The 57,671-nt window shown below is 52.1% G+C and carries 54 protein-coding genes (1 of these 54 running past the window's edge); 23 read left to right on the top strand and 31 right to left on the bottom strand.

Features of this window, described 5'->3' with window-relative positions; translation table 11 throughout:
• The 4 genes from ACVXHP_RS17950 to fimA all read right to left on the bottom strand — a co-directional run.
• Window positions 1-696, bottom strand: the beginning of a protein-coding gene (locus tag ACVXHP_RS17950; protein WP_447571952.1) for a fimbrial biogenesis usher protein. It extends 1,926 nt beyond the left edge of the window; the window shows 696 of its 2,622 coding nt (coding positions 1-696); it begins with the start codon at window positions 694-696; its stop codon lies beyond the left edge, outside the window.
• Window positions 697-703: 7 nt separating this feature from the next.
• Window positions 704-1,396, bottom strand: coding sequence for a type 1 fimbria chaperone FimC (gene fimC / locus ACVXHP_RS17945; protein WP_304696833.1), 693 nt, complete (start codon window positions 1,394-1,396; stop codon window positions 704-706).
• 41 nt (window positions 1,397-1,437) lie between these two features.
• A complete protein-coding gene (fimI, locus tag ACVXHP_RS17940; RefSeq protein WP_087857085.1) occupies window positions 1,438-1,971 on the bottom strand; it encodes a type 1 fimbrial protein subunit FimI in 534 nt (177 codons plus the stop codon).
• A 77-nt stretch (window positions 1,972-2,048) separates the two neighbouring features.
• Window positions 2,049-2,603 (bottom strand): type 1 fimbrial major subunit FimA, encoded by a 555-nt coding sequence (gene fimA, locus ACVXHP_RS17935; protein ID WP_316129005.1) that lies wholly within the window; start codon window positions 2,601-2,603, stop codon window positions 2,049-2,051.
• A gap of 574 nt (window positions 2,604-3,177) precedes the next feature.
• Here fimA and folD point away from each other — a divergent pair.
• The 3 genes from folD (at window position 3,178) to ACVXHP_RS17920 (ending at window position 4,907) form a co-directional block, all read left to right on the top strand.
• The gene (folD, locus tag ACVXHP_RS17930; RefSeq protein WP_003021887.1) at window positions 3,178-4,044 is read left to right on the top strand and encodes a bifunctional methylenetetrahydrofolate dehydrogenase/methenyltetrahydrofolate cyclohydrolase FolD; all 867 of its coding nucleotides are present in this window, start codon (window positions 3,178-3,180) and stop codon (window positions 4,042-4,044) included.
• A gap of 1 nt (window position 4,045) precedes the next feature.
• Window positions 4,046-4,258 (top strand): ribosome-associated protein YbcJ, encoded by a 213-nt coding sequence (gene ybcJ / locus ACVXHP_RS17925; RefSeq protein WP_016152124.1) that lies wholly within the window; start codon window positions 4,046-4,048, stop codon window positions 4,256-4,258.
• A 124-nt stretch (window positions 4,259-4,382) separates the two neighbouring features.
• Complete coding sequence (locus ACVXHP_RS17920; protein ID WP_447571951.1) at window positions 4,383-4,907, top strand: metal-dependent hydrolase; 525 nt, start codon at window positions 4,383-4,385, stop codon at window positions 4,905-4,907.
• Window positions 4,908-4,997: 90 nt separating this feature from the next.
• On the opposite strand, the gene cysS is transcribed toward ACVXHP_RS17920, so the two are convergent.
• Window positions 4,998-6,383 carry a cysteine--tRNA ligase gene (gene cysS, locus ACVXHP_RS17915; protein WP_447571950.1) on the bottom strand — a complete coding sequence of 462 codons (1,386 nt, stop codon included), beginning with the start codon at window positions 6,381-6,383 and terminating at the stop codon, window positions 4,998-5,000.
• A gap of 173 nt (window positions 6,384-6,556) precedes the next feature.
• On the opposite strand from cysS, the gene ppiB reads away from it, so the two are divergent.
• From ppiB to purK, 4 genes are all read left to right on the top strand, one after another.
• On the top strand, window positions 6,557-7,051 hold the full coding sequence (gene ppiB / locus ACVXHP_RS17910; RefSeq protein WP_003021875.1) for a peptidylprolyl isomerase B: 495 nt from the start codon (window positions 6,557-6,559) through the stop codon (window positions 7,049-7,051).
• 2 nt (window positions 7,052-7,053) lie between these two features.
• A complete protein-coding gene (lpxH, locus tag ACVXHP_RS17905) occupies window positions 7,054-7,776 on the top strand; it encodes a UDP-2,3-diacylglucosamine diphosphatase (RefSeq protein WP_447571949.1) in 723 nt (240 codons plus the stop codon).
• A gap of 238 nt (window positions 7,777-8,014) precedes the next feature.
• Window positions 8,015-8,524: a 5-(carboxyamino)imidazole ribonucleotide mutase gene (gene purE / locus ACVXHP_RS17900; protein ID WP_079225137.1), complete on the top strand. Its 510-nt coding sequence runs from the start codon at window positions 8,015-8,017 to the stop codon at window positions 8,522-8,524.
• A complete protein-coding gene (gene purK, locus ACVXHP_RS17895) occupies window positions 8,521-9,588 on the top strand; it encodes a 5-(carboxyamino)imidazole ribonucleotide synthase (protein ID WP_304696829.1) in 1,068 nt (355 codons plus the stop codon). The genes purE and purK overlap by 4 nt, the downstream gene beginning before the upstream one ends.
• A gap of 41 nt (window positions 9,589-9,629) precedes the next feature.
• On the opposite strand, the gene ACVXHP_RS17890 is transcribed toward purK, so the two are convergent.
• The 4 genes from ACVXHP_RS17890 to ACVXHP_RS17875 are packed head-to-tail and all read right to left on the bottom strand — an operon-like array spanning window position 9,630 to window position 14,284.
• Window positions 9,630-10,523 (bottom strand): carbamate kinase, encoded by an 894-nt coding sequence (locus tag ACVXHP_RS17890; protein WP_200007579.1) that lies wholly within the window; start codon window positions 10,521-10,523, stop codon window positions 9,630-9,632.
• A 3-nt stretch (window positions 10,524-10,526) separates the two neighbouring features.
• On the bottom strand, window positions 10,527-11,336 hold the full coding sequence (locus ACVXHP_RS17885; RefSeq protein WP_447571948.1) for a DUF2877 domain-containing protein: 810 nt from the start codon (window positions 11,334-11,336) through the stop codon (window positions 10,527-10,529).
• An 11-nt stretch (window positions 11,337-11,347) separates the two neighbouring features.
• Complete coding sequence (locus ACVXHP_RS17880; protein ID WP_447571947.1) at window positions 11,348-12,607, bottom strand: DUF1116 domain-containing protein; 1,260 nt, start codon at window positions 12,605-12,607, stop codon at window positions 11,348-11,350.
• Window positions 12,608-12,616: 9 nt separating this feature from the next.
• Window positions 12,617-14,284: an acyl-CoA synthetase FdrA gene (locus ACVXHP_RS17875; protein WP_200007588.1), complete on the bottom strand. Its 1,668-nt coding sequence runs from the start codon at window positions 14,282-14,284 to the stop codon at window positions 12,617-12,619.
• Between the two features lie 316 nt (window positions 14,285-14,600).
• On the opposite strand from ACVXHP_RS17875, the gene allD reads away from it, so the two are divergent.
• Genes allD through allE form a run of 3 tightly spaced genes read left to right on the top strand, consistent with a single transcriptional unit; the run spans window position 14,601 to window position 17,703 of the window.
• Window positions 14,601-15,650 (top strand): ureidoglycolate dehydrogenase, encoded by a 1,050-nt coding sequence (gene allD / locus ACVXHP_RS17870; protein ID WP_200007590.1) that lies wholly within the window; start codon window positions 14,601-14,603, stop codon window positions 15,648-15,650.
• A gap of 21 nt (window positions 15,651-15,671) precedes the next feature.
• Complete coding sequence (gene allC / locus ACVXHP_RS17865; RefSeq protein WP_200007592.1) at window positions 15,672-16,907, top strand: allantoate deiminase; 1,236 nt, start codon at window positions 15,672-15,674, stop codon at window positions 16,905-16,907.
• Between the two features lie 10 nt (window positions 16,908-16,917).
• Entirely contained in the window at window positions 16,918-17,703 is a 786-nt protein-coding gene (gene allE / locus ACVXHP_RS17860; protein ID WP_200007594.1) for a (S)-ureidoglycine aminohydrolase, read from the top strand.
• A 79-nt stretch (window positions 17,704-17,782) separates the two neighbouring features.
• On the opposite strand, the gene glxK is transcribed toward allE, so the two are convergent.
• The 10 genes from glxK to allA all read right to left on the bottom strand — a co-directional run bounded on the left by glxK (window position 17,783) and on the right by allA (window position 29,633).
• Window positions 17,783-18,931 (bottom strand): glycerate 3-kinase, encoded by a 1,149-nt coding sequence (glxK, locus tag ACVXHP_RS17855; protein WP_447571992.1) that lies wholly within the window; start codon window positions 18,929-18,931, stop codon window positions 17,783-17,785.
• A 20-nt stretch (window positions 18,932-18,951) separates the two neighbouring features.
• On the bottom strand, window positions 18,952-20,250 hold the full coding sequence (locus tag ACVXHP_RS17850) for a uracil/xanthine transporter (protein ID WP_447571946.1): 1,299 nt from the start codon (window positions 20,248-20,250) through the stop codon (window positions 18,952-18,954).
• 58 nt (window positions 20,251-20,308) lie between these two features.
• Window positions 20,309-21,670, bottom strand: coding sequence for an allantoinase AllB (allB, locus tag ACVXHP_RS17845; RefSeq protein WP_447571945.1), 1,362 nt, complete (start codon window positions 21,668-21,670; stop codon window positions 20,309-20,311).
• 72 nt (window positions 21,671-21,742) lie between these two features.
• Complete coding sequence (locus ACVXHP_RS17840; protein WP_447571944.1) at window positions 21,743-23,203, bottom strand: allantoin transporter; 1,461 nt, start codon at window positions 23,201-23,203, stop codon at window positions 21,743-21,745.
• 98 nt (window positions 23,204-23,301) lie between these two features.
• A complete protein-coding gene (locus ACVXHP_RS17835; RefSeq protein WP_447571943.1) occupies window positions 23,302-24,552 on the bottom strand; it encodes an MFS transporter in 1,251 nt (416 codons plus the stop codon).
• Window positions 24,553-24,619: 67 nt separating this feature from the next.
• Window positions 24,620-25,498: a 2-hydroxy-3-oxopropionate reductase gene (gene glxR, locus ACVXHP_RS17830; RefSeq protein WP_200007606.1), complete on the bottom strand. Its 879-nt coding sequence runs from the start codon at window positions 25,496-25,498 to the stop codon at window positions 24,620-24,622.
• Window positions 25,499-25,598: 100 nt separating this feature from the next.
• Window positions 25,599-26,375 carry a hydroxypyruvate isomerase gene (gene hyi, locus ACVXHP_RS17825; RefSeq protein ID WP_447571942.1) on the bottom strand — a complete coding sequence of 259 codons (777 nt, stop codon included), beginning with the start codon at window positions 26,373-26,375 and terminating at the stop codon, window positions 25,599-25,601.
• A 12-nt stretch (window positions 26,376-26,387) separates the two neighbouring features.
• The gene (gcl, locus tag ACVXHP_RS17820) at window positions 26,388-28,169 is read right to left on the bottom strand and encodes a glyoxylate carboligase (RefSeq protein WP_200007610.1); all 1,782 of its coding nucleotides are present in this window, start codon (window positions 28,167-28,169) and stop codon (window positions 26,388-26,390) included.
• An 84-nt stretch (window positions 28,170-28,253) separates the two neighbouring features.
• Window positions 28,254-29,105 carry an HTH-type transcriptional repressor AllR gene (gene allR / locus ACVXHP_RS17815; protein ID WP_200007612.1) on the bottom strand — a complete coding sequence of 284 codons (852 nt, stop codon included), beginning with the start codon at window positions 29,103-29,105 and terminating at the stop codon, window positions 28,254-28,256.
• Between the two features lie 45 nt (window positions 29,106-29,150).
• The gene (gene allA, locus ACVXHP_RS17810; RefSeq protein WP_200008112.1) at window positions 29,151-29,633 is read right to left on the bottom strand and encodes an ureidoglycolate lyase; all 483 of its coding nucleotides are present in this window, start codon (window positions 29,631-29,633) and stop codon (window positions 29,151-29,153) included.
• A 227-nt stretch (window positions 29,634-29,860) separates the two neighbouring features.
• Between allA and allS the strand changes: the two genes are divergently transcribed.
• Together allS and mnmH are read left to right on the top strand one after the other, a co-directional pair.
• Window positions 29,861-30,787 (top strand): HTH-type transcriptional activator AllS, encoded by a 927-nt coding sequence (gene allS / locus ACVXHP_RS17805; RefSeq protein WP_447571941.1) that lies wholly within the window; start codon window positions 29,861-29,863, stop codon window positions 30,785-30,787.
• 69 nt (window positions 30,788-30,856) lie between these two features.
• On the top strand, window positions 30,857-31,948 hold the full coding sequence (mnmH, locus tag ACVXHP_RS17800; protein ID WP_447571940.1) for a tRNA 2-selenouridine(34) synthase MnmH: 1,092 nt from the start codon (window positions 30,857-30,859) through the stop codon (window positions 31,946-31,948).
• A 3-nt stretch (window positions 31,949-31,951) separates the two neighbouring features.
• Here the strand turns inward: mnmH and ACVXHP_RS17795 are convergent, their stop codons facing one another.
• The 6 genes from ACVXHP_RS17795 to ybbA all read right to left on the bottom strand — a co-directional run bounded on the left by ACVXHP_RS17795 (window position 31,952) and on the right by ybbA (window position 39,216).
• A complete protein-coding gene (locus tag ACVXHP_RS17795) occupies window positions 31,952-32,611 on the bottom strand; it encodes a methionine ABC transporter permease (protein ID WP_003831085.1) in 660 nt (219 codons plus the stop codon).
• Complete coding sequence (gene sfbB, locus ACVXHP_RS17790) at window positions 32,604-33,620, bottom strand: virulence-associated ABC transporter ATP-binding protein SfbB (RefSeq protein ID WP_200007618.1); 1,017 nt, start codon at window positions 33,618-33,620, stop codon at window positions 32,604-32,606. The genes ACVXHP_RS17795 and sfbB overlap by 8 nt, the downstream gene beginning before the upstream one ends.
• A 62-nt stretch (window positions 33,621-33,682) precedes the next feature.
• Complete coding sequence (locus ACVXHP_RS17785; RefSeq protein WP_038638419.1) at window positions 33,683-34,513, bottom strand: MetQ/NlpA family ABC transporter substrate-binding protein; 831 nt, start codon at window positions 34,511-34,513, stop codon at window positions 33,683-33,685.
• A 284-nt stretch (window positions 34,514-34,797) separates the two neighbouring features.
• On the bottom strand, window positions 34,798-35,931 hold the full coding sequence (locus ACVXHP_RS17780) for a porin (RefSeq protein WP_042310002.1): 1,134 nt from the start codon (window positions 35,929-35,931) through the stop codon (window positions 34,798-34,800).
• Window positions 35,932-36,118: 187 nt separating this feature from the next.
• Window positions 36,119-38,533, bottom strand: coding sequence for a putative ABC transporter permease subunit YbbP (gene ybbP, locus ACVXHP_RS17775; protein ID WP_447571939.1), 2,415 nt, complete (start codon window positions 38,531-38,533; stop codon window positions 36,119-36,121).
• Window positions 38,530-39,216, bottom strand: coding sequence for a putative ABC transporter ATP-binding protein YbbA (ybbA, locus tag ACVXHP_RS17770; protein ID WP_200007622.1), 687 nt, complete (start codon window positions 39,214-39,216; stop codon window positions 38,530-38,532). The genes ybbP and ybbA overlap by 4 nt, the downstream gene beginning before the upstream one ends.
• Here ybbA and tesA point away from each other — a divergent pair.
• From tesA to ACVXHP_RS17755, 3 genes are read left to right on the top strand one after another with little or no spacing between them, the layout of a single operon-like run.
• Window positions 39,187-39,810 carry a multifunctional acyl-CoA thioesterase I/protease I/lysophospholipase L1 gene (gene tesA / locus ACVXHP_RS17765; protein ID WP_032932667.1) on the top strand — a complete coding sequence of 208 codons (624 nt, stop codon included), beginning with the start codon at window positions 39,187-39,189 and terminating at the stop codon, window positions 39,808-39,810. The genes ybbA and tesA overlap by 30 nt on opposite strands.
• Window positions 39,811-39,838: 28 nt before the next feature.
• Entirely contained in the window at window positions 39,839-40,609 is a 771-nt protein-coding gene (locus ACVXHP_RS17760; protein WP_003835790.1) for an SDR family oxidoreductase, read from the top strand.
• Window positions 40,610-40,667: 58 nt separating this feature from the next.
• Window positions 40,668-41,522, top strand: a complete 855-nt coding sequence (locus tag ACVXHP_RS17755; protein ID WP_233612639.1) for a co-chaperone YbbN — start codon at window positions 40,668-40,670, stop codon at window positions 41,520-41,522.
• A 77-nt stretch (window positions 41,523-41,599) separates the two neighbouring features.
• Here ACVXHP_RS17755 and fetB read toward each other — a convergent pair whose 3' ends face one another.
• Window positions 41,600-42,379, bottom strand: coding sequence for an iron efflux ABC transporter permease subunit FetB (gene fetB / locus ACVXHP_RS17750; protein ID WP_038638405.1), 780 nt, complete (start codon window positions 42,377-42,379; stop codon window positions 41,600-41,602).
• Window positions 42,366-43,043, bottom strand: a complete 678-nt coding sequence (fetA, locus tag ACVXHP_RS17745; protein WP_200007626.1) for an iron efflux ABC transporter ATP-binding subunit FetA — start codon at window positions 43,041-43,043, stop codon at window positions 42,366-42,368. The genes fetB and fetA overlap by 14 nt, the downstream gene beginning before the upstream one ends.
• A 257-nt stretch (window positions 43,044-43,300) precedes the next feature.
• Here fetA and ACVXHP_RS17740 point away from each other — a divergent pair, with 257 nt between their 5' ends.
• From ACVXHP_RS17740 to ACVXHP_RS17725, 4 genes are read left to right on the top strand one after another with little or no spacing between them, the layout of a single operon-like run.
• Window positions 43,301-44,218, top strand: a complete 918-nt coding sequence (locus ACVXHP_RS17740; protein WP_003831073.1) for an SPFH domain-containing protein — start codon at window positions 43,301-43,303, stop codon at window positions 44,216-44,218.
• The gene (locus ACVXHP_RS17735) at window positions 44,215-44,673 is read left to right on the top strand and encodes an NfeD family protein (protein WP_200007628.1); all 459 of its coding nucleotides are present in this window, start codon (window positions 44,215-44,217) and stop codon (window positions 44,671-44,673) included. The genes ACVXHP_RS17740 and ACVXHP_RS17735 overlap by 4 nt, the downstream gene beginning before the upstream one ends.
• 20 nt (window positions 44,674-44,693) lie before the next feature.
• A complete protein-coding gene (locus ACVXHP_RS17730) occupies window positions 44,694-46,838 on the top strand; it encodes a hypothetical protein (RefSeq protein WP_447571938.1) in 2,145 nt (714 codons plus the stop codon).
• The gene (locus ACVXHP_RS17725) at window positions 46,808-47,524 is read left to right on the top strand and encodes a DUF3142 domain-containing protein (protein WP_447571937.1); all 717 of its coding nucleotides are present in this window, start codon (window positions 46,808-46,810) and stop codon (window positions 47,522-47,524) included. Before ACVXHP_RS17730 ends, ACVXHP_RS17725 begins: the two co-directional genes overlap by 31 nt.
• Here ACVXHP_RS17725 and cueR read toward each other — a convergent pair.
• Together cueR and ACVXHP_RS17715 are read right to left on the bottom strand one after the other, a co-directional pair.
• Window positions 47,521-47,931, bottom strand: coding sequence for a Cu(I)-responsive transcriptional regulator (gene cueR / locus ACVXHP_RS17720; protein ID WP_006685661.1), 411 nt, complete (start codon window positions 47,929-47,931; stop codon window positions 47,521-47,523). The two genes, ACVXHP_RS17725 and cueR, sit on opposite strands and share 4 nt — an antisense overlap.
• 170 nt (window positions 47,932-48,101) lie before the next feature.
• Window positions 48,102-48,758, bottom strand: a complete 657-nt coding sequence (locus ACVXHP_RS17715) for a FadR/GntR family transcriptional regulator (RefSeq protein ID WP_200007634.1) — start codon at window positions 48,756-48,758, stop codon at window positions 48,102-48,104.
• 144 nt (window positions 48,759-48,902) lie between these two features.
• Here ACVXHP_RS17715 and ACVXHP_RS17710 point away from each other — a divergent pair, with 144 nt between their 5' ends.
• Window positions 48,903-50,216, top strand: coding sequence for an anaerobic C4-dicarboxylate transporter family protein (locus ACVXHP_RS17710; RefSeq protein ID WP_447571936.1), 1,314 nt, complete (start codon window positions 48,903-48,905; stop codon window positions 50,214-50,216).
• Between the two features lie 101 nt (window positions 50,217-50,317).
• On the opposite strand, the gene ACVXHP_RS17705 is transcribed toward ACVXHP_RS17710, so the two are convergent.
• Together ACVXHP_RS17705 and argH are read right to left on the bottom strand one after the other, a co-directional pair.
• Window positions 50,318-51,634 (bottom strand): anaerobic C4-dicarboxylate transporter family protein, encoded by a 1,317-nt coding sequence (locus tag ACVXHP_RS17705; protein WP_447571935.1) that lies wholly within the window; start codon window positions 51,632-51,634, stop codon window positions 50,318-50,320.
• Window positions 51,635-51,698: 64 nt separating this feature from the next.
• Window positions 51,699-53,075: an argininosuccinate lyase gene (argH, locus tag ACVXHP_RS17700; protein WP_304696815.1), complete on the bottom strand. Its 1,377-nt coding sequence runs from the start codon at window positions 53,073-53,075 to the stop codon at window positions 51,699-51,701.
• 429 nt (window positions 53,076-53,504) lie between these two features.
• Here argH and copA point away from each other — a divergent pair, with 429 nt between their 5' ends.
• The 3 genes from copA (at window position 53,505) to ybaK (ending at window position 57,581) form a co-directional block, all read left to right on the top strand.
• A complete protein-coding gene (gene copA / locus ACVXHP_RS17695; protein ID WP_447571934.1) occupies window positions 53,505-56,006 on the top strand; it encodes a copper-exporting P-type ATPase CopA in 2,502 nt (833 codons plus the stop codon).
• A 100-nt stretch (window positions 56,007-56,106) separates the two neighbouring features.
• Window positions 56,107-56,901 (top strand): TraB/GumN family protein, encoded by a 795-nt coding sequence (locus ACVXHP_RS17690; RefSeq protein WP_447571933.1) that lies wholly within the window; start codon window positions 56,107-56,109, stop codon window positions 56,899-56,901.
• A 200-nt stretch (window positions 56,902-57,101) separates the two neighbouring features.
• Window positions 57,102-57,581, top strand: coding sequence for a Cys-tRNA(Pro)/Cys-tRNA(Cys) deacylase YbaK (gene ybaK, locus ACVXHP_RS17685; protein ID WP_038638386.1), 480 nt, complete (start codon window positions 57,102-57,104; stop codon window positions 57,579-57,581).
• The last annotated feature ends 90 nt before the right edge of the window (window positions 57,582-57,671 follow it).

Below are 57,671 nucleotides of genomic sequence, written 5' to 3'. Positions count from 1 at the left end.
CCAGCTTTGCGAATGGTATCCGTCACCTTTGGAATAGCTCCACGCGCCGTTGTTCCTCAGCCGCCAGGGACCATAGTTCAGGCCACTCAGCATGCTCAAGAAATAGCTGTCCGTATCGCTCCCGCGGCTGCCGGTAAAGTTATAGTTAACCAGTGCGGCCGGGATCCCTTCATCCCATTCATCCGGTGGGATGTAGCCGCGCGCGCTGTTTAACATCGACGCCTGCGGCAGACTGATGTTTAAGCGCAAAGTAGAAAAATCAAAGGCAATTTCACTGCCGGGAATCGCCTCAGGCAAATTGATACAGGTAGCGCTCGGATCCTTACTGAGTGCCGGAAACGCGGCAATATTAACGCCCAGGCGTTTCACCCAGTCGAGTCCAAAGCATGGAATCAGCCCACCAGACTTCTCCCCAGCTTTTCCCGCACTGCTGGCAAAACGTATGTCCTGGGTAGCAACGAATTCATCATTGCGCCAGATATCCACACGATAAACGCCTTCAGGCTGATGATTACCTTTTTCGAAACGTGATAAATCCGCCACGGTTGCCGTATCGGCAGATAAAAATGCCGGATTAAAATAGCTTTCCCCATGGCTTAAAGAGGGAAAGAGCGCCGCCAGCGTGGACAACGCCACCCCCGCCAGCGGTGGCGTAACCCCCGGTAACAGGCCAGGAAAATACGTTGTCTTATTCATCGTTATCTCAACGCACGCTAACCGTTTTGGCGGTGGTCACCGCGCCATAATCATTGACCGTCTGGAACGTAACGTTGCCCTGTGCGCCCGTTGGCAGCAGGACCTGCGTATCGCTTTTCGGCGCAACCATGACGTTATCGATTTTCGTTTTCCCCACATTGAGGTTGACCAACGTGACGTAGTACGCAGACGGATTGTTGATTTTCAGGTGGTTGCCGGAACGGGAAAACTGCAGCATTCCGGGGGCATCTTCCGGGATTTGCGGCAGATTATTTGGGCGGACAAAAAGTTTAATGCGCGACAAAATCGCCAGTTGCAGAACGTTTTTACCCTCAAGGCTGTTCTTATTGACTGACGGAATGGCTTTCACGTTCATCCAGAACAGCGATTCACGGTCCTTTGGCAGCGGTGCGCCTGCGTAGATGATACGCAACGTGTTTTCGCTTTTGGCCTCACTGACAAACAGCGGAGGCGTCACGACAAATGATTTTTCTTTAACCCCTGCGCTATTCTCGATCCATGAATTTACCAGGTAACGTTCTTTGGTATCGCTATTGCTAATAGACAGAGAAGTTTGCTTGGCCTCGGCTGGATAAATAACACGGGTAGCGCCTAATGCAATGCCTCCGGCAGCCTGCACACTGGCAGCAGAAAATAAGGCCAATAAAAGGATAAAACCTGATTTTAGATTATTAAACATAGCTACAAATACCTTTGATGCGATTATCGTTGGGAAATAAATCAGGGATAAACCAACGTAAACCACACGTCTGAACGAAGTATTCCCGGTGTGATATTTTCCGAGACGGCCCGATAGCGAGCGGTGAAATGGAACGTCATCTCTTGGGTGATAATCGGCGCGTAATGAAGCGGTAGCGCATTCGGAATAATTTGCCGTTGTCGCTCGTCAAATAACGCCAGACCAACTCCCGAAGATGCAGACGCATCGCCGCTGGCCAGAAAAACCTGCGGATCTTCCGCTGGCGTCACACCGGCAAACGCAATCCCGACGTGGTCATAAACATCAGAACTGCACGACGTTAATCGCAGTGAAAACGGTACGCTGGTGGAGGCAAAGCTTCCCGTTCCGGAGAAAGCATTGGTACGATATTGCCCCATTTGCACCCGCAAATTCTGGCTGTCGGTGGCGACCGTACAGGCGCCGTTAACGAGCTGCCCTCGTAAGTGGAGGCGTCCGCTTTCCAGTATTACCGTATGAGCAAGCGCAGGCATTACGCACAGCATTCCCGCCAGCGCCACGCCTTTCCCTATCATCTGCCGCATCCTTTTTCATCCCCGGATATTGCCTCATCCAATGAGGCGAACATCATCCTTGCGCGAATCTAAACGGCTTATTCGTACTTCATGATAAACGTCGCGTCGGCATTCGCCTGACCCGGCGTAGCGCTGGTCGCGGTCGCTTTATAACGGGCAGAGAAACGCAGGGTGTTAGTCCCTTCTACCAGCGCCTGAGCGGTAGAGAAGGTTGCCCCATCAGGCTTCAGCGCGGTGGACGTATTGTCCAGAATTTCAATCCCTACACCGCCTGCGGTAGTGCTGTTATCCGAGGAGGAAACGGCCAGCAGGTTATTGTTAGTGATGTCGGTCTGACCGGAGAAAGCAACCGCGGCGGTCGCAGCCACTTTCGGGTCACAGTCGTTCAGTACGATAGTGAACGGAATTTGTGCCGTCGTATCGCCTACTGCAGCAAAACTGGCGGTACGATATTGGCCTAAGGTAACAACCTGATCGGATGACTGAGTGCTGACTGCACAGGCTGCATTGACCAGTTCACCTTCAAAATGAACAGTACCACCGCTAACGCTTACCGGATCGGCCGCAACCGCTGCGCCCGCAACTAACATCAGGCTGGCAATAACAGAAGAGGTCATTAATTTACGTTTCATGGATTTCCCTTGAATTACACACATCCGGCTCCGGCGTCCTGCGGGATCCGTTTGAATCATTATCGACATTAAATGTCAGTCTAATTATCTCTGCATCCTGTAAAGATATATATCGCAAGAGAATTAGTTAACCTTTTACCCCTACTCTCCTGAGTATTTGATTCACTAATTAATCTTCGCGAATATGACTATTCGTCACAGCGTTAAATTAAACATTTCAATTAATGAAAAATACCTGCAAATCCTTTTAATGCTCCTGGCTAATTCTTATTGGGATCTAGGAAAAGTCTGGGTAAAAATGAGGTAAAAGACACCATAATCATACGTAACAGACTGGTTTATGGTGCATTAACCTTGAAAACACCAGGGTGATGAGTTGTTTCATTGACGTTAAATTTAATTAGCATGATCATGAGTTATGCGCAGGTCTACAGCGTCTGAACTGACCCTGCGCGCTAACTGGCTCCCCGCGATCGCACGTAAAAGCGCAAACGAAAACTGACAGCACGTTCTGCTTCTGACAAAATAGTGACATCCCCTTCGATTTAACGTAACAGACGGAATCCTCTCTCTGATGGCAGCAAAGATTATTGACGGTAAAACGATTGCGCAGCAGGTGCGCTCTGAGGTTGCTCAAAAAGTTCAGGCGCGTTTAGCGGCTGGATTACGCGCCCCAGGCCTGGCTGTTGTGCTAGTAGGTAGCAACCCGGCTTCGCAGATTTATGTCGCGAGTAAACGCAAAGCCTGTGACGAAGTGGGGTTTGTCTCCCGCTCTTATGACCTGCCTGAAACCACCAGCGAGGCGGAGCTTCTTGAGCTGATCGATACGCTCAATGCAGATACCACCATCGACGGTATCCTGGTACAACTGCCATTACCGGCAGGTATCGACAACGTTAAAGTGCTGGAGCGTATAGCACCGGATAAAGACGTAGACGGTTTCCACCCGTATAACGTTGGCCGTCTGTGTCAACGCGCGCCGCGTCTGCGTCCATGTACCCCGCGCGGGATTGTCACCCTGCTTGAGCGTTACAACATCGATACCTATGGTCTGAACGCCGTAGTGATTGGCGCCTCAAATATTGTCGGTCGCCCGATGAGCATGGAGTTGCTGCTGGCTGGCTGCACCACCACGGTCACCCACCGATTCACCAAAGATCTGCGTCGCCACGTAGAACATGCGGACCTGCTGATTGTTGCTGTCGGCAAACCTGGCTTTATTCCCGGCGAGTGGATTAAAGAAGGTGCGATTGTGATTGATGTCGGCATCAACCGTCTGGAGAATGGTAAGGTTGTTGGCGATGTGGTCTTTGAAGATGCAGCCGCTCGTGCGTCATATATCACGCCGGTTCCGGGCGGCGTAGGCCCAATGACTGTCGCCACACTTATCGAAAACACGCTACAGGCGTGTGTTGAATACCATGATGTAAAGGACGTTTAAGATGGCCACATTTTCACTGGGTAAACACCCTCACGTTGAACTCTGCGATTTGCTGAAGCTGGAAGGTTGGAGCGAAAGCGGCGCCCAGGCCAAGATTGCTATTGGCGAAGGCTTAGTGAAGGTCGATGGCGCTGTTGAAACGCGTAAACGCTGTAAAATCGTTGCCGGACAGACCGTCAGCTTTGAAGGCCACAGCATTAACGTCGTGGCGTGACCCGAGTGCCGGATGAGGTTAACGCCCTGTCCGGCCACTTCCCCGTCTCATTTTCAGATAATAACTTCATCCCCACTTCACAGTGAACAGTTAGCATGTTGTTTTTCCACTCGAAGCGAACATCATGCCAACCATCGTTACTCACGCGGCCGTTCCACTCTGTTTAGGATTAGGTCTAGGACTTAAAGTCATCCCCCCGCGATTACTGTTTACTGGCGTCATTCTGGCGATGCTGCCGGATGCCGACGTACTGTCGTTTAAGCTTGGCGTCGCCTACGGCAACGTGTTTGGCCACCGTGGATTTACGCACTCACTGCTGTTCGCCTTTGTCGTGCCGCTACTTTGCGTATTGATTGGCCGACAATGGTTTAAAGCAGGATTGATTCGCTGCTGGCTATTCCTGACGGTTTCACTGCTGTCGCACAGTGTGCTGGATTCAGTCACCACCGGTGGCAAAGGCGTCGGCTGGCTATGGCCGTGGTCGGATGAACGCTTTTTCGCGCCGTGGCAGGTGATTAAAGTCGCGCCGTTCGCGCTGTCACGCTACGCGACCCCTTACGGGCATCAGGTGATTATTTCGGAATTATTATGGGTGTGGCTACCGGGAATGATGATGATGGGTGTGCTGTGGTGGTATCGAAAATATTAATCTGCCGGATGCGACGCGCTGCGTCTTATCCGGCCTACACTCGCTCTTTTGTAGGCCCGGTAAGCGTAGGCGCCACCGGGCATTACAGAGTTACTTACGACGCCAGGTGGTGCCCTGCGGACCATCTTCCAGCACGATGCCCATCTCGTTGAGACGGTCACGCGCGGCGTCGGCTGCCGCCCAGTCTTTGGCTTTACGCGCGTCCAGACGCTGCTGGATTAACGCTTCAATTTCAGCCACTTCACCGTCATCCGCCTGCGCGCCGCTTTGCAGAAACGCTTCCGGATCCTGTTCCAGCAAGCCCAGCACTCTGGAGAGCTTGCGCAGATGCGCAGCCATACCGTTAGCCGCCGCCATATCTTCCCCCTTCAGGCGGTTAACTTCACGCGCCATATCAAACAGCACGGAGTAAGCTTCCGGCGTGTTGAAGTCATCGTCCATCGCTTCAATGAAACGCGCTTCAAAGGCCTCGCCACCCGCAGGAGCAACGGATTTGTCGGTACCGCGCAGCGCGGTGTACAGACGTTCCAGCGCGGAACGCGCCTGTTTCAGGTTCTCTTCACTGTAGTTCAACTGGCTGCGGTAATGACCCGACATCAGGAAGTAGCGAATGGTTTCGGCGTCGTAGTATTTCAGCACGTCGCGCACGGTAAAGAAGTTGCCCAGCGATTTGGACATTTTCTCGCGGTCAACCATCACCATCCCGGAGTGCATCCAGTAGTTCACGTATTCGCCATCGTGCGCACAGGTGGACTGGGCGATTTCATTTTCATGGTGCGGGAACATCAGGTCGGAGCCACCACCGTGAATATCGAAATGGTTGCCCAACTGTTTGCAGTTCATCGCCGAACACTCGATGTGCCAGCCCGGACGACCAGCGCCCCATGGAGACGGCCAGCTCGGTTCACCCTCTTTGGACATTTTCCATAATACGAAGTCCATCGGGTTGCGCTTCACGTCAACCACGTCAACGCGAGCGCCTGCCTGCAGCTGATCCAGATCCTGGCGTGACAGCTGACCGTAGTTCGGGTCAGTCGGGACGTCGAACATAACGTCGCCGTTATCGGCAACATAAGCGTGACCTTTGGCGATCAGCTGTTCGGTGATCTCAATAATCTCGGCGATATGGTGCGTAGCGCGAGGTTCCAGGTCCGGGCGCAGAATATTCAGCGCATCGAAATCGCTATGCATTTCCGCAATCATACGATCGACCAGCGCGACAAAGCTCTCGCCGTTTTCATTTGCGCGCTTGATGATTTTGTCGTCAATATCGGTAATGTTGCGCACATACTTCAGCTTATAGCCGAGGAAGCGCAGATAACGCGCAACGACGTCGAAAGAAACGAAAGTACGTCCGTGGCCAATATGACAGAGATCGTAAACGGTAATACCACACACGTACATGCCGACTTCCCCGGCATGAATAGGTTTGAATTCCTCTTTTTGGCGCGTCAGTGTATTAAAGATTTTTAACATCGAAGATTCCGTGTAGACGTGTGTGGATAGTAAAGTCTGTATAATACCCATAATTTAGACCGGAAGCAGCACACTTTGCGAGGTGATCGCAGCTTGCGGTTATGCTATAACACACCCCTAACTCTGACCCTTGACAGGGTCGAAGCACCAATCTATCGGAACAGGATGCAAAAATGGTTACTTTCCACACTAATCACGGCGATATCGTAATCAAAACGTTTGATGATAAAGCGCCTGAAACAGTTAAAAACTTCCTGGACTACTGCCGCGAAGGTTTTTATAACAACACCATTTTCCACCGTGTTATTAACGGTTTCATGATCCAGGGCGGTGGTTTCGAGCCAGGCATGAAGCAAAAAGCCACGAAAGAAGCGATCAAAAACGAAGCGAACAACGGTCTGAAAAACACCCGTGGTACGCTGGCAATGGCGCGTACTCAGGCTCCGCACTCCGCAACCGCACAGTTCTTCATCAACGTTGCTGACAATGACTTCCTGAACTTCTCTGGCGAAAGCATGCAGGGTTGGGGTTACTGCGTGTTTGCTGAAGTTGTTGAAGGCATGGACGTGGTTGATAAAATCAAAGGCGTTTCCACTGGTCGCAGCGGTATGCATCAGGATGTGCCTAAAGAAGACGTCATCATCGAAAACGTGACCGTCAGCGAGTAAGCGTGGCGACACTGTTTATTGCAGATCTTCACCTCTGCACAGAAGAACCGGCGATCACCGCCGGTTTTCTGCGTTTTTTGGCCGGTGATGCGCGACAGGCCGATGCGCTGTACATTCTCGGCGATCTGTTCGAAGCCTGGATTGGCGACGACGACCCTAATCCGCTGCATCATCAAATGGCCGCAGCGATAAAATCACTGGCTGATTCCGGCGTTCCCTGCTTTTTTATTCACGGCAACCGTGATTTTCTGATCGGCAAACGTTTTGCCCGTGAGAGCGGCATGACCTTACTGCCTGAAGAAAAAGTGCTCGACCTGTATGGTCGCAAGGTGCTGATCATGCATGGCGACACGTTATGCACCGATGACGCTGGCTATCAGGCGTTTCGCGCCAAAGTGCATCAACCCTGGCTACAGAAACTATTCCTCGCTCTGCCATTGTTCATTCGCCAACGTATTGCCGCGAAAATGCGCGCCAACAGCAAAGCAGCAAACAGCAGTAAGTCGCTGGAGATCATGGATGTGAATCAGCAGGCCGTTATTAGCGAGCTGGAAAAGCATCAGGTCCAGTGGTTAATTCACGGTCATACGCACCGTCCGGCAGTCCACGAACTTACGGCCAATGACCAACCCGCTTTCCGCGTGGTATTAGGCGCATGGCACAGTGAAGGTTCGATGATCAAAGTCACACCAGACGACGTTGAACTGATCGCATTTCCGTTTTAATTCTGCAGATACCCAGTTCCTCTTTACACAAAACTATTCGAGTTGCATCGAGGCGGCAAATCTGTGAATCCCCTGGAGCTTACAAAAGTAAGTGACTGGGGTGAGCTGATGCAGCCAACAAAGAGGCAGCTTGAAGAGTGAAGTGTAAAGCGCGCAATCGTTTTCCTTGACGATGAATTATGCTATTCTCTGTGCCCTCAAAAGTCGAGTGTAGTGCACCACAGGAGTTTTCAGACGCATGTCTTCCCGCAATAATCCGGCGCGTGTCGCCATCGTGATGGGGTCCAAAAGCGACTGGGCTACCATGCAGTTCGCCGCCGAAATCTTCGAAATGCTGGACGTTCCACACCATGTTGAGGTCGTCTCCGCCCACCGAACCCCAGACAAACTGTTCAGTTTCGCCGAAGGCGCTGAAGAGAACGGTTATCAGGTGATTATTGCCGGTGCCGGTGGTGCTGCACATTTGCCTGGTATGATTGCGGCGAAAACGCTGGTGCCTGTTTTAGGCGTTCCGGTACAAAGCGCAGCGTTGAGCGGCGTAGACAGTCTCTACTCCATCGTACAGATGCCTCGCGGTATTCCGGTGGGCACGCTGGCGATCGGCAAAGCGGGCGCGGCCAATGCGGCCCTGCTGGCCGCGCAAATTCTGGCAACACACGACAAAGAATTGCATCAGCGTCTGGCTGAGTGGCGTAAAGCGCAAACCGACGAGGTGCTGGACAACCCGGACCCGCGAGGTGTCGCATGAAGCAGGTCTGCGTACTCGGCAATGGTCAGCTAGGGCGCATGTTGCGTCAGGCCGGTGAGCCGCTGGGTATTGCGGTCTGGCCCGTTGGGCTGGATGCCGAACCCGCTGCCGTTCCTTTTCAGCAAAGCGTGATCACCGCAGAGATTGAGCGCTGGCCGGAAACGGCGCTCACCCGCGAACTGGCGCGTCATCCGGCGTTTGTTAACCGCGACGTCTTCCCGATTATTGCTGACCGTCTGACGCAAAAACAGCTTTTTGACAAACTCAACCTGGCGACTGCGCCATGGCAACTGCTGGCGGATAAAAGCGAATGGTCCGCGGTGTTCGATAAACTCGGCGAGTTGGCGATTGTGAAGCGTCGCGTCGGCGGCTACGACGGTCGTGGACAGTGGCGTTTACGCGCAAATGAAACCGCACAACTGCCAGACGACTGCTACGGCGAGTGCATTGTCGAGCGAGGCATCAACTTCTCCGGTGAAGTCTCGCTGGTTGGCGCGCGTGCACACGACGGCAGCACCGTCTTCTATCCGCTGACCCATAACCTGCATCAGGACGGCATTCTGCGTACCAGCGTGGTATTTCCGCAGGCTAACGCCAAACAACAGGCGCAGGCCGAAGCGATGCTCTCTGCCATCATGCAGGAACTGGGCTATGTCGGTGTGATGGCGATGGAGTGTTTCATCACCCCGGAAGGTTTGCTGATTAATGAACTGGCTCCGCGGGTACACAACAGCGGGCACTGGACGCAAAACGGCGCCAGCATCAGCCAGTTTGAACTGCACCTGCGCGCCATTACCGGCCTGCCGCTGCCGACGCCGGTGGTGAACAATCCTTCGGTGATGGTAAATCTGATCGGCAGCGACCTGAACTACGACTGGCTGAAGCTGCCGCTGGTGCATCTGCACTGGTATGACAAAGAGGTACGCGACGGGCGTAAGGTGGGGCACCTGAACCTGAGCGACAGCGATACCGCACGCCTTAGCGCCACGCTGGAAGCGCTCATTCCCCTGCTGCCGCCGGAATATGCCAGCGGCATCATCTGGGCACAGTCAAAACTGAAATAAACCGATACGGGAGGTGTGCCTGCGCACGCCTCCCATTACTTTTACAGACTAATGCAGGTTCCGGCTTTCCCCGCCAACGTGTCTTCAATGCGAGACAGCGCACCAATCCACGCGGGTTTTCCACGTCGCTTCACGTATCCGCTTACGGCGGTCACCTTTGGCCCCATCGAACCATCGGCTTTAGCAAACGGTGCCAGTTCATCAGGAGAGGCTTGGCGAATCGCACGTTGCTCTGGTGTGCCCCAGTTCTCATAGACCGCATCAGCATCCGTGAGGATAACCAGACCGTCGGCATCGATCTGTTCAGCCAGCAATGCAGCCGCCAGATCCTTATCAATGACCGCTTCAGACCCTAACCCCTCCCCAGTAACAGGCACGCCGCCGCCACCGCTACAAATCACCACATGCCCTTCTTTAAGCAAGAGCTTAATGGCGTCACTTTCTACGATCTGGCGAGGCTCAGGCGAGGCGACAACACGACGCAGGTATTTCCCGTCACGTTTCATATGCCAGCCGTAGGTGGCTTCCAGTTGCGTTTGTTCTTCGGGCGAATACACCGGGCCGATAAATTTTTCCGGCGCCATAAACGCGGGATCGTCTTCAGACACCACAATCCGTGTTAACACTGTGGTCACCGGCGGCATTGCCGGTTCAGCGGCCAGACTTTGCGCCAACATATAACCAATCATGCCCTGAGTCTCTGCCACCAGCACATCCAGCGGGTAAGGTTCAACCTCCTTCCAGGCTAGATTCTGTAGCGACAACAGACCAACCTGCGGCCCATTGCCATGTACAATGGCCAGGCGGTACGAGCGTGCCAGACGCGCCAGTGCAGGTACGGCGCTGGCAATATTACGATATTGATTTTCTGCCGTCAGCGCCTCGCCGCGCTGCAATAATGCGTTGCCACCAAGAGCAACAACCAGCGTTTTCATTCCCTATCCTTCTATGATTTGTTGCCCAAGCCAGAACCCCAGCAGGGTGTCTGCGCCGGAGGTATGCCCGAGCGCCAGCAGCGAATTTATCGCCGCGTCCATCCTTTGGTGTCGGCCCAAAGCATGAGTGAAGTGGAGCAAAGGTGAAGCGAAGTAACCTAATGCCGCGTAGCGTAAGTAGCTCACGCTAACCACGGTCGTCGCCAGTTCAAGATTGCCGGAATATTCAAAGAAACGATGGCCGGAATCCTTATTCAACGCGCCGAAATACCAGGCGGCCAGCAGCATTCCGGTCAGCGTATCATCATGGCTGGGCGTTAAACCTGGCCCCTTGCCTAACCACTGCCGCCAGTCTGTCGACAAGCCAGCCAGCGCCGAGAAAAAGCAATGGCGGAACTGGCGTAATTCGGGGCACAAAGGCAAATTGGCAGCCAGCATTAACGGCCCGAATAATCCCGTTTCCTCGCCGCGCGCCATCCAGGCGGATGCGAGGCGTGGGGCATGTGGGCGGGACGTTATTTTCAACGAACAATAACGCTGCGGTTGGCACACCAGAAACGGTCCCAACACAATCCCCTCGGGGACAGCCTGAGGGGTTTCACTACCGCTTAACGCCATACGCAGCGCATCAAAATCAGGCGCACGGATCACCCATCCTCCCGGGCTAAAACCACTGCCCTGGCGGTGCAGCGTTAACAGTGCGCCTCCTTCGGCCACAAGGTTAATCGAGCGCCGCCAGATCCCGGATAGCTGCCATGACTGGCGAAAATCCGGAGACTGCTGACTGCCCATCAGAGGACGGATGATCATCATGCGCGGCTCTCTTAGCTAATGCCCATACTTTCAGCCAGCGCTTCCAGAGCCAGCTCAAAGCAGGCCAACGGCGCACGAACGGTACCCGCGCCGATCTGACCAATACCGGCTTCTTTATGGGCAATCCCCGTGTTGATTAGCGGCGTAATACCTGTTTCCACGACGCGACGGATATCAAGACCAAGGCAAGCCCCCTGGAAATCCCAGCCAGGGATCTGCAACTGCATATTGCGTTCCAGATAGATTTCAGCCATCTCCTCGGAAACGGACTTCGCGGCCTCCATCCCTCCGGCACCGACAAAACGCGTTACGCCAGGGGCAGCGATCATCGCGGCGCCGCCAATCCCAAAGGTTTCGGTGATGGCGCTATCGCCCATATCCGGGTTAGCTTGTTCCTGCGAGAAGCCGGTAAAGAACAGCCCCTGCGGTGTGTTAACCGGCGCAGTAAACCAGCGATCGCCAAGTCCGCTCACCCGGATACCGAACATGTCGCCATTACGAGTCATTGCGGTCACAATACTGCCGGAACGCACCATTGCTCCGGCATCCATTGCCGCTTTGCAGTAAGCCATCGCCAGGTTCAAGAAGAACTGGTCGGTCACGCTGAGGAAATCCATCACCTCAGCAATCTGCTGCTTATCATGTTCCAGACGGGCAATTTGCGGTGCCAGTGTTCGCATCAGCAGAGCTGAAGAGGCAATGTTGCGCTGATGGAACTCATCGCCCATCGTAATGCCCTGCGCCATCATGGCGGTCAGATCAATACCCTGTTCCAGATTGGCCAGCGCCGCGCTTAAAACAGGCATCAGGACATCGCGCATCCAACGTAGACGCTGCTGGACATCTTCGCCATACGCGCCGAAGCGCATCACTTTGCCAATCCCTTCGTTGAGATTGCAGTAAGCCCGGTTACCGTCGGTGATATTTTCCACCACCAGCATCGGCATGCTGGCAGAGGTGATTCCCCCCATTGGCCCCACAGCATTAACATGGTGGCAAGGTTCGAACCGGACTTTGCCCTGCTCCAGTAAAGCCAGCGCGCTCATTTCATCATTAGCCCATCCTTCAAACAGACATGCACCAATGCAGGCCCCTTTCATCGGACCGGTCATCTCTTGCCAACGCATTGGCGGTCCCGCATGCAGCAACGTTTTCCCTTCATTGAGCTCGCGAATTAATGAGGAGGCTGGTTGCACATCCAGCCAGTGCGGACGCGCACGACGAATTTGTTCGATTACTGCGGCATTGGCTTGCGCCACTGATGTAAACATTGGAACCCCTTATTGCAAACGTTCTAATAAACGAGCCAGTTTCTTATTACCGCCAGCGACAGGCGCCCACTGGTAATGCACCACAGGCATTTCTGCCGCCTGTAAATCCAGTGCAAAACTGCGTAACCCGGCATTGATGACCGCCACGTTTTCCAGTAGCGAAGGTGCGGATTTGTCAGATAACGGTTGAGATGGACGAATCAGTTCGGCGGCAAGCAGCGTTGCCTCAGGCAGTGAACTCACTACGGCAATTCCGGCATCTTCCAGTGTGGCAATCTGCAATGAACGGCACTGCGGATCGCGTTCTGTACCTGTCACTGTCGCAATCGCATACAGCGGTTGCTCGCTGTCTCGGGCAGCGCACGCCTTCTGCCAGGCCTGAACCAACGATGCGGCCGGATCGGCCGTCGCGCCGTAACCAATCACGACATCAACTAACAGTACGCGTACCTGCGGCTGCGTCCCCAGATCCGTAATCAGTTGATTACGTAAGGCAGGGTCAATCATCGGATGCGGCCGCCCGACGGTGTAAAAATCATCTCCCAGATCGATAATCTGGTGCCCGGCGGCATCCAGCATCATGCCATGGTGATGTTGTTCATCCGCAGTGACATTCAGGTGTGCGGCTAGCAGCCCAGCGGCTTCGGCAGCCAGCGTACCTCCGGTGTATAACCCTCGAATCACACCGTCTCCTGTGGTGGAAAGCGAGCTGCGTCGCGCCGCGACTCTCGCCAGTAAACAGGCCAGACGGGCCGCATCGTCCAGCGTCGCGGCAAACCAGACGTTTTCGTCACGGGCGACCGCGGAGGTGTAACCTAAAAATAGGGCAACCACGGGTTTGCCGGTGGCCTTCATCGCCGTCACGATATGCTGGCGAACAGCCTCCGCCGGTGGTTTCGACACAAAAGCCAACACCTGGCTTTTGTCGTCTGCGCCAAGCATCTCCAGCGCGGTAAGCGCGCTAATCCCCCCTACCTCGGCGCTCAGGTCCCGTCCGCCCAGACCGATGGCGTGAGTGATACCTTCCCCGGCCAGCGCTATCTGTGAACAGAGCTCCTGAATCCCTGTGCCGGAGGCGCCCAGCACACCGATATTGCCTTCCGGCATCACGTTGGCAAAAGCCAGCGGCGTGCCCGCAATCATGGCGGTTCCGCAGTCCGGTCCCATCACCAGCAGACCTTTATCCTGCGCACGGCGCTTCAGGGTGATTTCATCTTCCAGGGTCACGTTATCGGAGAACATCATGACGTTCAGGTTGCGATCCAACGCCTGGTTCGCCAGCTCCGCCGCGTATTCACCGGCGACGGAAATGAGCGTCATATTCGCCTCAGGCAGTTTCTGGCACGCGCTTTCCCAGCGTCTGACCTGCAGGAGCGTTTGGCTACCGCCGGTGGCCTGCGCCAGCTGTTGCAACGATTCATCCAGTTGTTGCAGAATGGCCTGCGTAATACTTTCATCAGCCGTTTCGGTGCGAATCGCCACGCAAATATCATTTGGCGTCGCATTATTAAAATCGTCATGCCAAAACCCGGTCGTTTCCAACAATGATTTATTTGCTGGCGTTCCCATCATGACCGATACATCGTCTACATTTTCGGACTCACTCAGCTTGCGTGAAATAATCATTAAACTGACAGAGTCCTGAAAACACCCTTTTTTAATAAAGGCGTGGATCATAACAACCCCTTAATAATTGCACCCATGGCAATTGCACGAGTAGTGTTAATGTGTAGCTCACGGTATATATCTGGAATCACAAATAGAGTGACTGACATCACACTGGAATTATTAACAAAATAAATTTAACAACCACCAGAGGATTAAACATTATTTTTTAACGGCATTATTTATTTAAAAAGAAAGGGCAAATCCATACTGATTATCAAATAAATTCTAACTATATTTTTTTGTGTGTCTGGATCACATAATCAATTTTAATTCCCGGTATGTTAACGGCAGTCATGCTTCACACCGTCGTTAAAAAGGAAGACAGATGAAAATCAGTCGGGAAACACTCCACCAGCTTATCGAGAATAAGCTTTGCAAGGCCGGACTAAAACGTGAGCACGCCGCAACGGTTGCCGAGGTGTTGGTTTACGCCGATGCCAGAGGCATACACTCTCATGGCGCCGTACGCGTTGAATACTATGCTGAGCGCATTTCAAAAGGCGGCACCAACCGCGAACCCACATTTCGTTTTGAAGATACCGGTCCCTGTACAGCGATTTTGCATGCCGATAATGCCGCCGGGCAAGTCGCTGCAAAGATGGGTATGGAGCATGCAATTGAAATTGCCAAAAAAAATGGTGTCGCCGTCGTTGGCATTAGCCGAATGGGGCACAGCGGGGCCATTTCTTACTTTGTGCAGCAAGCCGCTCGCGCTGGTCTGATCGGCCTCTCCGTGTGCCAGTCCGACCCGATGGTGGTACCGTTCGGCGGCGCAGATATTTACTACGGTACCAATCCGTTAGCCTTCGCTGCGCCAGGAGAAGGCGACGATATCATGACGTTTGATATGGCGACGACAGTGCAAGCATGGGGAAAAGTTCTGGATGCCCGCTCCCGCAACGAGCCGATTCCGAATACCTGGGCCGTTGATAAAAACGGCGCGCCGACTTCCGATCCATTTGCTGTCAATGCGTTGCTACCTGCGGCTGGGCCAAAAGGCTATGGCCTGATGATGATGATCGATGTGTTATCCGGCATTTTATTAGGATTACCGTTTGGCCGTCAGGTCAGTTCAATGTATGAAGATTTACATGCCGGTCGGAATTTAGGCCAACTGCATTTGGTTATTAATCCCGACTTTTTCTCCTCCAGCCAATTATTCCGACAGCACCTCAGCCAGACTATGCAAGAGTTAAATAACGTTACTCCTGCACCCGGCTTTAAACAGGTTTATTACCCCGGACAGGATCAAGATATTAATCAACGCAATGCTGCGGTCCATGGTATCGACATTGTTGATGATATTTATCAATACCTGATTTCCGATGCCCTCTATCTCAAGTCATACGAAACAAAGAATCCCTTTGCACAATAATTATTGAAACAGGAATTTCATATGATCGACCATTTTCGTCATGCAATAGAAGAAACCCTTCCCTGGCTCTCTTCCTTCGGCGCAGATCCGACCGGTGGGATGACGCGTTTGCTATATTCGCCAGAATGGCTTGAAACACAACAGCAATTCAAAAAGCGCATGGACGCCAGCGGCCTGGAAACGCGCTTTGATGAAGTGGGCAACTTATACGGTCGTCTGCTCGGGAGCGAATCGCCTGAACAGGTCATTTTAAGCGGCTCGCATATTGATACCGTCGTCAACGGCGGCAATCTTGACGGTCAGTTTGGCGCGTTAGCGGCGTGGCTCGCGGTTGACTGGCTCAAGAGCACCTACGGCGCACCGCTGAAAACGGTAGAAGTGGTTTCCATGGCGGAAGAGGAAGGCAGCCGTTTCCCGTATGTATTCTGGGGCAGCAAAAACATTTTTGGGCTGGCCAATCCCGATGACGTCCGTAACATTCAGGACGCGAAAGGCACCCGTTTTGTTGACGCAATGAACGCCTGCGGTTTTACTCTCCCCGCAGAGCCGCTTCATGCCCGTAATGACATCAAAGCCTTCGTTGAATTACACATCGAACAAGGTTGCGTGCTTGAAAGCAATGGCCAGTCGATAGGCGTCGTCAGCGCGATTGTCGGACAACGTCGCTACACGGTAACGCTGAACGGCGAATCCAACCATGCGGGGACAACGCCGCTGAGCTACCGTCGCGATACCGTTTACGCTTTCAGTCGCATCTGCAGCCAGTCTATCGAGAAAGCCAAAAAGCATGGCGATCCTCTGGTACTGACCTTTGGTAAGGTCGAGCCGCAGCCGAACACCGTTAACGTGGTGCCAGGAAAAACGACCTTCACGATCGATTGCCGTCATACCGATGCCGACGTATTGCGTGATTTTACTCAACAACTGGAAAACGACATGCGCGCCATCTGCGATGAAATGGATATCGGCATTGATATCGATTTGTGGATGGATGAAACGCCGGTCCCGATGGACAGTAAACTGGTATCTACCCTTACCGAACTGTGTGAAAAAGAACAGCTGAACTACCGTGTAATGCACAGTGGCGCGGGTCATGATGCGCAAATTTTCGCGCCTCGCGTACCGACGTGCATGATTTTCATTCCCAGCATTAACGGTATCAGCCACAACCCCGCTGAACGCACAAACATTAACGACCTTGCCGAAGGGGTCAAAACTCTGGCATTAATGCTTCATCAACTTGCCTGGCAGAAATAAGGAGTCACCCATGGGATATCTGAATAACGTCACGGGTTATCGCGATGATTTACTGGCTAATCGCGCAATTGTAAAACACGGTAACTTTGCCCTGCTAACCCCGGACGGACTGGTTAAAAACATCATTCCGGGTTTTGAAAACTGTGACGTCACCATCCTCTCAACGCCAAAACTGGGCGCGTCATTTGTTGACTATCTGGTGACCCTACACCAGAACGGCGGCCACCACAGTGGTTTTGGCGGTGAAGGTATTGAAACGTTCGTGTATGTTATTTCCGGCAAAATTGAGGCGAAAGCGGAAGGTAAAACATTTGCTTTGACTCAGGGCGGATATCTGTATTGCCCGCCAGGTGAACTGCTCACCTTTAATAATGCCCAGGCAGAAGACAGCCAACTGTTTTTATACAAACGCCGTTATACGCCGGTGGCAGGCCATTCACCGTGGCTGGTCTCCGGTAATGCCAACCAGTTAGAACGTATTCATTATGAAGGCATGGATGACGTGATCCTGCTGGATTTCCTGCCTAAAGAATTAGGCTTCGATATGAATATGCATATTCTGTCATTCGAACCCGGCGCCAGCCATGGTTATATCGAAACGCATGTACAGGAACATGGGGCTTATATTCTCTCAGGCCAGGGCGTTTATAACCTCGATAATCAGTGGATCCCGGTGAAAAAAGGCGACTACATCTTTATGGGCGCGTACTCCCTGCAGGCGGGTTACGGTGTGGGGCGTGGTGAAGCGTTCAGCTACATCTACTCCAAAGATTGCAACCGGGATGTTGAGATTTAACGGCGAACAGCCCGCCTGATAATTTTTTATTTAGCTATGTTGGGTTTTGCCACGGTTAACACCGTGGCTTTTTTTATGCTTAACGCAGATTCATCGCCTGACCAAGCTTCATCGCGCAAGCAATATTACGCGCGCAGTGATAAAGGTTGGTTTCACCGCTCGCCAGAACTTCCGTTAACGGCGCGAGTCGCGGCAAAATACTGAATACGGCATCAATACCATGATCGTGAACCACCTCCACGCCGTCCCCCAGCACCCCGGCTATACCAATAACCGGAACATGATGCTGCATAGCAACAGAAGCAACACCGATTGGCGCTTTCCCTCCGACCGTTTGCGAATCAATACGTCCCTCGCCGGTGATGACCAGCGATGCATCTTTAATGGACTGCTCCAGTTGAACGGCCTGCAGCACAATCTCAATCCCTGGTTTCATGATGGCCTGCAAAAAGATAGCCGCGGCGATGCCCATTCCGCCCGCCGCCCCACCGCCCGCAACCTGAGAGACATCCTCACCGGTCAGCGCTCGCAGCACATGCGCGTAGTTGAGTAACCCTTCTTCCAGTTTCTCAACCATTTCCGGCGTCGCCCCCTTCTGCGGACCGAATACCCTTGCCGCGCCGCGCGGGCCAACCAATGGGTTGTCCACATCACAGGCGACTTCGATCCGACATGCTGTCAGCCGCGGATCGCACTGTTGCAGGTCAATGCTTGCGAGGCGAGACAAGCTACCGCCTCCCGCCCTCAATGATGCCCCTTGCGCGTCAAGAAACCGCACGCCTAGCGCCTGAGCCATCCCCATGCCGCCATCAACTGTCGCACTCCCGCCAATGCCGAGGATAATATGACGAATACCAGCATCCAGCGCATGCCGAATCAGCTCACCAGTACCGTAACTTGACGCCAGCAGTGGATTACGCGCCTGCGGTTCAACCAACATCAGTCCACTCGCCGCAGCCATTTCAATAATGGCGGTCTTTCCATCACCGGTCAGGCCATAAAATCCCATGACCTTTTCCCCCATCGGCCCACAGACCTCCAGAGAGACCACTTTCCCACCTGTCGCTGCCACCATGGCATCCACGGTCCCCTCTCCGCCATCCGCAATTGGCAAACAAATATATTCTGCATCCGGGAATATGGCTGAAAATCCAGCTTTAATTGCCTGGCAGCATTGGTCGGCGCTTAAGCTCTCTTTAAACGAATCAGGCGCAATTACAATTTTCATCATCAATCCTTTTCATCATGTTATTTAATGCGTTCCCATGGAATGAGGTTTTCCATAAGCACTGCCAGTAAAATCCCCACCAGCAAGCCATTACTCAGTAATGGCCGAATAGTCAGTGGAAGATCTTGTAAATAAACCGGAGGCAGCCCCATCAAAAAAATACCCACAAACAGCGGGAGTGCCAGCCGATAAATATTTCGTGCGGTAAAGGTGATTTGCTGGCTGAAAACCAGACCGGAATAGAGCAACGGCAGATAAGAGACCAGCATAACGGCACTGCTAATTGCCAGTGGAATGGCGCAGAATAATCGGGTTAGCGGCGTCACTATCGCTACCAATAAACATAATACGCTGCCGTAAATAAATGATTTTCGCGAACTGTCGCCAGTTTGTGTTAACAGCCCGATTGAGGAGACAAAAGGTGAAAATGGAATAACAGCAAAAGGTACCGTCACCAGCGTCATAAAACCGGAAATGATAAAGCTACGACGATAACGCGAACTGCTGTTACCTTGATGCGCATAAAAGACGTCCGTGCCGCGCACCGCGCCATAGGTGTTACTGATATTCACCAGACCAGTGATAACCGCAGTCAGGATAATACCGGGTAACAGCCTGCCATGGCTGCCTAATGGGAACCACTGCCAACTTAATTCACCAGACGGCAAAGACGTTGATGGAAAGCACAGTCGCCAAAGTCCCCATCCCACCACAGCCCCCACCAGCAGGGCATAACGGGAGATCCGCTGCGGTAAAAAAATGATCATCGCAAGGATGAAGCACATCACGCCAACCGCCAGGCTAAAAGGCGCCAGTTGAATTTTGACACTGGTGTCAGCAATACCAAAAGGCAATCCCAACATGCCCTTAAAAAAGATAGTGGTGAGCTGAGCGCCCAACAGCAGCATAAAAAAGACCATCACCGTTGGGGTAAATAATCGGGCCAACCGGTGTCCTAAGCCGCTAAAGCCGATAATCATCGTCAGCACAGCGGAAATGGCAATCCCGACGGTCAGACTGGTGGCGATATCATTGAGCGGCGTCCCGCGTGACGCTTCCGCCAGAGTAATTGTCAGAATGGTGCCCCACCATAAACCGGTCGGCCCTTCCATAATGGCGCGGCGATGGCCACAAATGACCTGCGCAAGACAGGCCAGCGATGTCGTGAAAAAAGCGTACTGCGTGAGCATTAACAGATTGCTCGCAGGGAGATGAAAAGCAGAAACCAGCGTTGGGGGGACCACGACCGTATTGCAAAAAATAAAGAAAAACCACTGAAAGCCAGACAGCAAACTTTCGCGGTTAATAACAGGAAGCATATTCATACCTTAAAATAGAGAATGCCCGCCAGCATGACGGGCATTAATTCACATCACATTATTGTTGATGTTTAAGGATAAATTGACCTTTTGGCGCTACCGGGAATCCCTGCTCGATGTCATAGATAACATCCCCGCGAAGAATAGTTTTCGTAATGCGCGCGCCAATCGTCCGGCCAACATACGGGCTGACTTTGTGGCGATATTCCAGGTCTTCGTTTTTAAGAACGTATTTGCTGTCCGGTTGAATAAAGACGAAGTCAGCATCTTTACCCGGGGCAATACGTCCTTTCTGCTTCAGGCCGAAAATATCTGCGGCGTTGGTTGCCATCAATTTAGCGAATAGCGGCAGCGACATACCGCGTTTTTGCACGGCCTCATCAAACATAACATCCATGCAGCTCTGCAGTCCGGCAATGCCGCCCCACGCCTGCATGATATTGCCAGCCTTCATTTCTGGTGGGCATGGCGAGTGGTCGGAAACCAGGCAGTCAATCTCACCATTGAACAGTTTTTCCCACATGCCTTGTTGGTTCTGCCGATCGCGGATCGGCGGAGAACATTTTGCCAGGGTGCCAATTTCTTCAAACTGATCGGTATCCAGCACAAAATAATGCGGGCAGGATTCGCAGGTCACATCCTGGCCTTCCTGGCGGGCACGGGTCACTTCTTCCACGCCTTCCGGACTGCTGATATGGCAAACGTGCAGGCGGCAACCGGCGACTTTCGCCAGATACAGCACGCGGCGAATAGCTTCCACTTCGGTGAAAACCGGACGTGAAGCCACATAATCATGTGCCGTCACACGGCCTTCGCGTTTAGCTTCCTCGCCAAGCTCGTCGCAAATGAGCGCATTTTCGCAATGCACCAGGACCGTCTGGTTCATCTCTGCCAACTTCTGCGCGCCTTTGTAGAACTGCCAGTCGTTAACGTCACGGAAGTCATTGTCGATTCCGCGGTCGCCACAAGTGGCAACGAAGCATTTAAAACCGACGACACCAACCTCATCCAGCTCGTGCAGACGATCAAGGTTGTAAGAAACCAAACCGCCAAGCTGTGCGGCGTCAATGGTCAATTTGCCTTTTGCCGCATCAAATTTCAGTTCGATGGTTTCACGATCCACCGTCGCGGGCAGTTGGTTGAGGGGCATTTCGATCATTGTGGTGATACCGCCTTTTGCCGCGGCACGCGTTCCGGTCTCATAGCCTTCCCAATGTGTACGCCCCGGCTCAGAGATATGGGTATGCGCATCGACCATGCCTGGTGAAACCACCAGACCCGTCGCATCCATTACCTGCTTTGCCTGACCCAGATTCTCGCCAATGGCGGCGATTTTTCCTGCCTGGACGGCTATATCAACAATGCGAGCTTCATTTTCTAAAATAACAGTACCGTTCTTAATAATTAAATCAAAAGACATAACGAACTCCTTGTATGGATACAGATAGTTTTTATAAATAATGCACTCTTAAACTTACTTTTACTGATTTCATTACAACTGGCCTGTCGCTTTTTGTACTCCGGCTGGTTGTCCAACCGTTCTTTTTTTCAGTAAGGCATATGCCACAAATGCGACAATAACCCCAACAAACCACGACACTCGCGATAACGGCTCAAGGAATGGAATAAACTTCCCACCCAGTGAAAGAATTACAGCTACTAACGTTACGGAGAATGCAGTCAGGTTAAATCCATTATCATAATATTGGTAATCTCCGCTGGCGGTATATAATTCATCAAGATTAATCTTGCCACGCATAACGACAAAATAATGCGCTAACATAACACCAATAACAGGACCGAGCATACCGCCAATGATATCCAGAAACAGATAAATACTGCTCTGGTTTTCCATGAGTTTCCATGGACAAATCAGTAGACTAATAATACTGGCAATCAATACACCATTTTTATATGTTAGTTTTGTTGGCGCAATTGCGGCAATCTGATAACCAGCCGGGATAACATTACCCGTAGCGTTTGTTGAGATTGTTGTCATCAGAATAACCAAAACTGCGAAGAAGGAGGCAAACAGACTGTCCCAGCGCTGTACGATATCCAGCACATTCCAGGTATCCATTCCATAATGAATACTGGCCCCGGCAATAATACACACGCTGGCTATCGCAAATAACACGTATGCGACAATAAGACCCAGCGTCTGACCTAACGCCTGTTCACGGAATGAGTGGGCATTTTGTGTAAAGTCAGATGCGCTCACCGCCGGAGCGGCCCATACCGCAACCACGGCGTTAATCACGACCAGGAACAGGAATCCGCTATTGCCCGCTTTTTGCACACCACCCGGAATGTAGTCCAGAATGGGGCCAATTCCTACCAGGGATATCGCCCAGATAGCCATTCCGCCAAAAACGATATAAATGCAAGGGTTCAGGATCGCAGTGAATTTATTTAATACTTTACCGCCGCCAAAACCGATACCGACGTTAATCAGCCAAAAAATAAGAAATGTGATCAACCCCGGCAGAGACAACCCCAGTAATGTAAAATCACCGCCCAACGTTAAAAAACCAGGCCATATCTTGCCAATCAGAATAAGAAAAGCCAGCGATCCGGCATAACATTGCAGACCGAACCACATAATTGCAGCAATCCCGCCTCTTAATAAACCTGGGAAAAGTGCGCCACGTACGCCATACGAGCCACGCAGAATCATTGCAAAAGGTACCCCGTATTTACTGCCGGCGGCACCGTTCATAACCATGACTAATGCAATAAACAATGCACTAATAATAATAGCCAGCATAATACTGAATGTGGACAGCCCGAGAATGAAGAATCCGCCGACCATAACGTAATTAGGTACGTTATGTACTGACCCCATCCATAAAGTAAAATAGTTAAATGTTTTCCAGTTTCGTTGTGCTGCCGTTTTTGGTAATAAGTCGTCACTATAACCACGTTGTTGGTATAGTTCTCTTTGATGTTCCATAAATCCCTCTTGTCACGTATCGGATAACGTTGTAATGGGCTTAGCTATGCGGAACAAAAACAATATATAAAGTAATGCAAATGGTTTTAATTATATTTTTATGCTGAAGCAATAACTGGCGTTGCTTTCTTTTTATATAACGTCACACTGGCAAAAATAAGCGTTCCGGTAACAACCAGACAAGCTGAGATGACAAAGCTTATCTCTTTTGAGCCAGTCAAATCGGAAATAAATCCGGTTAACGTTGGCGCAATAACGGCTGAACTCATACCAAAGAAGTTAAACAGGCTAAACGCTCTGCCCAGCGTTTTCGCCGACGCCTGCTCAGACACGAAGGAGATCAGGATCGGGTCTACCGCCATTTTTCCCAGTAAACCGTACAGGGTCAGGCTGACCATCAACATCGTGGTATTCGGCGATAACACCGTAAACACCAGCATTGCGGCGGCCATAATTTCCAGCCCAAGAATGACTTTGACTTTGCTGTTACGGAATTTATCGGACAGATGGCTGAAGAACAACGCACCGGGAACCCCCACTACGGCGACCAAAGCCGAGGCAACGCCAATGGCACCACCATCAAATCCCCTTTCAGTCTGCAGATAAGACGGAAGCCAGGTCACAATCAGGTAATAGCCATAGCAGGTACAGAAATAGAGGAAGTAGACGCTGCATAATAATCCCGAAAACAGCGGCGGACTTTTCTCTTCTGTCATCGTTGCTGTCTGCGTTTTTTGGTCTGACGCCGCCGTTTCGCTTTTTGCCTTACCGCGGATAACCAAAGTAAACACGCACAGCATCACCACCAGCACAGCCGCAACCAAGAACAACACGTTTTGCCAGGCCATGCTCATGCTTTTAACCAACACGCTGGAGCCGATTAAACCGATCCCCATCCCAATCGCAGAACCGCTATTAATGATGGCGTTTGCCAGTGCGCGGCGAGCCTGCGGGACATTTGCCGAAGAGAGTGAATACGCTGAACTAAAGAAAGAGGCGCAGCCCGCTCCCGCCATCAGCGAACCGGCATAGATCATCACCAGTCCAGTGGCTTTTGCGATACTGAGCGTACCAATAATAAAGAGCGTAAACCCACACATCAGCATAATTTTCTGGCCAAGCTTATCGACCAAAATTCCGCAGGGAATTTGCATGCTGCAATAGGCGAAAAAATAGAAACTGGCAATGGCGCCAATTTCAGCATTGCTGACATTACCCAATGAAGCCTGAATCTCAGGATAAATAGGGGTTAATACGGTGCGATAAATCCATATCGCAACCCAACCCAGACTCATTACGACGACGATCTTCTTCCAGTATTCAATACCGGATTTATTTTTTTCACTCATGACATGCACCTTTCCAAAGTGTGTCTGATTAGAATGTATCGCTGCAGGATCGCAGCGATACCAACGATCATGACAATTTATGATTAGCCATTAATTCCAGAGCCTGAACCATTGCCGAGTGATCCAACTGGCTTCCACCATTCGCGGCACAGGTATTAAATAACTCCTGACAGGTTGCCGTATTAGGCAAATTCAACGAGAGCGCCTTTGCACTTTGTAATGCAAGGTTGAGATCTTTTTGATGCAATGCAATTTTGAAACCGGGATCAAAAGTGCGCTTAATCATGCGCTCACCATGTACTTCCAGAATACGAGATGAGGCAAATCCGCCCATTAATGCCTGACGCACGCGAACCGGATCCGCGCCCGCTTTAGAGGCAAATACCAGCGCTTCAGAAACGGCTTCAATATTTAAGGCCACGATAATTTGGTTAGCCACTTTACAGGTTTGGCCATCACCATTCCCACCCACCAGGGTGATATTTTTTCCCAGAATATCAAAGAGCGGTTTAACCCGTTCAAATACATCGGGTTCACCGCCAACCATAATGGACAGCGTCCCTTCGCGAGCGCCAATTTCCCCACCAGACACGGGCGCATCCAGGTAGTCCCCGCCGAGTTCATTAACCTGCTGAGCAAAACGCTTAGTTTCGATAGGAGAAATAGAACTCATATCGACAATGGTTTTTCCCTGCAATGCGCTTTTAGCGCACCCGTGTTCACCAAAAAGCACTTCTTCAACCTGGGGCGTATCCGGCACCATTATGAATATAATATCTGCAAAATCAGTTACCTGACTCGCAGTTTCAACATGAACAGCCCCCAGTGAAAGCAACTCGTCAGCCACCGGACCAATGGTCGTGACATGTAATTGATGTCCGGCACGCGCCAGATTAATCGCCATTGGCGATCCCATAATACCCAGGCCAATAAATCCCAGTTTCATTTGCAACCTCTTTTATATCTGTCGGTATTCCTGAATTCAGGCAAAACGATTCCCTTCCAACAGAGTGGAAAAAATAGTGTTGCCTGAAATTACTTACAAATTATCGATACTGATTAATCCACGATAATCCCGCTTCGGTGGTAGTCAGCGGCTTATATTCGCAACCGACCCAGCCGTCATAACCTGATTTATCAATAAACTTAAAAATAAAGTCATAATTGATTTCCCCAGTCCCTGGCTCTCCGCGACGAGGGTTATCTGCAATTTGCAAATGACCTATTTTATTTGCCCACGTAGTCATGGTTTGGGTTAACTCCCCTTCCATGCGCTGCATATGATAAATGTCATACTGAATTTTGATATTATCGCAACCGACGCTATCAATTAACACTAACGCCTGATGCGTACCGGTGAGATAGAAGCCAGGAATATCAAAATGGTTGATCGGCTCAATCAGCAATAAAATATCTTCTTGCGCTAACATGTTGGCCGCATAGCGCAGATTTTCCACCAGCGTTTGCTGGATCTGTTCAGCCGAAAAACCCGCCGGTGTTTTACCTACCAGGCAATTGATTTTTCTATTACCTAGCCCCTTTGCATAGCGAATAGCCGCCGCTACACCATCACGAAATTCTTCTTCGCGACCCGGAATACAGGCGATACCACGTTCACCCGCCGCCCAATCTCCGGCGGGGAGATTATGCAACGTATGCTCCAGCTTATTGGTCTGCAGTTTTTCTTTTAATACGTTAATGTCGTAATCGTAGGGAAACATAAACTCTACGCCACGAAACCCCGCTTGCGCCGCTTTGTCGAAACGCTCAAGGAAACTGTATTCCAGAAACAGCATGGAAAGATTGGCTGAGAACCGTAACATCTGTCACCTCCTCTATTCATATTTCATAAAACAGGTTTCGGTTGGCGCATCAACTGCACCGTCTGCAACCTCTTCAAACTCGGTCACATTATCCAACTCGCTACCCATCGAGATGTTGGTCACTCGCTCAAGGATCACTTCGACAACAACCGGAACGCGATACTGCGCCATCAGGGCTTTGGCTTGTTCAAACGCCGGAGCGAGATCTTCAGGTTTGAAGACACGAATGGCCTTACAACCTAATCCTTCTGCCACTTTGACGTGATCGACGCCATAGCCGTTCACTTCGCTGGAGTTGATATTTTCAAACGCCAGTTGGACGCAGTAATCCATATCAAAAGCACGCTGCGATTGACGAATCAGGCCCAGATAGGCGTTGTTGACCAGCACATGGATGTAAGGAATGTTGAATTGCGCGCCTACCGCCAGTTCTTCAATCAGGAACTGGAAGTCAAAATCCCCCGAAATCCCGACAACATTGCGTGTTGGATCGGCAACACAAACCCCTAATGCCGCAGGCAGCGTCCAGCCGAGAGGGCCAGCCTGACCGCAGTTGATCCAATGACGCTCTTTAAACACGTGCAGCATTTGCGCGGCGGCAATTTGTGATAATCCGATGGTGGTGACGTAGCAAACGTCGCGACCAAAGGCTTTATTCATCTCTTCGTAGACACGCTGTGGTTTCACCGGGACGTTGTCGAAGTGGGTTTTACGCAGTAACGTCCGCTTACGCTGTTGGCATTCATCAACCCAGCTATTCCGGCAAGGTAAACGCCCGGCTTTCTGCATTTCCTGAGCGACGTCAATCAACAAGGTCAGCGCGGCTTTGGCATCAGAAACAATACCTAAATCCGGGCACAGAACACGACCAATTTGCGTCGGTTCAATGTCGATATGAATGATTTTGCGCCCTTCTGTGTACTTCGAGACGGAACCGGTATGACGGTTAGCAAAACGGTTACCAATACCGAACACCATATCAGAAGCAAGCAGCGTGGCATTTCCGTAGCGGTGCGCGGTTTGTAGCCCTACCATGCCGGCCATTAACTCATGATCGTCAGGGATACATCCCCAGCCCATCAACGTCGGGATAACCGGTACATGAGTCAGCTCCGCAAAACGTTGCAGCAGTGCGGAAGCATCAGCATTAATCACCCCGCCCCCCGCTACGATGACCGGACGTTCCGCCTGGATCAGCATTTCCAGCGCTCTCTCAATTTGCTTGCGGCTGGCGGCAGGTTTGTACACCGGCAGCGGCTCATACATGTCGGGATCGAATTCGATTTCTTCAACCTGGACATCAAAAGGCAAATCGATCAGCACCGGCCCAGGGCGACCTGAGCGCATGACGTGGAATGCCTGCTGTAAAACCCGAGGTAGCAGTGCCGCTTCACGTACCGTTACCGCCATTTTGCTGACCGGCTTAGCAATAGATTCAATATCGACAGCCTGAAAATCTTCCTTATGCAGGCGGGCACGAGGCGCCTGGCCGGTAATGCATAAAATAGGAATAGAGTCGGCAGAGGCGGAATACAGCGCAGTGATCATGTCAGTTCCTGCTGGGCCAGAAGTGCCAAGGCAGACGCCAATGTTGCCTGCAGCGGCACGCGTATAACCTTCCGCCATATGGGAGGCGCCTTCAACGTGGCGAGCCAGAATGTGACGGATGCCTCCGTGCTTGCGCATTGCGGAATAGAACGGGTTGATTGCCGCTCCAGGCACGCCAAATGCGGTGGTGATACCTTCTTTTTCCAGCACATACATTGCCGCGTCAACGGCTCTCATTTTTGCCATTTTCTTTCTACCTCTTTTTATTGGAAAGTTTTTCCAACTTTAAAAAAATCCAAAAAAGTCCCGCTCCTCTGAGCGGGTTACGACTTAAGCTACGGGTGCTTTTAAGCCAAGCGCCGTACTGATATCTCGTGCGGTATCCCGTACCAGCTCACCCTGACTGATAAAACGCTCTTCCGTCAGTCTGGATGCGGGCCCCGAAATAGAGATGGCAGCCACTACACTGCCTGCATCGTCATAGATAGCCGAAGCGATGCAATTCAATCCAACAACATGTTCTTCGTGATCGACGATATAGCCATTCTCGCGCGCCTGTTCCAGATTACGCAGCAGAGTAGGAAAATCCACCAACGTGTTCGGCGTAAACTGCTGCAAACCCGTTTTCACGACAATGTCCATTAACTCTTCTTCCATCAGCGGATAAAGCAGTGCTTTCCCTGCGCCGGAAGCATGCAACGGCATACGGCTGCCCAATGGTGCGCACATCCTGACCATCGATTTGCACTCCTTCTGGCCAATCAGCACCGCTTCAGTGCCATTACGAATCGCGACATTAACCGTTTCGCCTGACAGCAGCATTAATCGGTGCATAAACGGTCCGGCTACCGACAGGACGTCGCGATTATGAATATACGCGGAGCCCACATTGAAGACGCCTAAACCGATGTGCCACCAGCCTAACTGGCTGTCCTGATAGACAAAATCAGCACCCTGTAAAACCTTTAACAGGCGAAAAGTAGTGGAGAGCGGTAAATCCAGACTGCCGGAAATATCGCTGACTGACGAACTCCCCCCACTTCTTTCGAGATACTGCAAAATCGCAATGCCTCTTTCGAGCGCCTGAGCGCCTTTCTGCGCAACCGGCTCCGCCTGTCCAGGCCTGCCGCGCCGTCTTACTTCCGTCTCCACTACATTTACTCCGGCCCAAAATATGAGCATAAACAATGAACAATATGCTCATATTAAGCAAGAAGGCCAATAGCGTCACGCAAAACAGAGTTCATGTGCCGGGATACGTTCAACATCGCAATTATCGCTACCACCGCGATCGACCGTCAGAAAATCGGTCACGGTTTGCCAGGCAAACAGCGGGTGATGCCAGACGTTGCGGTGGTAATTCACGCCCTGTTGACCATTGGTGATAAAGGCTTTTAAGGTGGAAAGATCGGGTTTGTCCTCACCAAGCGCGACAATCACCACAAACGCTTCGCCCTTCATGGGCATAAATGCCTGGGTGCCCAGCGGGTGGCGCTCCAGCTCATGCACAACGATGGGCATCGCTGCCGGTTGCGCACGGTTAATGCTGATGAGCGTCCGGTCCTGCTCAAGGATCTCGACATTGGCCAGGTCGTGATAACGCTCAACCAACCCATCATTGATATGAAAAAAATCACGTTTATGGGTTTCTATGACATCGCCATAGGCGCTGAACGTGTGCTGATTTAACGGTAATACCTCAAGTTTCATCATCTTTTCCTTGTAACTAAATTCCTCTGAACCGCAGCCAGAACCCTTAGCGGCTTCAATATCATGCAATCTAAAACCTTCAGGATTTAACATCAACACAAAAGTTGGAATATTTTTCCAAAATTCGATTTAGACCACAATTTAAACAAGGCCATTATGTAAAAATACTTATAAATCAGAGAACAAGAAATCAGGCTTGCGGAAGAGCATTCAGGGAGTAGCTGACGATGTTTGATCCAGAAACACTGCGTACTTTTATTGGCGTAGCCGAAACAGGGAGCTTCTCCAGGGCGGCAGATCGCTTGTGTAAAACCACGGCCACCATCAGCTACCGCATTAAGCTGCTGGAAGAAAATACCGGGGTTGCTCTGTTCTTTCGCACCACCCGCAGCGTCACGTTAACCGCCGCGGGCTCGCATCTTCTTTCTCAGGCAAAAGACTGGCTCGCCTGGCTGGACAGCATGCCCAGCGAATTACAGCAAGTGAACGACGGCGTAGAGCGTCAGGTGAACATCGTGGTCAACAACCTGCTGTATAGCCCGCAAGCCGTTGCTCGCCTGTTGTCCTGGCTAAATGCCCGCTATCCCTTTACTCAGTTTCACTTTTCCCGGCAAATTTATATGGGCGTCTGGGATTCATTGCTATATGAAGGATTCTCTCTGGCCATCGGCGTCACGGGCACTGAACCGATGGCAAACACCTTTACCCTCGATCCTTTGGGGTCTGTTCAGTGGCGGTTTGTTATGTCGGCGAATCATCCATTGGCTGAAGTCAGCGGTCCATTAACGGAAGCGCAACTGCGCCGTTTTCCGGCGATCAACATTGAAGACAGTGCGCGCACCCTGACCAAACGTGTCGCGTGGCGGCTTCCCGGTCAAAAAGAGATTATTGTCCCGGACATGGAAACCAAAATTGCGGCGCATCTTGCTGGAGTGGGTATCGGCTTTGTTCCGCAACCGCTGTGCCAGCCATTGCTTGATAACGGGCAACTGGTCAGTAGCATTATTCCCACCATGCGCCCCCCTTCGCCCTTAAGTCTCGCCTGGCATAAGTTTGGCGCAGGTAAGGCTGTGGAAGATATTGTGACGTTATTTACGCAGCGAAAACCAGAAATCGCCGAATTTTTAGCAATTTTCAACAATGCACGCGATTGAAAATCAAGTCATCCTGCTATTTGGCGCGTAAAATGATACGCAAGATGATTTGAGGTTTCGTTTTTTACTATGCAAGACACACAAACAGCACAGGACTATCGCGCGATTCTGCTCGCCGGTACGCCCATAATCGATGTACGCGCCCCCGTCGAATTTCAACAAGGCGCGATGCCGGGCGCAGTCAACCTCCCCTTAATGAACGATGACGAACGTGCCGCCGTCGGTACCTGCTATAAACGTCAGGGGCCTGAGGCTGCCCTCGAGTTGGGCCATCAACTGGTCTCGGGCGAAACCCGCCAACAGCGCATGAACGCCTGGCAGGATGCCTGTCGTCAGCACCCACAAGGATATTTATGCTGCGCGCGCGGCGGTCAGCGTTCGCATATCGTGCAGCAATGGCTGCGCGAGTCCGGCATTGACTACCCGCTGATACAAGGCGGCTACAAAGCTCTGCGCCAGGCAGTCATACGGCTAACGGAAGAATTGGTGCAAAAACCGATCGTCTTAATTGGCGGCTGTACCGGGAACGGTAAAACGCAACTGGTGCAACAGCAGCCGAACGGTGTGGATCTCGAAGGACTGGCGCACCATCGCGGTTCTTCGTTTGGACGTACCGTGGAGCCGCAGCTGAGCCAGGCGAGTTTTGAAAACCTGCTGGCGGTCGAAATGCTCAAAACGGACAGCCGACAGGATTTGCGCCAGTGGGTGCTGGAAGATGAAGGCCGGATGATCGGCGCTAACCATCTGCCCGAATGCCTGCGCGAGCGCATGACCGAGGCATCCATTGCGGTGGTGGACGATCCTTTTGAGCTGCGTCTGGAGCGTCTGCGCGAGGAGTATTTCGTGCGCATGCACCACGATTTTACCCAGGCTTATGGTGAGCGCCAGGGCTGGGAGGAATACAGTGAGTATCTGCACCACGGCCTGTTCGCTATCCGCCGTCGTCTGGGGTTACAGCGTTTTGCCGAGCTGACCGCCCTGCTGGACGTGGCTCTGCGCGAACAGCAGTCGACGGGCAGTACCGACGCCCACATGGGCTGGCTGGTGCCGTTGCTCAACGAGTATTACGATCCGATGTATCGCTATCAGCTGGAAAAGAAAGCCGCGAAAATCGTCTTTCGCGGCACATGGCAGGACGTGGCCGGATGGCTTAACGCGTAGTGATCAGTGTCTGTCGCGCTTATCCGCGCGTTTTGCCAGCCAGTCGCCCAGCACCTGGACGACCTGCACCAAAATAATCAGCGCGACGACGGTGACGATCATGACCTGGGTTTCATAGCGGTAATAACCAAAGCGAATCGCCAGGTCACCTACCCCGCCGCCGCCAACGATTCCGGCCATCGCCGAGTAACCGATCAGGCTCACCAAGGTTATCGTCAGCCCACGCAACAGCCCCGCGCTCGCCTCAGGTAACAGAACGGTGCAGATGATGCGCATCGGGCTGGCGCCAAAAGCTTCCGCCGCCTCAATAATGCCTTTATCCACTTCTCGTAGCGCGCTATCAACCAGCCGGGCATAGAAGGCGATAGCCGCCACCGACAGCGGGACCGATGCCGCAATTGGCCCGATGGTATTGCCGAGCAAAAACTGGGTGAGCGGTAGCAGCAGCACCAGCAGGATCACAAACGGTACCGAGCGGATAATATTCACCAGCACGGAGCTGAGCAGATATACAAAACGGTTCTGCCAGAATAAATGCCGGTCGGTGACGAAAATAAGAAAACCGAGCGGCAAACCGCCAATAATCGCCAGCACTGTTGAGATGCTCAGCATCTGGAAGGTTTCATTAAACGCCAGCGTCAAATCAGGCAATAAATCATCCACGAATCACCTCCACTTGTGCAGTACGTTGACGGATATGTTCTACGGCCACATCCACCGCAGAAGGGTTATGCGGCGCGGTGAGTTGCACCACCAGAATCCCCAGCGCGCGTTCGCCGATATATTCAATTTTGCCGTGCAGAATGTTCACCGCCACGCCAAATTTAACGGCAACTTCTGACAGCACAGGCTGTTCCGCCGAATCGCCGATAAAAAGAATTTTCAGCAACTGGCCGGGAAGATGCTGGCGCAGACGTTCAGGTAACGTCAGATTGAGGGTATGCGACACCAGTTGCTGGGTGAAGGCGTGCTGCGGGTGAGCAAAAACGTCAAACACCTCACCGGACTCCACCACCTTGCCGCCGGACATTACCGCCACGCGATCGCAAATCGATTTGATCACGTTCATCTCGTGAGTGATCAGCACGATCGTGATCCCCAACTGCTGGTTGATCTGCTTAAGCAGCGCCAGAATCGTGGCCGAGGTTTCGAGATCTAACGCGGAAGTGGGTTCATCACACAGCAACACATCCGGGTGATTGGCAATCGCACGAGCAATGCCAACGCGTTGCTTCTGACCCCCGCTGAGCTGAACCGGAAAACGGTTCGCCTTATCAGACAGTCCGACCAGCGCCAGAATCTCGGTGACGCGTGGACCAATCTTGCTGCGTTCCCATCCGGCAGCCTTCAGGCTAAAGGCAACGTTTTGCGCCACGGTGCGGGTATGCATCAGATTAAAGTGCTGAAAAATCATGCCAATGCGCTGACGCGCTTTACGTAACTGCGTTCCTTCCAGCGCAGAAATTTCTACGCCGTTTACCTTCACGCTTCCCTGGCTCGGACGCGTTAAGGCGTTCAAGGTGCGCAGTAGCGTACTTTTCCCCGCGCCGCTGGTCCCGACAATACCAAATATCTCGCCCGCGCCAATGTGCAAGCTGACGTCATCAACCGCCCGGGTTGAGGGTCCACGGCCTGCGGTGAAATCCACGCAAACCTTTTCAATCTCAATCATATCCACCTCAGAAATGCGAAAAGGGCAGTCGTCGCTGCCCTGTTAACCCTTGCATGCAGCGATTATTGGGCTGCCGACATCCATTCCGGTTTCTGGAAGGCGCTGTAGATGTTTTGCGGATCGTCGATCACCGCGCGATACGCCGGCGACTTCACCGCTTCAACAATATCTTTCGCGAACGGTTTATCCGCATCTTCACTGCGTACCGCAATGATATTTTTCAGGTTTTCGTCCAGATGTTCTTGCTTGATGGCACTGGAAAGATCCAGTTTTGCCGCCACGGCAAAGTTACCGTTGACCAGCGCGCCGGTCACACCGTCCAAAGTGCGCGGCAGCTGTGCCGCTTCCAGGGGTTTAAACACCAGCCCTTTCGGATTGCTGGCGATATCACGCTCGGAGGCTTTCGTGGGATCGATATTGTCTTTAATGGTGATAAGACCAATGGATTGCAGGAAACGCAGACCGCGGGCCAGGTTGGTCGGATCGTTGGACAGCGTGATCACATCCCCTTTTTTCAACTCATCCAGGCTTTTAATTTTGTGCGAGTAAAACCCCATCCCGGCCGTTGGGACCACAATCAGCTTGCTCAGCTTCAGCCCTTTATCGGCGGTGAACTTGTCAAAATAGAGTGAGTGCTGGAACAGGTTGGCATCAATGCTGCCGTTGGAGAGCGCCATGTTCGGCTGCACATAGTCGCTGAATTCGCGCACCACTACCTTATAGCCTTTCTCTTTCAGCGTAGGGGCAATGGCCTGTTTCACCATATCGCCATACGGCCCAGGCGCGACGCCAAACACGATGGTATGCGGGTCACTATTCGCATGAGCAAATTGTAATCCGCAGGCCAGTAACAGCGCCCCGGTCGCGACGCGTAAACTCTGACGCAATCCCATATTTTCTCCATTTTAACGTTGTGGTGTCATGTCTCACGCCGTTCAGGCGGCGTTGTTCTCATTGGCCTGATAACAGGCAGATTTCTAACATGACACAGATCACAACCCGCTGTCCTTGAAATTATTTCATGATGTTGCGAAATGTGTTTTCAAATGAGAGAAGGCATGAAAAAGCCGGATGTCGGCACAAGTGCCTTATCCGGCCTACACATAACGTGATCACCCTGCTCCCGTAGGCCCGATAAGCGCAAGCGCATCGGGCGTTCCGTTTGGCTGGCGTTCGATTAGAAGTCGTAACGCAGACGCACCAGGTTCATATCGCCCAGGTTGTCGGTGCTGGAGGTAAAGACGTGTTCGTAATCCACACGGAAACCGTAATCCAGTTGGAAGCTGATACCCACACCGTTGTCGGTACGCAGATAGTTACGACCATTCACATATTCGATACGATCGCCCATAAAGTAAGGCTGAACAGATTTCAGCGCATACTGACCAACCGGGAAGGTATAACCCGCGAAGTATTCCAGACCCCACGCATCACCGGCAAAGTAGTCGTTAACCGAAACTTTTTTGGTGGTCATGAAGTTTTGATACCAGCCGCCGCCCATTGAGAAGGTCCAGTTATCCGGTTTCCAGCTCAGTGCGGTACCGACGATATTTTGATCGTAGGTTTTGTTGCCGTCGCCGCGCATTTCCGCACGGGTATAGTTCCACGCGGTACCCCAGGTCAGGTCATCGGTGATGTGATAATCCACCCCCAACGAACCGCCGCCTTTACGCTTGTAACGCAGGCCGTTGTTCGGGTTGTAATCATCGCTAAACAGATAAGATGCGTAGAGATCGACATCACCCACCGTTTTCTTATACTTCAGCGATTTACGTGTACGATAGGAACCGTCATAGTCGCCATTGATACCGTTACCTGGCGCCTGACCGATCATATCGTAGTCCCAGATATCCGTTTTCGCCCCGACCACGTCATAGTAAATACTGTTCTGTTGACCAAAGGTCAGCGTACCCCAGGTCGCGCTCTTCAGACCGGTGTACAGCATACGACGCGTAGTATCGTTGGCGCCGTCAGCGTAGTGATTATCCCAGTTGAACATGGCCGGGAAGTTAACGCCCAGCTCGTAGTAGCTCACCCAACTGATGTCATCAAACAGATAGTAATCTGCGGCGAAGCGGAAACGCGTCCCGCCGTCGAAGCCATTACGTTTGTAGCCATTCTTACCATCGTCACCGGCCATATTCTGGAACTGCGGACGAATACTCCCGCCGACGGTGAAGTTAAGACGGCTCAGCGGATCGCCCGCCTGCGGATCTTGTTTCAGGACCGTGATTTCCGCCTGGGAAGCGAAAGTCGTTAATGCCACTGCTGCGCCGATCGATACCGCCAGCGCCGTTTTTTTTATAGTCATTATTTGTACCTTGATAGATAGCCTGCCAATTATTCAGCATACAAATATTAACGTTTATTAATACACTCGTGTTGTTGGGTTTTTATTGTTCTGTGCTGTTAAATATCAAGGAGTTATCAATTTGTGCTACATAGATAAAAAAACGCACCGATTTAAAAAACCGGTGCGTAATCATCACTGACAGGAATTAACTACTGAACTGACGGAACAGCGCTTTACCTTTTAGCAGACGTGAACCGAGCCATCCGCCGCAGAGAGAGAGGAGCAATGCCCCACAAAGCGGCAACACAACCCACAGCCGCCAGTCTGGCTCCCACGGGAAATCAAATACGCGGGTTTGCAATACAGCCAGCGCGGTTTCCGCACCGATGGCCGCCACCAGCCCGGCGACCATCCCGAGCATGGCGAACTCGCACCACAGCGTAGTACGCAACAATTTCTTGCCTGCTCCCAGCGTGCGCCAGACCACCAGTTCCTGATGACGTTGACGCATCCCCACCTGAACCTGCGCCAATAGCAGCAACATGCCACAAGCGGTAACCAACACCACCATCACCTCCAGCGCCCTACTTACCTGCTCCAGCACCTGGCCCACCTGTTTGAGGATGGCGCCAATATCCAGCAGGCTGATGGTCGGGAATTCGCGGTTAAGCTGCGTCAACATGCCGTTGCCGTTCTCCCAACGAAAGCTGGTTAACCAGCTCTGGGGCTGATCGTCCAGCGCACCGGAAGGGAAAATAAAGAAGAAGTTAGGCCGCAGGCTTTCCCAGTCCACTTTACGCAGGCTGCTGACCGTGGCGCTGAAATCCTGGGTATCGCCCATAAAGGTCACCCGATCGCCGAGCTTCACGTTTAACCGCTTCGCCAGCCCTTCTTCCATCGACACTTCACCCGCTTTTGGCGGCCAGCTTCCGGCGGTTATCGGATTATGATCCGGTCGGGTATCCTGCCAGGTCAGATTAAGCTCGCGGTTAAGCGCCTCATCCTGGTTGCCTTCGGTTGGCTTCTCATTAATAGCCGTCAGACGCGCCCGTACTATCGGATAGAACGATTCCGGGATCACCTGATGTTCCGACAGGAATGATTTCAGCGGTACCACCTGTTCGGTGGCAATATTGATCAAGAAATAATTTGGACTTTCCGGCGGCATTTGCTGCTGCCAGCGGTCGAGGAGATCGCCGCGCAGCACCAGCAGCAGCGCCAGCAGCATAAAGGAAAGTGAAAATGCCGACAGTTGGCTCAGCGTTGACCACGGCTGGCGCAACAAACGACTGACCGCCAGGCGCAGCGGCAGCGAGGTGAGCGTCAGACCACGCAGCACGTTAAGCAGCATCCAACCGAGCACGCCGCACACCAGCGCCAGTACGACCGCCCCGGCCAGCACGGCCCATAACAGCAGGCTTCCACCCATCAGTCCAGCGAGCAGGACGACCACAACGACCAATACTACCGGCAAATAAAACTTCAGCGGCCAGACGTTTGCTACTACATCACGGCGTAACACACGTAGTGGCTGCGTCGCCAGCAGTAGCCGATAAGGACGCAATCCTACCAACAGCGAAATTACCGTCATGGTGCCTAAGGCCCACAGCCACGGCCAGGGGCTGGCGGGCGGCAGCTCGCCGGGCAGGACCGGCCTGAGTAACACCACCAGCGCGTGCTCAAACACCAGCCCGAAAAGCCCACCGGTAACGCCAGACAACGCCAGCACCATCAGCCATTGACCAACAATCAGCCTACGCAGTTGCGCTCTACCCGCGCCGAGCGTTTTCAGTATAGCCACCAGATCGTAACGGCTACGGCAATAATGACTCATCGCCACAGCAACCGCGGCAACTGCTAGCAGCAGCGTTAACAGCGCCGACAACAGCAGGAACTGTTGCGAACGCTCCAGAGATTTCCCCAGCGCGCCTTCATCCTGCTCCAGCCCGTACCAGCGCTGTTCGGGCTTTAACTGCGGCAGCAGCCATTTCTCATAGGCTTCCAGTTGCTGCGGCGTTCCGCCAAATTTATAGCGCCAGGTCACGCGGCTTCCCGGCTGGACCGCCGCCGTTTTTTCGACATCCGCCATACTCATCATCAGGCGCGGCGCTATCTGGAACGGATTAAAACCGGAGTCCGGCTCCTGCACCACCTCTCCGGCAATGCGCAACGTGGCATCACCGACGTCAATGGAATCACCGACTTTTAAGTTGAGCAGCGCCATCAATCGCGGGGCCAGCAGCACCGAGCCTGGCTGTGGTTTCAGCCCCGGCGGATTAGTTTGCAACGTGCCGTACATCGGATACACGTCATCTACCGCTTTGACGTTCGCCAGTTGCGGCGTGTCACGGGCAAAAGTCATGGTCGCAAAAGTCAGTTGTTCGCCGACTTTCAAACCCTGCTGCCGCGCCTCGTCAATCCATGCTTTCGGCACGCTACGCGAACTTTGCAGCGCGCGATCTCCCGCCATAAACTCGCGGCTTTGCTGGCTCAGCCCTTTTTCCATACGGTCGCTGATGTTCCCCAGCGCCAGCACGCAGGCCACCGCCAGACTCAGCGCCAGCCAGACAATCAGTAATGAAGGCGAGCGCCATTCGCGCCAGAACCAGCGTGCAATCATGCCTCCTCCTGCAACTGTCCATTCACCAGACGTAAGCGTCTGTCGCAACGCGCCGCCAGCTGTGGGTCATGGGTTACCAGAATCAGGGTGGTGCCGTGTTCCCGGTTCAGAGAAAACAACAGGTCGGCAATTTTGTCTCCGGTCTGGCGATCGAGGTTGCCCGTCGGCTCATCGGCAAACAGCACGTCAGGGCGACCGTTAAAGGCCCGTGCCAGCGCCACGCGCTGCTGCTCGCCGCCGGAAAGCTGGGCCGGAAGATGATCCAGACGTTTTCCCAGCCCCAGTTGCTCGAGCAGCGTTTTGGCCCCGTCGCGGCTTTTTCCGCTGTTTTCACCACGCAACAGCGCGGGCAGTTCGACGTTTTCCAGCGCGTTCAGGGTCGGGATTAGCATGAATGACTGGAAAACGAATCCCACATGTTTTGCCCGCAGCTGCGCCCGCGCTTCTTCATCCATGGTGTGTAGCGCCTGCCCCACCAGACTCACTTCACCGCTGGAACCATCGTCCAGTCCGGCGAGGATCGCCAGCAGCGTGGATTTCCCCGATCCCGACTCGCCAATCAGCGCAATGGTCTCGGCGCGTTTGACAACCAGTTCAACTCCGGTAAGGATGGATAGCTCATGATCACCCTGACCGACGGATTTCTTAAGACGATGAACTTCAACAATGTTTTCCGCTGGCATTGGCCTTTCCTGTTCCTGGTTCTGTTAACTTTCCGCGCCGCCGCTGCGGACACGTTATTAATTCTGGGTGACAGCCTGAGCGCCGGATACCGTATGTCCGCCAGCGCCGCGTGGCCTGCGCTACTTAATGATAAATGGCAAACCAAAACGCCGGTGGTGAATGCCAGCATTAGCGGCGACACCTCGCAGCAGGGTCTGGCCCGTCTGCCTGCATTACTGAAGCAGCACCAGCCGCGTTGGGTACTGGTCGAACTTGGCGGCAACGATGGCCTGCGCGGCTTTGCGCCTGCGCAAACCGAGCAAACCCTGCGCACGATTTTGCAGGACGTGAAAGCGGCAAATGCCGAACCGCTATTGATGCAAATTCGTCTGCCGGCAAACTACGGTCGCCGTTATAATGAAACCTTTAGCGCGATTTATCCAAAGCTCGCCAAAGAGTTTGATATCCCTCTGCTGCCCTTTTTTATGGAAGAGGTTTATCTGAAACCCCAGTGGATGCAGGATGATGGTATTCATCCTAATCGTGACGCCCAGCCGTTTATTGCCGACTGGATGGCGCAACATCTCACTCCTCTAGTTAATCACGACTCGTAATTCAACGGAGATCCTGACAGGTAAAGTTATGCAAAAATCGGTCTTAATAACAGGATGTTCCAGCGGAATCGGTCTGGAAAGCGCGCTTGAGCTAAAGCGCCAGGGTTTTCAAATTCTGGCTGGCTGCCGCAAACCTGACGATGTCGCGCGTATGAACAGCATGGGATTCACCGGCGTATTGCTGGATCTGGATTCACCCGAAAGCGTGGATCGCGCCGCCGATGAGGTGATCGCCCTGACCGATAATCGTTTATATGGGATCTTTAACAACGCCGGATACGGTGTCTACGGCCCACTGCCCACGATTAGCCGTGAGCAGATGGAGCAGCAGTTTTCCGCCAACTTTTTTGGCGCACACCAGCTTACCATGCGTCTGTTGCCCGCCATGCTACCTCACGGCGAAGGACGCATCGTGATGACCTCCTCGGTAATGGGATTGATCTCAACGCCGGGACGTGGCGCCTATGCCGCCAGTAAATATGCGCTGGAAGCCTGGTCCGACGCGCTGCGTATGGAGCTGCGTCACAGTGGGATTAAGGTCAGCCTGATTGAACCGGGTCCCATCCGCACCCGCTTTACCGAAAACGTTAACCAGACGCAGAGCGATGCCCCCGTTGAAAACCCCGGCATTGCCGCGCGGTTTACGCTGGGGCCGGAAGCGGTTGTCGCCAAAGTGCGTCATGCGTTCGAGAGCGACAAACCCAAGCTACGTTATCCGGTTACGCTGGTCACCTGGGCAGTTATGCTGCTTAAACGCCTGCTGCCAGGCCGCATAATGGACAAAATTTTACAGGGTTGAGTTGAAGCTCGCGCGTCAGCCCCCATGTAACAAGAAATCGACAAAAGAGAGTAACTCCATGTCCACACAGAATATTGTTAACATTAATGAATCTAACCTGCAGCAGACCCTTGAACAGTCGATGACCACGCCGGTCCTGTTCTATTTTTGGTCTGAGCGCAGCCAGCATTGTCTGCAATTAACGCCGGTGCTGGAGAGCCTTGCCGCCCAGTATAATGGTCAGTTTATTCTCGCTAAGCTCGACTGCGACGCCGAACAGATGATCGCCTCCCAGTTTGGTCTGCGCGCGATCCCCACGGTTTATCTGTTCCAGAACGGTCAGCCGGTAGATGGCTTCCAGGGCCCGCAGCCAGAAGAGGTTATTCGTGCGCTGCTGGATAAAGTGCTGCCGAGCGAAGAAGAGCTGAAAGCGCGTCAGGCTATCGAGTTCATCGAAGCCGGGAATCACGCGGATGCGCTGCCGCTGCTGAAAGAAGCCTGGCAGATCTCCAACCAGAGCAGCGAAATCGGCCTGCTGCTGGCGGAAACGCAAATCGCCCTCAATCGTTCTGACGATGCCGAAGCGGTGCTGAAAACAATTCCATTGCAGGATCAGGATACCCGTTATCAGGGGCTGGTGGCACAGATTGAACTGCTGAAGCAGGCGGCGGATACGCCGGAAATCCAACAGTTGCAGCAACAGGTTGCCAGCAACCCGCAGGATGCCGCGCTGGCCACGCAATTAGCCATTCAACTCCATCAGGTCGGGCGTAACGAAGAATCGCTGGAATTGCTGTTCAGCCACCTGAAGAAAGATCTTACGGCAGCCGACGGTCAGGCGCGTAAAACCTTCCAGGAGATCCTTGCCGCGCTGGGAACCGGCGATGCCTTGGCCTCGAAATACCGCCGCCAGCTGTACGCGCTGCTGTATTAATCGTTTGATTTTGCCCGATGGCGCTTGCGCTCATCGGGCCTGGAAATTCGACAAATACCGCTCCCTCCGGCATCACATCACGTCTTCTTCAAATGCGTTACGACTAATTGGTGGCGTGAATTATAGAACTTCCGATAGGTCAGGTAGCAGGCAATAATGGTCGACAGGCTGGCGGTCGAAAGCAGCATAAACGTCACCATAATCTGATACTTAATCGCTTTTACCGGGTCAATACCGGCAAAAATCAACCCAGACATCATCCCCGGTAAACTCACCAACCCCACGGTCTTGGCGGAATCGATCGTCGGGATCAGCGAGGCGCGAATGCTGTCGCGAATCAGCGGCGCGGAGGCCACCTTCGGCGTCGCGCCGAGGCTGAGCTTTTCCTGGATTTGCTGCTGTTCACTGTTAAACCGCTGCCCCAGATTGTTGTAACACAGCCCCACCGCCACCATCGCATTACCTGCAATCATCCCTGAAATCGGGATCACCTGCATCGGCGTGAACTCAATAGAGCCGGACAACACCAGTACCGATAGCGTCAACCCCGCCCCAACCGTAATGGCAATAAACGACGAGAGGAAAGCGTTATCAATATATTTACTGCGTTTTTGCGCGTTATAGGCGGCGTTAAAACAGATAAACAGCACCATCAATAAGGTCAGAATGCTGTGGTTGACGCCGAAAATATATTTCAGCACATAGCCGACGATAATAAGCTGAACCACCGCCCGGCAAACGCTCCAGAGAATATCTTTTTCCAGCGCCAGCTTTTCTTTATTACTGATCAGTATGGCGACCACCACCAGCATCATCGCTAACGCCAGTGATTCATTGGTAATATTATGCTCGTTCATTGCTTACTTCCTGCATTTCTCCGGCGTGCGGTTGAAGAGTGATGACATTATCCGCATGATTAATCTCATCTTTGTCGTGCGTCACCCACAGCACGGCAATATTCTTGTCGCGAACATAGTGGTGAATTAATTCATTGACGTTACGTTTGTTGGACTCATCCAGCGCGCTGGTGATTTCATCAAGCAGCAGGATTTTTGGCAGAAACTGTAAATTACGAATTAACGAGATGCGCTGCTTTTCGCCGCCAGACAGTTCATTGATCCCTTTTTTGAGAATGCTTTCAGGCAGCTCAAAACGGGCCAGATCTTCCAGAAACACATCCGGTTCCGGGCGTTTATCGCGAATTTGCCAGGGAAAAATGAGGTTGTCGTAGACGGTATCACCGAACAAAGCGGGCGTTTGCGCGCAATAAGAGACCTGCTGGCGATAAGCTTCCGGCTTAAGCGTTGTTATCTCCTTGCCCTCAAAGAGAATTTCGCCGGAACTCGGGCTTATTAACGACGCCACAATCTTCAATAACGTACTTTTACCGCAGCCGGACTGGCCGGTAATCAGCTTAAATTCTCCGGCATGGAGATTAAAACAGATGTTATTGAGAACCTTCGTCGCCCCCGCCTGCCAGGCGACATTTTTCAACTGAAGCAAAATGCTGCTTTCTTCCATTATCGATCCTTTTTTACCTCTTTCGTGCAGACAGTCTATACCCAAAATAATTCGAGTTGCATGAAGGCGGCAAGTGAGTGAACCTCCGGGAGCATAGTTAACTATGTGACTGGAGTGAGCGAACGTAGCTAACGCACATGCAGCTTGAAGTATGAAGGGTATATTCCTGTAATTTATTATAGGGGAGCCACCTTGATTAATCGGGTATAATTTGATTAATGAAGCAGTAAAGGACAGCACAACAGGAGGTTTCATCAATGCTCATTTTTATTCCTATTCTTATTTTTGTCGCGCTGGTCATCGTCGGCGCAGGCGTCAAAATCGTCCCACAGGGATACCAGTGGACGGTGGAGCGTTTCGGACGTTACACCAAAACTCTGCAACCAGGGTTAAGCCTTGTTGTGCCATTCATGGATCGTATTGGCCGTAAGATCAACATGATGGAACAGGTGCTTGATATTCCCTCTCAGGAAGTCATCTCCAAAGATAACGCCAACGTCTCGATTGATGCTGTGTGCTTTATTCAGGTGATCGACGCGCCGAAAGCGGCATATGAAGTCAGCAACCTGGAATTGGCGATCATCAACCTGACCATGACCAACATTCGTACCGTTCTCGGCTCGATGGAGCTTGATGAAATGCTCTCCCAGCGTGACAACATCAACACGCGTCTGCTGCATATTGTTGATGAGGCCACCAATCCCTGGGGCATCAAAATCACTCGTATTGAGATTCGTGACGTGCGCCCACCGGCGGAACTGATTGACGCCATGAACGCACAGATGAAAGCCGAACGTACCAAGCGCGCCTACATTCTGGAAGCAGAAGGCATCCGCCAGGCGGAGATCGTCAAGGCCGAGGGTGAGAAGCAGTCAAAAATCCTGATAGCGGAAGGTGAGCGTCAGTCCGCGTTTTTACAGGCTGAAGCGCGTGAACGTTCCGCGGAAGCAGAAGCCCGCGCAACGCAGATGGTTTCTGAAGCCATTGCCGCCGGGGATATCCAGGCCGTGAACTACTTCGTGGCGCAGAAATACACCGAAGCGTTGCAGCATATCGGTTCGTCGAATAACAGCAAAGTCGTGATGATGCCGCTGGATGCCAGCAGTCTGATGGGTTCCATTGCCGGGATCGCCGAACTGGTTAAGGACAGCGCCAGCGAGCGGAAAAAATCATGATAGCGATGATTCTGGTACACCCGCACATCTTCTGGCTCAGCCTCGGCGGTCTGTTACTCGCCGCCGAGATGCTGGGCGGTAACGGTTATTTGCTATGGAGCGGCGTGGCAGCGGTGATAACCGGACTGGTGGTTTGGCTTGTCCCGCTCGACTGGGCGTGGCAGGGAGCGATGTTTGCTGTACTCACGCTGCTGGCAGCCTGGCTGTGGTGGAAGTGGCTGGCAAAACGCGTGAAAGAGCAGAAACCCGCCGACAGCCATCTTAACCAGCGCGGTCAGCAGCTGGTTGGCCGTCGATTTATTCTGGAAAACACCCTGGTTAATGGTCGTGGACATATGCGCGTCGGCGACAGTTCGTGGCCCGTCAGCGCCCGCGACGATTTGAGCGCGGGAACGCAGGTTGAAGTCATTGCCGTTGAGGGAATTACCCTGATTATCAAAGCGATATCACACTAAAATAGACAGGAATTCAGACTATGTTCAGGAAGACGTCTCTCGCCGTTGCCCTTTGTTCTTTGCTGGCTGGCGCGCCACAGGCATTCGCCTCTTTCGATATGGAAGACTGCAAATGGAGCGACGACAGCTGCCTGCTGAAAGGCACGCCGACCTTTAACCCGGAAAACGACAGCCGCGACAACCTGCTGCGACTGCTGAGCCAGGAAAAAGCTTTTAATCTGCCCGTGCAGTCGATGCCTGAAGATATCACCCGCTCCCGCGATTTCTATTTTGCGTATCACCCGCAGTGGGATGAAACAGCCCCGCAGCCAGCCTCTGCTCCGGCATCTGCCGAAGATAGCCCCCTCACCCGTCAGATGGCCGAACTGAACATTAATGTGGATGAAGCCAACCTCAACGACGCTGAGCATGAGAACCGTCATGTTTCGAATAATACCGCCAGCGTCAGCCAGTTTTTTGCCGCACTGCTGGCCGATGCCGCATTAACAGCAGAGCAACGTCAGGCCTTAGCGCAAGCGCGTATGGGGCTGTTCTCCGGCGCGACCCGCGAACAGATTGAGTCCTCTCTCGCCACTATCCCGACGGATTTGCCAGCTCAACATTACAAACGTTATCTCGCGGCAGCCGCCAGTTTCTATGCGGGTGATTATGCCAGCGCCGAACGGGATTTCACTCAGCTCGCTAAAAGCGATCGTCCGTGGCTGGCGGAGACCGCACAATACATGCTGATGCGTACGGCGCTGAACAAGAGCAGTCAGAACAGCGTGGGCGAATATGGCGATTTTGATATCGCAAAAATTAACCGCGAGGACGCCGCTCAGGCTCAAACGCTGGCGCAAGCCTATCTGCAACGCTTTCCGCAGGGGCAATACGCCGACTCCACGCGCGGCATGTTGCGCCGAATTAACTGGTATTTACAGGCGTGGCCGCAGTTGGCCGGGTTGTATGAGCAGACGCTCCAGCAGTCGGCTGACGCACAGCAACTGCGTGAAACCGTCATCGAATACGATAATGTCTACGGCATGGCGTTCTACGATCAATCCGTGCTGGAAGCCTTCCCCGATGCGCCGCGAGTCAGCTACATCGAACTGCTACGCGCGTTACGTCTGGATAGCAATAACAAACCCACGCTGACGCAGGCACAACTCGACGCCAGCAAGCCGGTGTTTGAGCAAAGCCAAAAATTGCCGCTGTGGCACAATCTGCAACTGAATTTGTGGATGGCGACAGGCAACTATGGGGCGATTATCCAGGCGGTAGCGCCAGCACAGAAACTTGCACCGCACGATACGCTGGCCTTCAGCGAACAGGTGCTGTACGGCGAAGCGCTGATGGGCCAGAAGAAATGGACCGCGGCACGCGATTTCTGGCAGCAGTTGCTGAAACTCGGCCAGGACAACGAACAGCGGCAGTATGTGCAGGCTAAGCTCGCCGCTACGCTGGTTTATAGCGGCGACGTGGCTGCGGTTTTCGCCCCGGATAGCGCAGTGACTAACCTGCGTTTTCGCTCGCAGGTGCTGAAAACGCAGGCCACACTTGAACAACTGCGTCAGCAGGCCGTCCATGGACCGAATAACGAAGAACGTACCATTGCCCTGCATACGCTGCTGGTACGGGATCTTACCGAGAATCGTTTTGGCGACTGGTTGAAAGATAAAAAGCTTGTCAGCGAAATCGCACCGCCGGTGATTGGCGAGGCGTTTAATGACGTGAACCTGAGCACTTTTGACTGGAACGGCGATACGGCTCAGGCCGGGTATACCTGCCGCAGCCTCAATGAAACGGTAACGGTATTGAGTAAAAAAGCGGATGATGCCCACGCGCTGAACTGTTTAGGCGAATTTTTCCGCACCACACAAACGCATGTTGATCTGTGGAAAAACAGCGCTGGCAACGACGTGCTTGAATCAGCCATTTCGCGCAAGACCCCCTTCGGCCAGTTCGACAGGCAAAGCTACTATCAGCAGGTAATCACCTCGCCCACCGCCGAAGTCGAAGATAAGAGCTTCGCGCTGTATCGCGCCATCATGTGCTATGCGCCTTCAGGCTCTAACGAATGCGGCGGTGAAGACGTGGATAAACTGCAGCGTAAGGGCTGGTTCACCCAACTGAAAACGCAGTATCCGGGAAGTCCGTGGGCGCAAAAACTCAAATATTACTGGTAACCGCGCTACTGGTGGGCCAGGCACAGGCGGCGGATGTTGTCGCCGCCCGTGAACATCCGGCCTTCTGGCTGTGGTCTGGGGTGAAGGCCAGTGATGAGCTGAAAAACGCGCAAACGGTCTATCTGCATCAGGGCGAGGTGCTGGTTCGATCGGGTAACGTAGTTTTCCAGCGCCTGGGACTGCCGGTCAGTCGGCTGACTTTTCCCTCAATCTGGCTGACCGTACGCTTTACCACGCTCGACGTACCGGAAGCGATTCCTGCCCGTATCATACGGCTGATGCAACGCTGGCAGAACGCCGGCAACCACGTCGTCGGCCTGCAGGTTGATTTTGACGCGGCGACCCACCAGCTAGCCGATTACGCCCGTTTTCTACAGCAGCTACGCCAACAGCTACCTGCCGAGTTTGCTCTTGGCGTGACCGGACTACTGGATTGGGCAAAAACAGGCGACGTCGCCACGCTGAACGCGTTGGCGGTTGATGAACTGGTGGTGCAGAGCTATCAGGGGCGACGCACGGTAACGAATTATCAGGCGTATCTGCCCGCACTCAGCCGCCTGCGCATTCCCTTTAAGCTGGGACTGGTGCAAAACGGTAGCCGGGATCTGCAAGCTGAAGCGCAGCTGGAGAAATCCCCGTGGTACCGCGGCACGGTGGTGTTTATGCTGAATCCCCCTCGCCGTTAAGCCTTTGCTTTGTGATGACAGCAGCCAGAAAGATTATCCATGATTGGGCATTCGGCGCTGTCATCGCCGGGGCAACTTTCCGCCAGCGCCAGCAAATGCAGCCGCATGGCCTGCAGCTCGCTGATATGCCGCTCAATGTCCGCTACTTTTTCTAATGTGCGTTTTTTTACGTCCGCGCTGTGACGCGCCGGATCGTTAAACAGGTTTACCAGCTCGCCACACTCTTCCAGATTAAAACCAACCTGCCGCGCCTGGCGCAGCAGCGTCAATTCATTCAGATGCTGTTGGTTGTATGTGCGATAGCCATTTTCGCTACGCAGCGGCGGCGTCACTAACCCTTTTTCTTCATAAAAGCGTATCGCTTTGCTGGTTAAACCGGTTTTTTTCGCTACATCGCTAATATTCACATTTCCCCCATCAGATCATTGAAGAGCCGAATCTCATTATAACGCACATCCTTCTCTCTTATAGATCCGAAGCGATCAGGCCCACCACGTAGCAGGAAAGCCACGATTGAACGGGGCGATAAATGAAGAAATGATCAAACCCGCTCCCCGGTTTTAGCAACACCAACATCTTATATTTTCTTCTCCAGCAGATGGGCGCGCATCAGTTCTGAAGCCATTTGTGCATCACCTTTTCTAATGTATGACAGGATTTCCCTTTGTTTTGTCGCAGTATCCAGGAAATATTGCCGATCGTTAGCCGGTAACGACTCTCTTGTTTTCTCAAAATAAGTAATTAATACATCGGAGAAAACCTGTAGAACACGGTTGCCGCTTGCCTGCAGCAGGAGCAGATGAAAATCCCGATCGTGTTGATCGGCTTCTTGCGGGTTGTCTGCGTTTTCCTCTATCAGCCTCAGTTCATTTTCAAGTTTCGAGAGCATGGCCGGAAATATTCGCCGGGTTGCCAGTGGAATGATCGCACATTCAATCAGGATCCTGGCCTCTGTAAATTCCGTAATGTCAAAACCAGACAGATCGAACTGCATCAGCAGTTGGTTGTTAATGCTGCTTTGTCCCACGTTTTTCAACACGCTGCCTCGGCGAGGAGCGCGTTCAAGCATCCCCATCTGTACCAGAGTGCTGAGCGCCTGACGGACTTTATAGCGAGAGGTATTAAAACGAGCTGCGAGTTCAGTTTCTGTTTCAATACGTCCGTCGGCTTTACGGTTAGCATCATCAAGTAGATAATCTTTAATACTTTCAAACAGTTCGTTTTTTTTATCCATAACGTTCTCTGATTACAGTGTGACTGCATTCATAAGTATAAATAATATAATAAATTAGGTTACTTTATATACCATCGTGATAAAATTATAACCCATCATTATTAGAATAATATTAAAATATTTGTTAACAAAAAGGAATTAATTATGGTGTTATTCGTAATTCAGTTTGCGATAGTTCTTACATGTATTGGTATAGGGGGGCGCTTTGGGGGAATTGGCTTAGGCGCTGCTGGCGGATTAGGGCTCGCTATTCTGACCTTTGGCTTTGGCCTCCCTCCTGACTCTCCCCCTATTACGGTCATTTCTATTATTCTTGCAGTTATCACTTGTATCACTATCCTTCAGGCAGCAGGTGGTCTGGATCTCTTCGTTACGATGGCTGAACGAATTCTGAGAAAGTGGCCTGGGGCCATCACTTTTCTGGGGCCAGCGGTCGCTTATCTTTTTACGGCTATATGCGGAACAGGATATGTTGCCTTTTCTGTTTACCCGGTGATTGCAGAAATAGCAGCAGATGCCAGAGTACGACCGGAACGAGCAATGTCGATGTCAGTTATTGCCGCCAATTTTGGACTCATTGCCAGTCCGGTGAGTGCAGTCGTAACAGGAACTATTGCCGTCCTTGCCGGGTTACATATTTCTGCTTTAGATATTTTATTAGTGACCGTTCCCGGAACGTTTCTTGGCTGCCTGGTTGGCTGTCTTTTTGTCTTTAAAAGAGGCCATGAGCTTGAAAATGATCCAGAATTTCAACGCCGGGTTGCTGAAGGTGAATTTGAGTCAATAAAGGCTGAAGATCGTACGGCAAACATGGTGACAAAAGAAGCGAAGAGAGGATTGCTGATTTTTCTTACCGGCATCATTTTGGTTGTTGTTATGGGATCTATTCCTCAATTACGACCGGTATGGAACACCGGTTCCGGCATAGAGCGCATGAGCATCCCAACCGCATTGCAAATAATCATGCTAACCACGGCGTGTATTATTATGATGGTGTGCCGAATTTCTCCTTCGAAACTTGATTCAGGTTCCGTTTTTAAAGCGGGCCTGGTCGGTGTCGTTGCCATATTTGGCCTGTCATGGATGATGAACTCTTTCTTTGAAGCCTGGCACGAATTATTTAATACGGCTTTTCATGGATTTCACAACCCCGTGCTATTCGGCATAATTGTGTTTGGTCTTTCCGCCGTGATTTATAGCCCTGCAGCAACTGCGGTGGCGTTATTACCTGCTGGCGTATTAATGGGATACCCGGCTGAAACGCTGATAGCATTACTTCCGGTCACGTGTGGATCGTTTATTATTCCAGGTGGGGCACAGATTGGATGCGTGGCGTTTGACAGGACCGGAACAACCCGTATTGGTAAGTATGTAGTAAATCACAGTTATATGTTACCAGGTCTGGTCACCGTTGTGGCGTCGACCCTTTTCTGTTTCCTCTTTGCCAAAATTATATAGTGCCGAAATATTATCCTTACGACATCCCCTGCTGCATAAAACAGAGGGGATGCCGCTCATTTAGGTCAAAGCACAATCACTGTATCTCTCTTCACCTGCAACTAAAGGACAACCTGCGCAATCAGGTAGGCAAAAATGACCTGTGAGATAACCATGACGAAACCAGGACGAATATAGCTATGGTTAACCACAAAACGTCCAATTTTGGTTGTGCCCGTTCTGTCAAACGCCACGCAACCAATCTGATTCGCCCCAGGGATAATAAAATCACCGCAGGTACAGGCAAATATAGCGATGAGATACGGAGCGGGAATACCCAGCGTGACGCCTAAGGGCATGATTGCCGCTACCGTCGCAGCCGGACTCATGATGACCAGGGAGAACAGGAATACCACAATGCCAAACAGCATTGGCGCACCATTCACCAGACCGCCAAAAACGTTGATCAGTTCTGACTGGTAAGCATCAAAAAAAGTTGCTGTCATCCAGGACACACCGAGTATTGCCACGACCCCCATCAAACCGGCACGGAATACCGAACCACTATTCAAAGTACTGCTGGGAACCTTGCCGACAATCATGATGAACAAAGCTGCGGTTAGCATGATCATCTGAATAACCATTGGGGTTGAAAGTCGCTTGCCATCCCAGGAAGGAAGTAGTTCTGTAAAAGATCCCAAAATGAGTACCAACACAACCCCGATAGCAAAGATGGCCACGCCTTTTTTGGCACCGGGTGACGCAACATACTCCTTTTTCTGCTCGACATGCATGAACTCATACTCACCGGCTGCAACACGCCGCTGAAATTCAGGATCGTCTTCCAGCTCTTTCCCGCGCTTGTAAACTGAAAAGCTGGTGACGATTGCCGCCATAAAAAATGAAGGGAGAGCGATGGATAATATTTGTCCCAGTGTGATCCCAGCATATTCATGCAGGATAGCCAGCATCCCGGCAGTTGCCGCGCTCATTGGGCTGGCAGCAACCGCGACGCTGGCCGCGATGACCGTTGCGGATAATGCTCGTTCGGGCCGGACTTTGGCTTCAGCGGCAACCTCTGCGATAACAGGATACAGGGAAAACGCAACATAAGTGGTTCCGCAGAATAACGTAAATACCGACGTTAATATTGGCGCAAAAAACGTAATCGCCTGCGGTTTTTTACGAAGCAACTTTTCAGCTACTCTCACCAGATAATCTAACCCACCGGCAGCCTGCAATATACTAACAGCGCCGATGACACAAATAATAATTAACATTGCCGTAATGGATGGTGAGGAGGGTTTGAGTCCAAAACCCAAAACGAGTATTGCAACCCCTAATCCCCCACCAGCACCAAGTCCCATTCCGCCATACCTTCCGCCAATTCCAATACAGGCGAGTACAATAAATAATTGTATAAAGAATAAAACGTCCATTTTTTTCACCTTAAAGAGTCTCCCGGACATTGCATCCGGGAGATATTGATTATTATATTCAGAATTATTTTAAATATTTTCTGGCTATATCAATCTGTTTTCTAACAGCATCCGGTCCGGTTCCGCCATAGGACATTCTGGCTTTAATACATGCCTCCAAAGAAATATTCTCATAGATGTCATTTTCAATTTTATTATCAAATGAGCGGAATTCATCCATAGAGAGCTCTTCTAACATTTTTTTGTGCTTAATACAGTAATTAACCGCACTACCCACTACATGGTGAGCCTCTCTGAAAGGAATACCTTTACGCACAAGGTAATCGGCCATATCTGTCGCATTCGAGAACCCTCTGGCCGCCGCGCCACGGGTATTCTCTGCAAGAATGACCATTTTATCGAGCATCGGGGCCATTATTTTCAGGCTGGCCTGTAGCGTATCCATTGAATCATAGACCTGCTCTTTATCCTCGCTCATATCCGTATTATAAGCGAGCGGTATTCCTTTCATGATAGTCAGCATGGCCATTAGATTTCCGTACATACGCCCCCCCTTTCCGCGCATTTTTTCAGCTACATCGGGGTTTTTCTTCTGTGGCATAATGCTGGAGCCCGTACAGAAATCATCAGAAAGCTCAATAAATTTAAAATCCTGGCTGGAGAATAAAACCAGTTCCTCTGAAAGACGAGTGAGGTGCATAAAGCACATCGCTGCAGCTGCGGTGAATTCAACCATATGATCACGATCGCTGACTGAATCAATACTGTTTTCAGTCGGCTTATCAAAACCAAGCTCACGGGCCGTGAAGTCACGGTCAATAGGAAAAGTCGTTCCTGCAAGCGCTGCTGCGCCTAAAGGACACTCTCCCATACGGTGATACAGGTCTTCAAATCGAGTCCAGTCACGACGTAACATCCAGTAATAAGCCATAATCCAGTGCGATAAAAGAATGGGCTGACCGGTTTGTAAATGCGTGTAGCCCGGCATTATCGCATCAATATTATCTTCTGCTTTATTTACTATAATTTCTTGTAGATTAACAATGTCCTGTTGAATTTCGCGAATAGTGGCTCGCATATGCATTTTAGAATCTACGGTGGTCTGGTCATTACGGCTGCGACCGGTATGTAGCTTTCCCCCGACAGGGCCAATGATTTCAGTCATCCTTCTTTCAATAGCCATATGAATATCTTCATCAACAGTATCGAAAATGAATTGACCTGCTTCAATTTCTTTATTTACCTGAGTTAATCCGCCAATAATGGCATTTGCTTCATCTTGCGTAATAATACCCTGACGCCCCAACATGGTGGCATGAGCAATACTTCCTTTAATATCAAAAGGGCATAACCGTTGCTCCAACATAATAGTTGCATTATAGGATTCAACTAATTTATTTGTTGGCATATCAAAACGCCCGCCCCATAACTTCGTAGACATACAGCCTCCAGCTTAATTGTTAAAGAATAGTCAAATTGCCAGATAATCGGTTTGAGTTCAGTTTCAGAGTACAAAATCGCGACTTTAATTGTCAACAAATGATGTCATTAAATCGACTTATACAAAAATTAATTACATTTATTAAATCATAATATTCACTAATGCTTTAAGCTAAATAAAGAGACCTTCATCACATTTAAAAGGCTATCTGCAGAGAAATACATTCAGCATATTTAGAGGTGTCAAAATACAGTCAGCTAAACAGAAGAAAACAGCGACAATCATTTGATAAAAATCAAGAAATATTCATCAGTACGGTGAATGGCTTGAGATCCCATATACAAATGCGGATTCCGGGCTTGACCTTCCCCCAGATGGAAGGTTTACCCTTTATCACAGTCAGTAAATCCTGCAATAAAGGAGTTGGTTATGTCTCAAACAATCGATCTAACCCTGGACGGCCTGTCCTGTGGTCACTGCGTAAAACGCGTTAAAGAAAGTCTGGAACAACGCCCGGACGTTGAGCAAGCGGATGTCACCGTGACTGAAGCACACATCACCGGGAGCGCCAGTGCTGAAGCACTGATTGAAACCATCAAACAAGCCGGTTACGGCGCGGAGTTAAGCCACCCAAAGGCTAAACCGCTGACGGAGTCATCAATCCCGTCGGAAGCACTGGCAGCGGTCCCTTCCGAGCTTCCGGCAGCTACGGCTGATGATGACAGCCAACAGTTGCTGTTAAACGGCATGAGCTGCGCCAGCTGTGTGACCCGCGTACAAAATGCTCTGCAAAGCGTACCGGGCGTCACCCAGGCACGGGTAAACCTGGCGGAACGTACTGCGCTGGTAATGGGCAGTGCGTCCGCTGCAGATTTAATGCAGGCGGTGGAAAAAGCTGGCTACGGTGCTGAGGCCATAGAAGATGACGCGAAGCGCCGCGAGCGCCAGCAGGAAACCGCCGTTGCGACCATGAAACGTTTTCGCTGGCAGGCAGCCGTCGCGCTGCTGCTGGGTATTCCGGTCATGGTGTGGGGAATGATTGGCGATAACATGATGGTGAGTGACGACAACCGCAGCCTGTGGCTGGCGATTGGTCTGGCAACGCTTGCCGTGATGGTTTTCGCAGGCGGTCACTTTTATCGCAATGCGTGGAAAAGCCTGATGAATGGCACCGCGACCATGGATACGCTGGTGGCGCTGGGTACGGGGGTGGCATGGCTCTATTCCATGAGCGTCAACCTCTGGCCGCAATGGTTCCCAATGGAAGCACGACACCTTTATTATGAAGCCAGCGCGATGATTATCGGTTTGATTAACCTCGGACATATGCTGGAAGCGCGGGCTCGCCAACGCTCCTCCAAAGCGCTGGAAAAACTGCTCGATCTGACGCCGCCAACCGCACGCGTCGTTACCGATGAAGGTGAAAAGAATCTGCCGCTGGCAGAGGTTCAGGCGGGAATGTTGCTGCGCCTGACCACTGGCGACCGTGTTCCGGTTGATGGCGAAATCACTCAGGGCGAAGCCTGGCTGGATGAAGCCATGCTGACCGGAGAGCCGATTCCGCAACAAAAAGGCGAAGGCGATAGTGTCCACGCCGGTACGGTCGTACAGGACGGTAGCGTGCTGTTCCGCGCCAGCGCCGTAGGCAGTCATACCACGCTGTCGCGCATTATTCGCATGGTGCGCCAGGCACAAAGCAGTAAACCGGAGATTGGCAAACTGGCTGACCGCATCTCTTCGGTATTCGTTCCGGTGGTGGTCGTTATTGCGCTGGTTAGCGCAGCAATCTGGTACTTCTTCGGACCGGCGCCACAAATTGTCTATACGCTGGTGATTGCCACCACCGTTCTGATTATCGCCTGCCCTTGCGCACTGGGTCTGGCGACGCCGATGTCGATTATTTCCGGTGTAGGGCGCGCCGCTGAGTTCGGGGTACTGGTACGCGATGCCGATGCGCTGCAGCGCGCCAGTACACTCGATACCATTGTGTTTGATAAAACCGGGACGCTGACTGAAGGTAAGCCGCAGGTTGTCACCATCAAAACCTTTGGCACTACCGATGAAGCGCTGGCGATTCGTCTGGCTGCGGCCCTTGAACAGGGTTCCAGTCACCCGCTGGCCAGGGCGATTCTGGACAAAGCCGGTGATGTCACCCTGCCGCAGGTCAACGGGTTCCGTACGCTGCGCGGTTTGGGCGTCAGTGGCGAAACGGAAGGCCACATGCTGCTACTGGGAAACCAGGCACTGCTCAATGAACAGCAGGTAGATACCACTGAAATGGAAGCTGAGATTACCGCTCAAGCCTCCCAAGGGACAACGCCGGTACTGCTGGCGATTGACGGTAAAGCGGCGGCCCTGTTAGCGGTGCGCGATCCACTGCGTAGCGACAGCGTCGCAGCGCTCCAGCGCCTGCACCGCGCCGGGTATCGTCTGGTGATGCTCACCGGTGATAACCCAACGACCGCCAACGCCATTGCTAAAGAAGCGGGTATTGATGAGGTGATTGCGGGCGTTCTGCCGGACGGTAAAGCCGAGGCGATTAAGCGTCTGCAAAGCCAGGGACGTCAGGTTGCCATGGTCGGTGACGGCATCAACGATGCGCCTGCGCTGGCGCAGGCCGATGTAGGGATTGCCATGGGTGGCGGCAGCGATGTGGCGATTGAAACCGCCGCGATTACGCTGATGCGTCATAGCTTGATGGGCGTTGCGGATGCGCTGTCTATCTCTCGGGCAACGCTGCGCAATATGAAGCAGAACCTGCTCGGTGCGTTTATCTATAACAGCATCGGTATTCCTGTTGCCGCCGGGATCCTGTGGCCATTTACCGGAACGCTGCTCAACCCGGTGGTTGCCGGCGCGGCGATGGCGCTCTCCTCCATTACCGTGGTAAGCAACGCTAACCGTCTGCTGCGCTTCAAACCGAAAGAGTAAGCCTTTGCCGGATAGCGCTATCAACCGCGCTATCCGGCAATTCACGCATTGCACCTTCCCGGACCACGCGCTAGCATGGAAGTCCACTTAGGGAGGTCGTATGGATTTGTTATACCGGGTAAAAACATTATGGTCTGCACTACGCGGCAACCACTATACCTGGCCCGCCATTGATATCTCTTTACCCGGCAACCGCCATTTTCATCTGATTGGCAGTATTCACATGGGTAGCCGCGATATGGCGCCCCTGCCTGCCAAATTACTCAAAAAGCTCAACCGTGCCGATGCGCTGATTGTCGAAGCCGATGTTTCCGGCGATGACGCGCCATTTGCTAATCTTCCGACCTTTGCCGCCCTGGAAGAACGCATCAGTGAAGCGCAATTAGATAATCTGCGTAAAGTCACCGATGAATTGGGCATTTCCCCTTCCCTGTTATCGACACAACCTTTGTGGCAAATAGCCATGGTATTACAGGCGACACAGGCACAACAGCTAGGGTTACGGGCGGAATACGGGATTGATTACCAACTGCTGAAAGCGGCAAAAGAGGCACACAAACCGGTGATCGAGCTGGAAGGTTCATCCAGTCAAATTGAGCTGCTATGCCAGTTACCCGATAATGGCCAGGCTCTTCTGGACGATACCCTGACACACTGGCATACCAACGCCAGGTTGCTACAACAAATGATGGGCTGGTGGCTTAAAACGCCGCCGCGCGATAGTGAATTGACGCTTCCCAATACTTTCAGCCAGTCGTTATATGACGTATTGATGCATCAGCGCAATGTCGCTTGGCGCGATCGACTCAGGGCGATGCCAGCTGGCCATTATGTGGTGGCCGTAGGCGCACTGCATCTGTACGGAGAAGGTAATTTGCCGGAGATGTTACGGTAAAAAAATGGCCAATATTTCTATTGGCCCGTCAAAGAGGAATTTCATCATTATTATAATCCCGATGCTTAAAGCATCGGTGTAGGTCGATTGTCGCTCAAAGTCATCATCCTGCCAATACTATTGCGCAAGATGGTACTATTTTTTAGACCGCCATCAGGCGTATGCTTGTGTCGTATTTTGTCTGGGCCAGGAAAATTGCTATGACACCCGCCGTTAAATTACTCGAAAAAAACAAAATTTCTTTCCAGATCCACACCTACGATCACGATCCGTCCGAAACAAACTTTGGTGATGAAGTGGTACGCAAGTTAGGTCTGAATGCGGACCAGGTTTATAAAACGCTGCTGGTTGCCGTGAATGGCGATATGAAGCATCTGGCCGTTGCCGTCACGCCGGTAGCGGGTCAATTGGATCTTAAAAAAGTCGCCAAAGCGTTAGGGGCTAAAAAGGTTGATATGGCCGATCCACTGGTTGCGCAGCGAACGACGGGGTATCTGGTGGGTGGTATCAGCCCGCTGGGACAGAAAAAAAGATTGCCGACGCTCATCGACGCCCCCGCCCAAACGTTTGACACCATTTATGTCTCTGGTGGCAAACGCGGGCTGGATATCGAACTGGCAGCCGGCGATCTGGCGAAAATTCTGGATGCGAAGTTCGCTGACATCGCACGCCGGGATTAAGCGATTTTAGAATGTAGATACTGTTATTGCCTGCAAGCCTTTTCACGTTTCGCGGTTACGGATTGCAGGCACGACCAGTCACAGCGCCGT

This window comes from Citrobacter freundii complex sp. 2025EL-00176, assembly GCF_053309355.1.
Note: the sequence above shows the minus strand (reverse complement) of the source record. Positions and strands in the feature narration are given on the sequence as shown.

Excerpts from the sequence above, each read along its gene's own strand:
- ybbA (WP_200007622.1), bottom strand. The coding sequence starts at position 39,216 with ATGCCAGCGGAAAACATTGTTGAAGTTCATCGTCTTAAGAAATCCGTC.
- ACVXHP_RS17705 (WP_447571935.1), bottom strand. The coding sequence starts at position 51,634 with ATGGACGTTTTATTCTTTATACAATTATTTATTGTACTCGCCTGTATT.
- ACVXHP_RS17730 (WP_447571938.1), top strand. The coding sequence starts at position 44,694 with ATGTTCAGGAAGACGTCTCTCGCCGTTGCCCTTTGTTCTTTGCTGGCT.
- allS (WP_447571941.1), top strand. The coding sequence starts at position 29,861 with ATGTTTGATCCAGAAACACTGCGTACTTTTATTGGCGTAGCCGAAACA.
- purK (WP_304696829.1), top strand. The coding sequence starts at position 8,521 with ATGAAGCAGGTCTGCGTACTCGGCAATGGTCAGCTAGGGCGCATGTTG.
- cysS (WP_447571950.1), bottom strand. The coding sequence starts at position 6,383 with ATGTTAAAAATCTTTAATACACTGACGCGCCAAAAAGAGGAATTCAAA.
- purE (WP_079225137.1), top strand. The coding sequence starts at position 8,015 with ATGTCTTCCCGCAATAATCCGGCGCGTGTCGCCATCGTGATGGGGTCC.
- fetA (WP_200007626.1), bottom strand. The coding sequence starts at position 43,043 with ATGGAAGAAAGCAGCATTTTGCTTCAGTTGAAAAATGTCGCCTGGCAG.
- hyi (WP_447571942.1), bottom strand. The coding sequence starts at position 26,375 with ATGTTACGGTTCTCAGCCAATCTTTCCATGCTGTTTCTGGAATACAGT.
- gcl (WP_200007610.1), bottom strand. The coding sequence starts at position 28,169 with ATGGCAAAAATGAGAGCCGTTGACGCGGCAATGTATGTGCTGGAAAAA.
- ACVXHP_RS17690 (WP_447571933.1), top strand. The coding sequence starts at position 56,107 with ATGGATTTGTTATACCGGGTAAAAACATTATGGTCTGCACTACGCGGC.
- ACVXHP_RS17880 (WP_447571947.1), bottom strand. The coding sequence starts at position 12,607 with ATGTTTACATCAGTGGCGCAAGCCAATGCCGCAGTAATCGAACAAATT.
- allB (WP_447571945.1), bottom strand. The coding sequence starts at position 21,670 with ATGTCTTTTGATTTAATTATTAAGAACGGTACTGTTATTTTAGAAAAT.
- ACVXHP_RS17735 (WP_200007628.1), top strand. The coding sequence starts at position 44,215 with ATGATAGCGATGATTCTGGTACACCCGCACATCTTCTGGCTCAGCCTC.
- ACVXHP_RS17715 (WP_200007634.1), bottom strand. The coding sequence starts at position 48,758 with ATGGATAAAAAAAACGAACTGTTTGAAAGTATTAAAGATTATCTACTT.
- ACVXHP_RS17835 (WP_447571943.1), bottom strand. The coding sequence starts at position 24,552 with ATGAGTGAAAAAAATAAATCCGGTATTGAATACTGGAAGAAGATCGTC.
- ybbP (WP_447571939.1), bottom strand. The coding sequence starts at position 38,533 with ATGATTGCACGCTGGTTCTGGCGCGAATGGCGCTCGCCTTCATTACTG.
- ppiB (WP_003021875.1), top strand. The coding sequence starts at position 6,557 with ATGGTTACTTTCCACACTAATCACGGCGATATCGTAATCAAAACGTTT.
- ACVXHP_RS17755 (WP_233612639.1), top strand. The coding sequence starts at position 40,668 with ATGTCCACACAGAATATTGTTAACATTAATGAATCTAACCTGCAGCAG.
- ACVXHP_RS17850 (WP_447571946.1), bottom strand. The coding sequence starts at position 20,250 with ATGCTTCCTGTTATTAACCGCGAAAGTTTGCTGTCTGGCTTTCAGTGG.
- ybaK (WP_038638386.1), top strand. The coding sequence starts at position 57,102 with ATGACACCCGCCGTTAAATTACTCGAAAAAAACAAAATTTCTTTCCAG.
- ACVXHP_RS17710 (WP_447571936.1), top strand. The coding sequence starts at position 48,903 with ATGGTGTTATTCGTAATTCAGTTTGCGATAGTTCTTACATGTATTGGT.
- fimC (WP_304696833.1), bottom strand. The coding sequence starts at position 1,396 with ATGTTTAATAATCTAAAATCAGGTTTTATCCTTTTATTGGCCTTATTT.
- ACVXHP_RS17920 (WP_447571951.1), top strand. The coding sequence starts at position 4,383 with ATGCCAACCATCGTTACTCACGCGGCCGTTCCACTCTGTTTAGGATTA.
- allE (WP_200007594.1), top strand. The coding sequence starts at position 16,918 with ATGGGATATCTGAATAACGTCACGGGTTATCGCGATGATTTACTGGCT.
- tesA (WP_032932667.1), top strand. The coding sequence starts at position 39,187 with ATGAACTTCAACAATGTTTTCCGCTGGCATTGGCCTTTCCTGTTCCTG.
- ACVXHP_RS17875 (WP_200007588.1), bottom strand. The coding sequence starts at position 14,284 with ATGATCCACGCCTTTATTAAAAAAGGGTGTTTTCAGGACTCTGTCAGT.
- glxK (WP_447571992.1), bottom strand. The coding sequence starts at position 18,931 with ATGAAAATTGTAATTGCGCCTGATTCGTTTAAAGAGAGCTTAAGCGCC.
- ACVXHP_RS17885 (WP_447571948.1), bottom strand. The coding sequence starts at position 11,336 with ATGATGATCATCCGTCCTCTGATGGGCAGTCAGCAGTCTCCGGATTTT.
- allD (WP_200007590.1), top strand. The coding sequence starts at position 14,601 with ATGAAAATCAGTCGGGAAACACTCCACCAGCTTATCGAGAATAAGCTT.
- ACVXHP_RS17785 (WP_038638419.1), bottom strand. The coding sequence starts at position 34,513 with ATGGGATTGCGTCAGAGTTTACGCGTCGCGACCGGGGCGCTGTTACTG.
- fetB (WP_038638405.1), bottom strand. The coding sequence starts at position 42,379 with ATGAACGAGCATAATATTACCAATGAATCACTGGCGTTAGCGATGATG.
- ACVXHP_RS17780 (WP_042310002.1), bottom strand. The coding sequence starts at position 35,931 with ATGACTATAAAAAAAACGGCGCTGGCGGTATCGATCGGCGCAGCAGTG.
- ACVXHP_RS17760 (WP_003835790.1), top strand. The coding sequence starts at position 39,839 with ATGCAAAAATCGGTCTTAATAACAGGATGTTCCAGCGGAATCGGTCTG.
- allC (WP_200007592.1), top strand. The coding sequence starts at position 15,672 with ATGATCGACCATTTTCGTCATGCAATAGAAGAAACCCTTCCCTGGCTC.
- ACVXHP_RS17890 (WP_200007579.1), bottom strand. The coding sequence starts at position 10,523 with ATGAAAACGCTGGTTGTTGCTCTTGGTGGCAACGCATTATTGCAGCGC.
- glxR (WP_200007606.1), bottom strand. The coding sequence starts at position 25,498 with ATGAAACTGGGATTTATTGGCCTGGGTATTATGGGATCGCCAATGGCG.
- allR (WP_200007612.1), bottom strand. The coding sequence starts at position 29,105 with ATGCTCATATTTTGGGCCGGAGTAAATGTAGTGGAGACGGAAGTAAGA.
- fimA (WP_316129005.1), bottom strand. The coding sequence starts at position 2,603 with ATGAAACGTAAATTAATGACCTCTTCTGTTATTGCCAGCCTGATGTTA.
- folD (WP_003021887.1), top strand. The coding sequence starts at position 3,178 with ATGGCAGCAAAGATTATTGACGGTAAAACGATTGCGCAGCAGGTGCGC.
- argH (WP_304696815.1), bottom strand. The coding sequence starts at position 53,075 with ATGTCTACGAAGTTATGGGGCGGGCGTTTTGATATGCCAACAAATAAA.
- allA (WP_200008112.1), bottom strand. The coding sequence starts at position 29,633 with ATGAAACTTGAGGTATTACCGTTAAATCAGCACACGTTCAGCGCCTAT.
- copA (WP_447571934.1), top strand. The coding sequence starts at position 53,505 with ATGTCTCAAACAATCGATCTAACCCTGGACGGCCTGTCCTGTGGTCAC.
- fimI (WP_087857085.1), bottom strand. The coding sequence starts at position 1,971 with ATGATAGGGAAAGGCGTGGCGCTGGCGGGAATGCTGTGCGTAATGCCT.
- ybcJ (WP_016152124.1), top strand. The coding sequence starts at position 4,046 with ATGGCCACATTTTCACTGGGTAAACACCCTCACGTTGAACTCTGCGAT.
- ACVXHP_RS17740 (WP_003831073.1), top strand. The coding sequence starts at position 43,301 with ATGCTCATTTTTATTCCTATTCTTATTTTTGTCGCGCTGGTCATCGTC.
- ACVXHP_RS17840 (WP_447571944.1), bottom strand. The coding sequence starts at position 23,203 with ATGGAACATCAAAGAGAACTATACCAACAACGTGGTTATAGTGACGAC.
- mnmH (WP_447571940.1), top strand. The coding sequence starts at position 30,857 with ATGCAAGACACACAAACAGCACAGGACTATCGCGCGATTCTGCTCGCC.
- sfbB (WP_200007618.1), bottom strand. The coding sequence starts at position 33,620 with ATGATTGAGATTGAAAAGGTTTGCGTGGATTTCACCGCAGGCCGTGGA.